Origin of the sequence: Frankia sp. R43, from assembly GCF_001306465.1 — a bacterium.
GTDB classification, from domain to species: Bacteria; Actinomycetota; Actinomycetes; order Frankiales; family Frankiaceae; genus Parafrankia; species Parafrankia irregularis.
In genome coordinates, this window is sequence record NZ_LFCW01000010.1 from 170,532 (window position 1) to 228,202 (window position 57,671).

Below are 57,671 nucleotides of genomic sequence, written 5' to 3' on the forward strand. Positions count from 1 at the left end.
CATCCGTCGCTGCTTCCCGCGTTCCCGGGCGCCCACGCGATCCGGGACGCGCTCGCCGCCGGTGTGCGGACCAGCGGCGTGACGGTGCACTGGGTGGACGAGGGAGTCGACACCGGGCCGGTGATCGCCCAGGCGTCGGTCCCGGTGCTTCCCGGCGACGACGAGGACGCGCTGAGGTCACGCATCCAGGCCGTGGAGCGTGGCCTCTTCGTCGACACCATCGGCCGTTTCGTCCGCGGTGAGCTCTCATGGGAGGGCAGGGCGGCGGGTACGTCCGCACTGGGAGGCGCGGGCGCGGTCGCGGCGCGTCCGGAGGTGGCGCGTTCGGGGGCGGGGGACGAGGTCGCAGCGGTGGAAGTTCATGCCAACGGAGGCGTTGTGGAAGGTTCAGGAGGGCTCATGTCGGGGGCGTCGACAACGGAGATCGGTGAGGGCGGCACCAGCGCGGCGCCCGCGTCGGGCAACGGGCAGGCCGAGACCTCGAGCGAGGTGGTGGCGACCGGGCACCGTCGCCTGCGGCGTGCGCTCGTCAGCGTCTACGACAAGAGCGGGCTGGAGGAGCTGGCCGCCGCCTTCGTCGACGCCGGTGTGGAGGTGGTGTCGACCGGGTCGACGGCCGACACGCTGGCCAGGTTCGGTGTCGCGGTGACACCGGTGAGCACGGTGACCGGCTTCCCGGAGGTTCTCGGCGGCCGGGTCAAGACGCTGCATCCCCGCGTGCACGCCGGCCTGCTCGCGGACCTGCGCAACGCCGAGCACGCGGCGGTCCTCGCGGAGCTCGACATCGAGCCGTTCGACCTGCTGGTGGTCAACCTCTACCCGTTCCGGGAGACGGTGGCCTCCGGGGCGACCGAGGACGAGGCGATCGAGCAGATCGACATCGGCGGGCCGGCGATGCTGCGCGCGGCGGCGAAGAACCACGCGTCCGTCGCAGTGGTTGTTTCGCCGGGCGACTACGGCGACCTGGCCGCCGCGGTCCGGGGCTCCGGCTACGACCTGCCGGCCCGGCGGCGGCTGGCGGCCCGCGCGTTCGCGCACACCGCGTCCTACGACGCCGCGGTGGCGTCCTGGTTCGCCAGTGTGCTGGCCCCCGACGAGACGGCGAAGGAGAGCGGCTGGCCCGATGTGCTGGCCGCGCAGTGGCATCGCACCAGCGTCCTGCGGTACGGCGAGAACCCGCACCAGCGGGCCGCGCTGTACGTGGGCGAGGACGGCAGCACCGGCCTCGCGTCCGCGCAGCAGCTGCACGGCAAGCCGATGTCCTACAACAACTACACGGACACCGACGCCGCCTGGCGATCGGTGTTCGACTTCGCGGACCCGGCTGTCGCGATCATCAAGCACGCGAACCCGTGTGGCATCGCCGTCGCGGCGACGGTCGCGCAGGCGCACCGCAAGGCGCACGCCTGCGACCCGGTGTCGGCGTTCGGCGGGGTGATCGCGGTGAACCGCCCGGTCAGCGTGGAGCTGGCCGAGCAGATCGCGGAGATCTTCACCGAGGTCGTGGTCGCGCCCGACTACGAGCCCGGCGCGGTGGAGATCCTCTCCCGCAAGCCGTCGATCCGCCTGCTGCTGTGCGCGCCGCCAGCCCACCCGCGCGGTGTGGAGATGCGCCAGGTCAGCGGCGGCATGCTGCTGCAGTCCCGGGACGCGCTCGACGCCGCCGGCGACGTCACGTCGGGGTGGACGCTGGAGGCCGGCGCACCGGTCGACGAGACCACCCTCGCCGACCTCGGCTTCGCCTGGCGCGCCGTGCGCTCGGTGAAGTCGAACGCGATCCTGCTCGCCGCGGACGGAGCGACCGTCGGGGTCGGGATGGGGCAGGTCAACAGGGTCGACGCCGCGCGCCTCGCGGTGACCCGCGCCGGCGACCGGGCGAAGGGCTCGGTGGCCGCCAGCGACGCGTTCTTCCCCTTCCCGGACGGCTTCCAGGTCCTCGCCGACGCGGGTGTCCGCGCGGTGGTGGAGCCGGGTGGCTCGGTCCGGGACGAGGACGTGATCGCCGCTGCGCGGGAGTCCGGTGTGAGCCTGTACTTCACCGGGGTGCGCCACTTCGCGCACTGACGGCTCCGCTCCACGGGGGCGGCTGGCAGGTGCGGCGGGTGAATCGGTCCTGGGCCTGCACACCTGCCACGCCGGCCACCGCTGTCCCGGCCGAGGCTGGCACGGAGTCGTCGGGCGTCGGGCGCACACTCCTCGAAGCGGCCGGCCTCGATGCCGTGCCGCACGCGCCTGCCCCGGGCCGGTCGAACGCGGCCCGGGCGGTGCTCAGGAGGTGGAGCCGACCTCCGCGGCGGCGCTCCCGCGGCGGGTCACCGTCGGGCTGCCGTTCGAGGACCCGTTCGACTGGGCGGTCGTCGCCGCCCCGCCGGGAACATCCGCGGTCGGCACGTACCGCTGCGCCACCCAGTCGAGCGCCTCTCGCCAGCTCGCCCCGTAGAGGACGGAGATGCGGTCCGCGGTCTGGCGCGCGAGCGCCTGCACGAAGACCCGGTCATCGCTGTCGAGATGGCGCGCGTCGCCGAAGGTCTCCCACGCCCGAAACATCAGTTCCTGAAGCTTCTTGCTGTGCGGCGAATCGTCTGCCACGTCGAACTCCCTACCAATTGGGGACCGCGGCGGCAGTCTCCCCTAGTCGCGCACGACGTGTGCACTCGGGGGGTCTAGATCGTTGGTGTCCGCGTGAGATGCGGGGATCGTCCGTAGTCATCGCTGTTTGCCGCTGTGGGGCGCATGATCTGCCTGTGCTCTGGGCAGAGTGCCCCGGTCGTCGCCATTCGTGGGATGGGGGAGGGGCCGGGTGTGCGTCGCGGGAGTGTGATTCTGTTGTGTTCTGGTTGATGTCGATGCGAGCGGAGTTACACGAACTGGGCACCACGCTGGAGCCATCGCACGACGGGAGGGGGGCCGGATGGCCCTGGCGTACGGGCCTCGGTCACTCCGAGGTGGCCGCGGCTGCGAAGGGTCGGTTCGGTGGAGGTCTCGGGCCTGGTGAAGGTCCCGTGCTGACGGAGCCGGTGAAGGTCCGGCGTGCGGCGGCGTCATCCCCGGCCCGGTGGGTGGCTGCCTGCACGGCCGGATCGGCGGGCGCCTACTGTGTGGGCTCAGATGGCGCGGAGGGTCAGGTCGCGCGCAGGCCCGGACCGGTGTACTCGGACCGAGCGCGTAGCGGGCCCCCGGGCAGGGCGTCGACGTCTGGCGTGGGTCGGGGAGGCGGGAGCAGATGACCGACAGCGCCCTGGGCGCGTGGGATCGGCCCCAGCGGGAGGACATCGGGCAGCGGCCGGAGCGGCCGCGTTCCGCGTGGATGACGCCGGCGGCTGCCTACCCCGACACGCGGCCCGCGGCCGGTCCGGCCGCTGTGCCGCCCGACGGCTGGCCGGCCCGCCGGGATCTCGACCAGCCGCACCCGGGCGGCCGGTGGGCCGCCCCGCTCCCGACGGGGCCGTCCTTCGGTGATCCCCACCTCTCCGGGGGTGACGGCCACGGCGAACGGCACGGCCGGCCGGACCGGCCGGAACGGAGACCGTCGGGTACCGCTCCAGTCAGCCCCGCTCCAGTCAGCCCCGGTCCGGCCGGCGCCGGCCCCGGTCTGTCGGGTGCCGGTCCGTCGCCTGCTCGTCCGGACCGGAGCGGGCCGCCCCGCGCCGAGCGTCACGAGGGGTCCGAGGGGCCGTCGGGCGGCCCCCGTTCGTCGGGACCGCCATCCAACGGCCGTTTCGGCAAGGTGCTCTTCGTGGCCGTTCTCGGCGGCGTCACACTGGGCCTGCTGCTCGTCACCCAGGACTACTGGCGTCGCGGGCTGCTCACCGTCGGCGGTGTCCTCCTGGTGGCCAGTGCGCTTCGGCTGTGCCTGCCAACCCGCAAAGTCGGCATGCTGGCTGTCCGCGGGCGGCTTTTCGACACTGTCACCCTCGTTGTACTGGGCCTTGCTGTGATCGTCCTCACTCTGGAGGTCCCCCACGTCGGTGGGTGAGGCGGATCTGCCACCGAAAGTGGCAGCTGAGGTCACGGTTCGGGCTGTAACCAGGTCTGGGCCCCATCGGCGGCCACCAGTCGTCACCCCGCGGCGACGTGGCGCGCGTCGCCGTCCACTGCCGTACCTGCGACTCGCGCGATAGCCTCGGCAGGTCATCGGAGACAACCGTGCACAGATAAGCGGGGCGAACCGCGCCTATGGCGAACCGTCAGGTAGCCCTGATACTCGGCGGCGGCATCGGGCCCGAGCCGACCGACGCTCCCGGGTGGCATGGCGAGCCTGCCACCGAGGCGATCGGAGCCAGGGCAGATCGGTCACCTGAGACCTTCGCGCCGACGCGTACCGACCCCGCCGTGGGCACCGCCGCGATCGCTACCGCGATCATCGCGATATTGGGGAGCTGATCAGTCCAATGCCGGGAAAAGTCACTGTCGTAGGAGCCGGTTTCTACGGTTCGACGACCGCGCAGCGACTGGCTGAGTACGACATCTTCGACAGCGTCGTCATCATCGACATCGTCGAGGGCAAGCCGCAGGGCCAGGCGCTCGACCTCAACCAGTCCCGGTCGATCGAGGGCTTCGAGACCAAGGTCGTCGGCACCAACGACTATGCCGACACGGCCGGTTCGGACGTTGTCGTGATCACGGCCGGCCTGCCCCGTAAGCCGGGCATGAGCCGGATGGACCTCATCGAGGTCAACGCCAAGATCGTCCGTCAGGTGTCGGAGAGCATCGCGAAGACGTCGCCGGACGCGGTCGTCGTCGTGGTGTCCAACCCGCTCGACGAGATGACCGCGCTGGCCGCCAACGTCCTGGGCTTCCCGCGCTCGCGGGTGATCGGCCAGGCGGGCATGCTCGACACCGCCCGGTTCACCGATTTCGTCGCGGAGGCGCTGAACGTGCCGGTCGCGTCGGTGAAGACGCTGACGCTGGGCTCGCACGGCGACACGATGGTCCCGGTGCCCTCGCAGTGCACCGTCGACGGCAAGCCGCTGAGCGACCTTCTCCCGGCGGCGAAGATCGACGAGCTGGTCGACCGGACCCGTAACGGTGGCGCGGAGGTTGTCGCGCTGCTCAAGACCGGGTCGGCCTACTACGCCCCGTCCGCCGCCGCGGCCCGCATGGTGAAGGCCATCGCCGAGGACTCCGGCGTCGTGATGCCCGTCTGTGCCTGGGTGCAGGGCGAGTTCGGCATCTCCGACGTGTACCTCGGTGTCCCGGCCGAGATCGGCGCCGGCGGCGTGAAGAAGATCGTCGAGCTCGACCTCACCGACACCGAGCTGGCCGCGCTGAAGACGGCTGCCGAGGCCGTGCGCGCCAAGCAGGCGGACGTCGCCAGCCTGTAGTTCTGGTAGTTCGCCAGCCTGTCGCACTGACTGCCCTGCCGGCCCACAGCCCGTGGTCTGTGGGCCGGCGTTCTTCGGCCGGCCGGCGTTTCCCGGCCGGCGCGTGCCAGCGCGCCGCGAGCCACGCGGCAGCACGTGGGCGGCCTGGGCGGGATGGCGATGCGTGGATGGCGGTGCGGCGTGATGCGGCGCGGTGTGCTGCGCTGCGATGTCAGCGCAGCCCGCGCACGGCCCGGCGGAGGGCGAGCCGGGCCAGCGAGGCGGCCGGGATCGTGCCCTTGCCGAGCCCGATCTCGACGAGGCTGTCGTAGAGATCGGTCCGTCGGCTTGCCGAGCGCACCGCCGCGTCCATCAGCGGGCGGTGCCGGCCGGCGAGATCGGCGAGCAGCGTGGTGTGCCGAAGATGCCGGCCGAGCTCGCGGTGCAGTGCGCGCCGATAGACCCGCCCCGCCGCCGGCCCCGGATCGGTGATCGCGGCCCCGCCGGCGAGTGATCCCGACAGCAACGCGTAGTAGATGCCCTCACCCGTGAGCGGGTTGATGAGGGACGCGGCGTCGCCGGCGAGCAGCACCGGCCCGTCCGGCAGCCGGGGGCGATGCGTGGACAGCGGCAGGTGGTGCGCGCGCAGCGTGCCGGCGTAGGCCGGCGTGTCCGGCAGCAGGCGGGCCAGGGTGCCGTGCAGGACGTCCTTCGGGGTCCCGGCGCTGTCCCGCAGCTGGGAGCGGAGCATGCCGTACCCGATGTTGGCCCGGCCGTCCCCGATGGGGAACGACCAGGCGTAGGCCGGCCAGCCCTCGTCCGTCATGTGGATGAGCTGCTCGGGTGGGCGGTCCTCCTTGGGCGCGTCCGCGTAGGCGCGGACGGCGATGGCGAGCCCTTCGGGCGGGTTCGGCCCGATGCCGAGCGCCCGGCGCACCGTCGAGTTCGCGCCGTCCGCACCGATCACGACCCGGGCGCGCAACGCACCGCCGTCGAGGGCGACCACGGCCGGTTTCCCGGGGCCGCCCGCCGGGACGACCTCGAGCGCCCGCACCCGCCGGCGGGTGAACAGCGCGCCACGAGCCCGCGCGGCGGCGACGAGCCGGGCGTCGAACACCTCCCGGGGGATCACGTGGGTGGCCCGCTCGGACGGTGTCGCGACCTCGGCGCCACCCGGGGTACGCAGCCGCATGCGGTCCACCGGGTGGTACCCGCGGGTCACATCGGTGACGCCGAGCCCACGCAGGACGTCCAGGCCGTGCGGCGCGATTCCGTCGCCGCAGGTCTTGTCGCGGGGGAAGTCGGCGGCATCGAGGATCATCACCCGGGCGTCGGGGCGTAGCTGCAGCGCCCGCAGCGCCGCCGCGCTGCCGGCCGGCCCACCGCCCACGACGAGCAGGTCCAGCGGCGGTTCGTCGGCCCCGCCTGCGGAGCTGGTGTGCGAGGCGGGGCGGGAGGGAGCTGGGACAGGCACGCCTGCCAGTGTGGCAGCCCGCACGAGGGCGCTGGCCGGGCGAGGCTCGTGGAACATGGGGCCAGTTCGTAGAGTGCGAAATATGGACGCGCTCCGACAGTTGAACCAGTGGCCGGTGGGATCAGTATCGGCTGTCGTGCTTCGGCGTGCCGGTGACGCGGTCACGCAGGTCGGCGTCAGCGGCGATCCGGAGCTGCCGTTCCGCCTGGCTTCGGTGTCCAAGACGATGAGCGCGTACGCGATGCTCGTCGCGGTCGAGGAGGGCGCCGTCGCGCTCGACGACCCGGCCGGGCCCGAGGGGTCGACGGTCGCCCACCTGCTGGCACACGCGTCCGGCCTGGCGTTCGCCAGCAGCCGGGTACTGGCCAGGCCGGGTACCCGCCGCATCTACTCGAACGCGGGTTTCGACGAGCTGGGCCGCCATCTCGAACGGGTCACCGAGATCCCGTTCGCGACCTATCTCGCCGAGGCCGTGTTCGAGCCGTTGGGCATGAAGACCGCGGCCCTGACGGATTCACCGGCCTTCGGGGTCACCGCGAGCCTGGCCGATGTGGCCGCGTTCGCCGCCGAGCTGCTGGCACCGACGCTGCTGTCCGCCCAGACCTTCGCCCTGGCGACGTCGGTCGTCTTTCCCGGCCTGACCGGAATCCTGCCCGGCTTCGGCGGGCAGGACCCGAACGACTGGGGCCTCGGGTTCGAGATCCGCGGGCACAAGAGCCCGCACTGGACCGCCGCGGCCAACAGCCCGGCGACCTTCGGCCATTTCGGCCGTTCCGGCACGTTCCTGTGGGTCGATCCCGAGGTGCGCGTGGCCTGCGTGGCGCTGACCGACCGGGATTTCGGGGAATGGGCGGCCGCGGCGTGGCCGGTGCTGTCCCGGGATGTCCTCGCCGAGCTCGCGGCCTCGACGGATTCGGTGGCCTGACCTATCCGGCCGGGCGGCAGCCTGAACCTCGTCTGATTGTCGCCTGAGCCCTGTCTGAGCCCTGTCTGAACCGTGTCCGAGCTCTGTCCGAGGCCTGCCTGAGCCCGGTTCGAGGCCCGCTGCGTCAGGCCGTGGACACGGTCGGCGAGCATGACACTGGTGCGTCTGCGTCGGCGTGCGGTAGCGGAGCGAGGTCATCCCTGGTCCCCGGGAGACAGTGTGGTCTCGTGGGCCATGATGGCGCCATGGTTCGTCGGCAGAGCTTGCTTCGTGTCTCGTGGTCAGCCACCGCGTGGTCGGGCCGGACCGGCGCCAGGTGAAGGACCGCCAGATGAACGCGGTGCGCTCCATCGGTGTGGCCATCGGGATTCCGGAGCCGTTTCGCACGGAACTTCGGGACTGGCGCAAGCGGCTCGGTGATCCCAACGCGGGGCTCATCGTGCCCCATGTCACCCTGCTCGGGCCGACCGAGGTGCTCCCCTCGGAGCTGGCGACGATCGAACGTCATCTTGCCGGGGTGGCCGTCGGCCACGAGCCTTTCGTGATCCGGCTACAGGGGTCCGGGACCTTCCGGCCGTTGTCCCCGGTGGTGTTCGTGACCCTCGCGCAGGGGACCTCCTGCTGCGAGCTGTTGGAGAAGGCTGTTCGCTCCGGCCCCCTGGACCGGCCGACCCGCTTCTCATACCACCCGCACGTGACGGTCGCGCACGAACTCGACGAGGTGTCGCTGGATCGTGCGTTCGACCTGCTGGCCGAATACCGGGCCTCGTTCGAGGTCACAGGTTTCGAGCTCTATGAACGCGGCGATGACTGCGCCTGGCGCCAGTTGCGTCATTTTCCGTTTGCAGGCGGGGGTGGCAGGCCGACGTGGCAGGACAGCGAGATGCGGTGAAAGCGGGCGTGGTGTCGGTGGGCGCCGCCGTCGGCGGTGTGCGTAGCCGGCGCCCGGCCATAGACCACGCGGTCCGCGCCTACCAGCGTTATACGGGCGACGGTGGCGACCGGTGCGCAGCCTCCACCACGTATTTCGCCTTTCTCTCCTTTTTCCCGATCATGGCGCTGGCCTTCTCGGTCCTCGGGTTCGTGGTCGACGCCTATCCCGACGCCCAGGCGAAGTTCACCGAGCAGATCAACGACTATCTGCCCGGCCTCGCCGACCGGCTCGACGTCGCCACCATCGGCCGGGCCAAGGTCGGCGCCGGGCTGATCGGTCTCGCCGGCCTGCTGCTCGCCGGCCTCGCGTGGGTCTCGGCGCTGCGCGACAGCATCCGCATCATCTGGCACCAGAGCCTCGAAGCCGGCAACTTCGTCATGCGCCGGATCCGGGACGTCGCGATCCTGGCCGGCCTCGGTCTGACACTCGCGGTGTCGCTGGTCGTCACCAGCCTCGCGACGTCGGCCACCGACGCGTTCCTGCGCTGGATCGGCCTTGCCGGCAACACCGCGGCCGCGTGGGTCACCGGTCTGCTGGCCCTCGGGGTCGCGCTGGTCATCGACATGGCGGTGTTCGTCTTCATCTTCCGGTACCTGCCCGAGCGGACGAACCGGGACCGGGTGCTGCGGGCGGCCCTGCTGGGCGCGGTCGGCGTCGAGCTTCTCAAAATCCTCGGAACCTGGCTGGTCGGCCAGACCACCTCGAACCCGGTGTACGGGACCTTCGCCGTCATCGTGGGGCTGCTGATCTGGATCAACATCATGATGCGGTGGATGCTGTTCGTCGCCGCATGGGCGGTGACCGGCCCCTACGCGTCGGACGTCGATCCGTCGGGTACAGCGACGGCGGCGACGGCTACCGATCGCCAGAGCGCTGCCTCCGGCTAGCACGACCCGGGCGGCGGCCATCCGAAGCGTTGAGGCTTCCGGTCGTTCTCGAGCCCGTAGCCGCCGCCCGGCAGTGGCAAATCGCCCAAAAGGGGCCCAAATTTACCTGGCGACCCGCAAGAGCGAAGGATTGTGGTCGTCGGAACGACCGAAATCCTTCACTCTTGCGACTCGCCAAGCCGGGCTGCCGGGCCTCCGGGTGCTCGGAGGTCCGGCAAAGTTCGTGGAATGCGACCCCCCGCCCACCGGTCAGAGATCTTGATCGGTGTCAGTATGTGACAGGCTCTCTCGCTCTCGCGGCCGTGATCCTCGGGTCCTGCTCGGCGGCAGCGGCAGCGGCAGCGGCGGCAGCTCCGGCCATCAGGGCGCAGGTGAGCGTGCGGTGCCGAACGGGGGAGTATCCGTTCGGCCGCGCTCCCCGTTGCCCTCCAGCGGCGCGTCAGGGAGCAGCGACGGCAGCCCCACGAGGTGTCGGCGGCCCTCGGACCTCGGCCGGGCGTGCCCGGTGCCGGGCCCGGGGTGCGGGCGCACGCCGTCCGTCCCGTTCGCACGTCGCTCCGCTGGAGCGGGGGGACGTCCGTGCCGAAACCGTGCGGTGTTCGCTTCGTGGCTCGTGGGCCCGTCTGGTCGAGCTGCCCGGGCCCGACCGGACGCCGGGACGACAGTGATCTCCTGGTGGTCCGAATGGTGCGCTCGGGTGCTGTGTCGATGCCCGCCTCGGTGGCGGTGGTGGTGGCCGTGGCGGGCCGGTGGACGGGGGGCCCTTTGGACGGCGTCGGCTCGGCGTCGGGTGCGGCCGAGGAGCGTCAGGGCTGACACGGCGACGGTGATGGCGAGCGCCACCCAGGTCGCCGTGCCGACGCCGCCCCCGGAGTCGGCCGGTGCCGCCGCCTGGCGGAACCGGTCATTCTCCTTGGAGCCGCCGTCGCCGTCGCCGTCGCTTCCGCGGCCGTCGCTGTCGCTTCCGCGGCCGTCGCTGTCGCTTCCGCGGCCTTCGCCGCCGGCCGCGGCGCCGGCGGCCTGTGCCGGGCCCGGCCCACCGGTCCCTGTGTCGGTGCCCGCGCCGGCCTGCGCCGCTGTCGCCGGATCCGTGCGGGCCGGCTCGGCCAGCCGGCCGAGCGGGCGGACGTCGGCCGCGTGCGCGAAGCCCCAGTCCAGCAGCGCCTTGGCGTCTGTCGCATAGGTCGGCGCGGTCCGCAGCAGGGAGACGATGAGGGTCCGCCCGTCTCGTGCCGCGGCGCCTACGAACGTCGCACCGGCCGCGATCGTGTAGCCGTTCTTGATCCCGATGGTTCCCTCGTAGGTCCCCAGCAGGGTGTTGTGGTTCGCGATCTCGAAGCGTTCATCGCCCCGACCGGGTAGCACGGCCCGTGGGATGGTGAGATACCCGCGCACGGTCGGGGTGTTCAGCAACGCCCGCCCGATCACCGCGAGGTCGTGGGCGGTCGTGTGCTGCCCGGGGGCGTCGAGGCCGGTGGGATCGCCGGCTACCGTGTCGTGCGCGCCCAGGCTGGCGGCCAGCCGGTTCATCCGCTCGAGCACGGCGTCGCGCCCGCCGGCCGCCTCCACCAGCGCGACCGTCGCATCGTTGCCGCTGGCGATGAGCATCGCGGTGGCGAGGTCGCGCACGGTGTAGCGGACTCCGGGGACGAGCCCGACCCGGGTGCCGTCGACCCGCGCCGCCTCGTCGCTGATCGTCACCACTCGGTCGGGAGGCAGGCTCGGCAGCACGGTGAGCGCGGTGAGCATCTTCATCGTGCTGGCGGGCAGGTCGGGCAGGTTCGGATTGTGGGCCGCGAGGATCGCGCCGCTGGTGGCGTCCGCCACCATCCACGCCTCGGCGGTGATGCCGGCGGGCTCCGGCACGGATGTCACGGATGTCTCGGAGGCGCCTGGACGGCCGTTCCCAGGCGTCGTCGGCTCGCCGGCTGTCAGCGCGGCCGCGGGGGTCGGCGGGGACACCACCCCGACCTGCGGCTCCCCGGGAATCGCCGGGGCGGTGAGCGACCAGGGCGGCGGGACCGGCGCGACTGCGGCGGTTGTGTTCACCGCTGTCTCGGTGGCCGTCGTGGCCGTCGTGGTCGTCGCCGCCGTCGCCGTCGCCGCCGTCGCCGCCGTCGTCGCGGGCGCCGCGGCGATCGCGAGCAGGAAGGACGAGGCCACACCGGTCGCAGTCAGGACCGCACGGCGGATCGCCGGTGACGATCGGGCACACAGCCGGCGAGACGCGTGCGCAGGCGCACGGCCAGGCCGGGCGGCCTGCTGTTGGCTGGTGCGGTGCGGGACAAGCGAGTCGGGGCAAGATCGACGCGTCCGGCCGGCATGCACCTACCGAACGTTACCGTCCGATCTTCATTTGGTGAGTTTGCCGAGTCACGTGTCTCGGATCCGTGCTCGGGTTGTCCGGATGGGTACCTTTCGTCCACCCCGCGAGCTGGTTCGGCTTGGGAGGAAAAGATGGCCCGTAGTGGTACCCCCGTCCGGCGGCGTGGCCTCGGGGAGCCGAGCGGCCGGCAGGCCGGTTCCCCCATCGGGGCCGGTGCCGCCAGCAGCGTCATCGTGAGCGACGAGAGCTGTTGCCGCAGCGACATCCGGCGACGCCGTGCCCGCTGTCGGCGAGGCGGCGGTTGACGTGCCGAACACGGATGATGTTGCCGGGTTCGTCCGCGCCGCCCGAGACCCCGATCCGTTCGGGTTGGCCAGGAGGGTTGGGGTGGCCAGGGCGGGTTGTGGTGCCGGTGGTGCCGGCACGAGTGAGGCGCGAAGCAGTGTCTCGATGTCACCGCGCAGTGACTCGAGCTGGTTCGACAGTTCGCCGCGAAGGTACTGCCTGGTCGCCGTGTCGCTCTGCGCGAGTCGCAGGGCCGCGACCTCGCGGGCCAGGAACTCGGTGTCCTCTCGCATCCGGATGGCCGCGGCCCGGTCCTCGGTGAGCGCCGCGCGGTCGCGGTCGTCCTGCCTGTTCTGCGCCAGCAGGATCAGCGGCGCGGCGTACGCGGCCTGGGTCGAGAAGGCCAGGTTCAGCAGGATGAACGGGTAAGGGTCCCACCGCAGGAGCGGCAGGGCCACGTTCAGCGAGATCCAGACGATCACCACACAGGTCTGGATCGCCAGGTAGCGCCCGGTGCCCAGGAAACGGGCGATGGTCTCGGCGCCGCGGCTGAGAGATTCACGGTCCACCCGGCCCGAGATCAGCGGGGATCGGCCGTCGGCCGGCAGGTCAAGCCGGTCGGCGCCGGATCCGCGGCGGATCGCGAGGCGGGCAGTGGTGTTGACGCTCATGGGAGAGTCCCCTCCGCGCTCGGACCGCCACAGGGGAATCAGGCCCGAGACGCACTCCAGAGCAGGCCGCGAAGGGAAGAACCCACGGCGGCCCGAACCGACACGTCGCTGAGGGACCGCACCTGCCGGAGAAGAACCCGGGAGATCACCAGCACCCGGGTGTCATGGACGCGGGTCGGAGCCACTGGTCGCGTGAACCACCCCACGAGCGGGGGAGGTGAGGACCAGGCCGACCGCCAGGCTGATCGTCAGCCGGCGCCCACCAGCAGGAAGCGGCCGTTACTGGAGCACCCGCCAGGACTCACAGCGGCCACCTCCTCTGGTCAGCCTCAGTAGAGGATGGGAAATCTGTTGTCAAGGATAGCCGGCCCTCGCGATTGTTCTGCTATGGGGTCGCCCGTGACCTCTGTCGCCCTTCCGTCGCCTGTCGCGCGCTGGTCAGCGGCCTGGTGCGGGCGGACGTCCGAGGAAGGCTCAGGAAGGCCCGGGAAGCTCAGTGGATGGCACGGCTGGTACGGCTGCTGAGGCTGGCACGTCCGGCGGCGTCCGCGGCCAGGATGGCGTCGACGAGCGTCGGCGGGTCGAGATCGAACGGCTCGTTGTGCGCGGTCTCGCCCTCGGCGAGCGCCCGCACGGCGATGCTTCGCAGCAGCTCGATCGGCGGATCAGCCAGCCCGACCTGCGCCAGTGTGCGGGGCAGCCCCACCTGCGCGCAGAACGCGAGGACCTCGGCCAGCTCGTCCTCCGCCCGCCCCTCCACCACCAGCTGGACCAGCAGCCCGAAAGCGACCTTCTCGCCGTGCAGGAAGCGATGAGTCTCGGCCGCCACCGTCAGCCCGTTGTGCACCGAGTGGGCCACCGCGAGACCACCGGACTCGAAGCCGAGACCGGAAAGCAGCGTGTTCGCCTCGACGAGCCGCTCGACGGCCGGAGTCACCGCCCCGGCCCGGACCGCCCGGATCGCGGCCGCGGCGTCGTCGAACAGGATGCGTCGGCACAGCTCGGCCAGTGCACCGGCGCTGGCCGTCTGGGCGCCGTGCAGTTGGTTGGCCCGTCGGGCCTCCCGGACGGTGCGAGCCTCATACCAGGTGGCGATCGCGTCGCCGATCCCGGCGACCAGCAGCCGGGCCGGCGCCGCGGCGATCGCGGTCGTGTCGACCAGCACCAGATCAGGATTGCGCGGATAGAACAGGTAACGCTCGAACGCTCCGTCGGGGGAGTACACGACGGACAACGCGCTGCACGGCGCGTCGCTGGATGCGGTCGTCGGGCAGTTCACCACCGGGACGTCGAGCGCCGCCGCCGCGGCCCGGGCGGTGTCGAGCACCTTGCCGCCGCCGGCACCCACGATCACCGTCGCCTCGGGATCACGCGCGGTGGAGAGCACCCGGTCGATCTCCTGGTCGCTGCACTCGCCGCCGAACAGGTGCACCGTGTACGGGATGCCCGCGCCGTCCAGGCTGGTCCGCCAGGTGTCCTCCAGCAGCCGCAGTGGCGCCGCGCTGGTCACGATCACCGCCGGCCCGGTGAGCCCGAGCCGGGCCATCTCGGGACCGAGCGCGGCGGTGGCGTCCCGCCCCTGGACGTAACGACCCGGCGACCCGAACACGGCGAGCATGGACGGACACGGTAGCCGCAGGCCGGCTACCTGTGCAGGGAAATGCCCAGGGGCCCTGTGGTCTGCCAACGCCTCCGCCGTCGTCTCTTCGTCTCCTACTCTCGTTGCTTCGTCTTGTTGCCTCCTCGTCTTTCTTTCCCGGGTCAGCGCAGGGAGGCTCGCTGCGGCCGGGTGGGCACCACGATCACGGTGGTCGTGTCCGCCTCCAGTGCGGCGGTGAGCTCCTTCTCCAGCTCGGCCCGGGTGGAGACGTCGACCGCCCGGCAGCCGAAGCCGTGCGCCAGCGACGCGATGGCCAGGCCGGGCAGGTCGAGGCCGGGCACGCCGGCCGTGCGCTCCAGCTCCGCGAAGGACTTGAGGATCGAGTACTCGTTGTTCTGCAGGACGACGAAGACGATCGGCAGCGAGTGCTGCGCCGCTGTCCACAACGCCTGCACGGAGTACTGGAAGGCCCCGTCGCCGATGATGCCGATGACCGGGCGGTGGACCCCTCGATCCCGATCACCGAGGGCCACCCCGACGGCGGCCGGAACCGCCCAGCCGAGGCCGCCGCTGGCGTTCGCGAAGAACGAGGCGGGCTCGATCACCGGCAGCCATTCGACCTGTTCGCCGATGGTGGACGTCGATTCGTAGACGAGCGCCGCGTTTCGCGGGCGGGTGGCGTTGATGAGCGCGTGCACCTCGTCCGCGCGGAGCGGGCCGCCCGTGGTCTCCGGCCGGTCCGGCGCGTGCCGCGGTGGCCGCCGCTGGGCCTGTTCCTGGAACCGGGTCTGCGACGGCTGCTGGTGCTGGGGGTGCTGGGTGTGCTGGGTGTGGGCGTGGGTGTGCTGGGGGTGCTGGTGCTGGGGGTGCCGCGGAGCGCGGGCCGCTTCGGCGTCCAGCAGCTCGGTGAGAAGCTCGATGGCAAGCCGAGCGTCACCGAGAACACTGTCGCCGACCCGCGCCGCCCCGGCGACGGCCGGATCGCCGGTGATGTGCAGCAGCTCGGTCCCCGCCGGCAGGATGTCGCCGGGCACATGGGGGTAATAGCGGAAGACCGCCGCACCGATGACGACAACAAGGTCGTACCCGGTGAGCCGGTCACTGACGGACTTCTGTGACATGCCCAGCCGGCCCTGGAAAAGGGGGTGATCCTCCGGGAAGGAGACGCGGTCGGGCAGGGCCGCGCCGAAGACCGGCACACCCAGGTTCTCGGCCAGCGCGATGGCGGCATGCCAGCCGCCGGAACGGTCCACCTCGGGCCCGAACACCAGAACCGGGCGCCGGCTGGCCCGGATACGTCGGGCGAAACCACGCAGGCGCTCGGTTTCCGGCGCGCACACCGTGCTCACGCTGCGGACCACGGCCGGTCCCGTCATCGGGGCGTTCCAGTCGTCGAGCGGAATGGACAGGAAGACCGGCCCCGCCGGGGGCTGGGTCGCGATCGCACAGGCGCGCATGAACGCCTCGGGGACATCCTGCGCACGGGACGGCTCGTAGGACCACTTCACCCAGGGCCTGGGCAGGTTCGTCGCCTCACGATTGCTCAGGAAGGGCTCGCCGATCACCATTTCGCGATGCTGCTGGCCGGCCGTCACGATGAGTGGGGTATGCGCGTCGAAGGCCGACACGAGGTTTCCGACGGAGTGCCCGACACCCGCCGATGAGTGCAGGTTCACCAGCGCCGGCCGCCGCGTCACCTGTGCAAAGGCGTCCGCCATGGCCATGACGGACGCCTCCTGCAGGCCGAGGACGTAGGTGAAGTCGCTCGGGAAGTCCTGGAGGAAGGTCTGCTCGGTCGAGCCCGGATTACCGAAGACGGTTGTTATCCCCAGTGATCGCAGCAACTGGTAGGTCACGTCATGAACGGTCGACTCGCCACTCATCGGATAATGCGCCCCCACGAATCGGGGACGTCCCGGACAAAGCGGCAGTGGCGATGGTCGCGGTGACGTCCGGAGCTCGGAGGTGAGAATGCTCGCACGCCACAAGGGCCGACGCCAACGCCGGACCGTGCTGACGCCTGTGGCGGCCCGAAGCCCAGGATTTCGCCGCACGCTCAAGCTATTCGAACATCGGATTATCCGGGTCTGGGCGGATGTCGGCCAGCCTGAGCGGTCGGCCTCCGGTCGAATGGTCGCCATCCGGGAGTCGAGTGGCACCGGCGTGTGAATATTCCGGGGTCGGGTATACCGAGCCGCACGCGACATCATTCTGGTGTGAGCGTTGGGGGTGCGTCATGCGAGGACTTTCGAGAATCAGGGCACTGGGCCTGGTGGTCGGGGCGGGCGCGACGCTGGCCGTTGTTCCCGTGGCACCGGCGACCGCGGGAACGACAAACAATCCGCTGACGGTCACCGGCACGGTGCGGTGTCAGGTCGGTTCGGCCGAATCACTTCTGATCACCGGTGGTGGCGAGTCGCACGGTGCCTCCGTCGGCGTCGGCGGCCGGTTCTCGGTGGTGTTCGGGAACCCGCAGCTCCCCAGCGTCGCGACCGCTCAGGTGCGTTGCGACATCGCAGGTAACAGAACCTACCGTTCGACGAACTTCACCTTGTACCGCCCGGTTGTCGGGCAGGTTCTGAACGTGACCCTCACAGTCCTCTGATCTCCTCTGATCACTTCCGGTACCTCAGGCAGGTGGTGTGCCCGGCTGTGGGCACACCACCTGCCGTGTTCGGGAAACGTCGTGCCCAGCCCAACGATCCACCGCACCGCACCGCACCGGCCGGACCGACCGGACCGGCCGCCGCAGGAGAAATCGTGTTGGCGGGCACCGCGATCTCTGATCGGGTTGTCGCATGCGACAGCGCTACGACGACTTCGCCGACTGGTACGACGTCTACGCGACCCGGGGAATGGGCCAGCCGGTCGCCCGCGCGGCAGACCGCCTGCTGACCCGGCTCCTCGGCTCCGGCCAGGGCCGTCTCTGCCTCGACCTCGGCTGCGGCGGCGGCGTGCATGTTCCCGCACTGGCCGGCCTGGGCTGGCGCGTGATCGGCGTCGACATCTCCGCACGCCAGATCGCCCTCGCCCGCAGGCGGCGCACCGCGGCAGTGGTCGCCAGCGCCGACCGGCTGCCGATCGCCGACCAGTCCGTGGATGCTGTCGCCACCATCATGACGACCACGGACTTCGATGACCTGCTTCCCGTCTTCACCGAAGCCCACCGGGTGCTACGCCCCGGCGGACGTCTGGTTGTGGTCGCCGCGCACCCGTGCTTCGGCGGCGTCTTCGTCGAACGCGACAGCCAGGGCTCCTGCGTCGTCCATGCGGGTTACCGCGTCCATCAGCGGGTCGAGGAGCACCCCCTGCTCGGGGACGGGATCCGCGCCCGGGTCGGGGTGGTCAACGTTCCTCTGCCCGTGCTGCTGAACGCGCTGACCGGCGCGGGGCTCGTCCTGCGGGAGACCGCCGAGGACGACGGTGACCAACCGGTCCCGGACCTGCTCGCGCTCGCCGCCACCCGGGCGGGTTGCGATCGCCCGGGAATCCGCTGACGATGAACTGCCCAGTTGTCCAGGTGCGGTCGGGGGGATTCGTGAGTGCACAGGAAATGACAATGGTCGCAGCCGGCGTGACAACCACCAACTATGAGGCCTGCCGGATGACTGTTACCATCGACGAGCCATTCGACCGTTTCCGGGAGCGTTTCGAGCGCGCTGTTCCTCGATTCGACGCCGCCCGGTTCGAAGAACTGGACCGACAAGATGCTGCCTGGGCGGACGTCTCGCGACTGACGGCGGAGAACGCCCCGCACAGCTTCATGATCTACTGGAGTCTGGAGGCCTCCGCGCTGATGCGGCTCGCGGGCGGCACCCGGCGCTGCGTCGAGTACCTGATGGGCAACCATGTGATTGCCGAGCGGATGTACCGCCATGACCCGGCGGCGCTTCTGTACGCACCGCTGCGGCTGGCGATCTACGATGGCGAGCGCGGCGAGCGCGGCGAAAGCGACCGGCACGGCCTGTTGACCTGCCTGACCATCGACCAGCCAAGCTCGCATTTCGCGAGCCTCGGTGATCTCGACATCACCCAGGTCGGCCTGGAACTGGACCAGAAACTGGCCGATCTCCTGGCCCACCTGCGCCTGACCGTCCCGCCGCCCATCGCCGGCGTCCGATGACCGATGACCAATCGCCGGGCTAGAGAAAGCTCAGACCGACCAGCCGCTCACTCAATGTCCAGAGCTGGTCCGCGTTCGCGGGATCCACGGCATAGGGCATGACTCCGGTGAGCCGCAGGGCGTCGCTCAGCCCCGTTTCGTCGATCGTCTCCGCCATGAAGGGGGCGACGTCGCAGTTCTCGCAGTAGAGACCACCGAGACCGTCGAGCGTCGGGCTCGTGGCGCACCAGACGATGGTGGCCGCCCCCTGCTGTGGTGTTTTCAGCTGACGTGCCGGGTCGAGAATCGGCGAACCGTCCGCGCTGATCACACCCGCGTCGACGAGGTTCTGCCGGGGAATGAACTTTCCCAGGCCCGTCTCGGCGATGCTTCCCGGATGCAGGGAGAATGCGCGCACTCCCGCTTCTCGGGCCCGTTCGTCCAGGCCCAGCGCGAACAGGATGTTCGCCGTCTTGGACTGCCCGTAGCCGACGTACGGCGCGTAGGGACGGCGCTCGAAGTTGGGGTCGTCGAAGTCCACCGGCGCGTACCGGTGGCCCAGGGAGGAGACCTGCACCACCCGAGCCCCGCCCGCCGCGGCGAGCGCGGGCCACAGCCGTGCGGTGAGCTGGAAGTGGCCCAGATGGTTCGTCGCGAACTGGGATTCGAAGCCCCGCGCATCCCGGGCCAGCGGGTTCGCCATGATGCCGGCGCTGTTCACGAGCAGGTGCAGGGCCCGCCCGGTCGCGAGGAATCGCCGTGCGAAGGCGTCGATGGACGCCGGGTCGAGCAGATCCATCGGCCATACCTGGACGCCTTCGATCGTGTCGAGGGCGCGCTGGGCTCTCGGCACGTCCCGGGCGGGGACGACGACCTCCGCTCCGGCGGCCCGCAGCGTGCGCACCGTCTCCCGGCCGAGGCCCGAACAGCCTCCGGTCACGATCGCCGACCGGCCGGTCAGATCGATTCCGGCGATGACCTGAGCCGCGGTCGAGGCGGCGCCGAAGCCTGAGTTGACGCGTTCCTGCCGAGTGAGCACGACACACCTCGCAGTGCCTGGACGGAGCGATCCGCGGCGCGGTGTACGGGCGGCGCCTCGGTCGTGGTTCGCTACCATCGACGTCCACCGGAGAGTTCTCCGGTTACCGGGATCGACAGTACCGGAGAATTCTCCGGTTAGCTGGATGGGGTGACCTCGTGGCCGCCGGGCGCGCCGACGCGCAGCGCAACCGCGCGCACCTGCTCGACGTCGCCGCCGCCGCGTTCGCCGAGGACGGCACGACCTCACTCAACGAGATCGCCAAGCGGGCAGGTGTGGGCGCGGGCACGCTGTATCGGCACTTCCCGACCCGCGAGGCGCTGATCCTCGCCGTGTACCAGCACGACATCTCCCGGCTCGTCGACTCCGTCGAGGCCATGCTCGCCGCGTACCCTGGCGACCCGCTGGCGGCGTTGCGCGCGTGGTACATCCAGCTCGCGAACTACGTGCGGCTCAAGCACGGGCTCGGTGAGGCGCTGCACACCGCGGCCGCGCGGGCCGTCATCGACGAGTCCCACGCCCCGGTAGCCGCCGCGACGGCGACCCTGCTCGACGCCTGTGCCGCGGTCGGCGCGGTACGGCCGGGCCTGGATCCGGCGGACGTCATGCAGCTCATGGGCTTTCTCTGGCGCGTCAGCGACGACCCGCGCGGCCGGGCCCAGGCGGACCGGTTGCTCGACCTGGCGATCGACGCGCTGCGACCCCGATAGCCATGCGCGAGTCCCGCGGATGGCGACGACCAGAGTGGCCAGCGGACCTTCAACAGCTCGGCCGGCCACGCAGGACGATCCGACCTACACGGCGGGAGTGGTTCCGAACTCCAGCGCCGTCCGTCCGCCTGCCACCGGTTCGGCGTGGCGGAGCACGAGGTCGCAGTCCGCGGCCAGCCTGGCTATCTCGCCGACCGTTCTTTCCCGGCCGCTGAAACACATCAGCATGAACAGGTCGAACGCGGTGCCGGCTCCCCGCCCCAGCACCGGCTCGATGACCACGACGGTGCCGTCCGGCGCGGCGGCCCGACGGCACCCGGCCAGAATTCCGCGGGCGTGCTCGTCATCCCAGTCATGCAGGATGTCGGACAGGAGGTAGACGTCCGCGCCGCCGGGCAGCGGGTCGAAGAAACTCCCGGAAATGGCGCTGGCTCGATTGCCGAGCCCGGCAGCCACGAATCTTGCGTTGGCGGCGGCGGTCGGAGCCAGGTCCAGCACCCGTCCGCGCAGATCGGAATGGGTAGCGAGGATAGCGGTGAGAACGGTCCCGTCACCCCCGCCCACATCCAGGATCTCGGAGAAGCGGGTCCAGTCGAAGCGCCTGGCGATCTGCGGCGCCTGTGCTCGGAACCGCCAGCTCATCTGGGCGTCGAACGAGCGCCGCAGGTCCGGGTGGGCGTCGAGGTCCGCCCAGAAACCGCGCCCATTGCGGTGTTGGTAGGCGGGTGCGCCGGTGGTGATCGTTTCGAGCAGTTCGACGAAGGCGAGATCCGCCCGTCCGCCCGCGCAGTTGATGTCGAGCAGGGTCTTGTATCCCTCGGGGGCTTCCCCGGCCATCTGGTTACCGAGGCTCGTGGGCCAATATCGGCCGGACTCGGCGTCGAGGACGAAGACCCCGATCGTGACCAGATGGTCGAGGAGCCGCCGAAGTGCCGGTGCGGAGGTCTCCGTGTCGCAGGCCAGTTGTTCCGCGGTCGCCCCCGCACTGCCCGCGTGTTCGACCAGACCGAGTGTCGCGGCGACCCGTATGGACATGGGGGTCGCCAGATCGGCCATGGCGAGAATCGAAGGACTATCCGTCGAAGCGTCCATGATCCGATCCTATCCGGAATGCTGCCGCGATCGACATCGGGCTACCGGTCCTCCGGTTGGCCACCCACAACATCTGAGATGTGGGTTCTTCGAAATCAGTAGTTCATACTGGATTCGTCGATGTGATGGGTTTGATCGGGCTCTTGGGAAAGGTTGGCCCAGGAATGCAGCCGCCGCTCTTCGTGGCGGTGGCGGTGGCCGCGGCCGAGGTTCCCGTCATTGCCGCCATGGCCAGCACCGCGCCGAGTAGAACGACCGGGTAACGGCGCCCCGGTGCCCGGCCGCGACTTGCTGCCGGGCCTGGCCCACCGCCCAGTATTCTGGCAGGTTGGAAATTGTATCCGTTCACTAGAACTGCCACGTGACCTTGGCGGTGACCTTGGCTGGTTTACCCTCTTCCTTCGATACCTCGACGCTGACCTGGGGCCCATTACTCTAGGATCCACTGGTCTGGGATCCATTGGGCTGGGATGCGGCGCCATTCATGACGTGCTCGTTCTGCGACTCCAGAACGACTGTGGTGAGGCCGCCGACCAGCGCCACCGCGGCCAGCGCGCCGGTCAGTCTTCTCGACCGCAGCGCAACGTTTCCTGCCATTCGCACACTCGTTTCACTCGACGTTCTCGCTCGCCGGCCGTCGATCTGGGCCGGTGTCCCGTGAGCGGAACCAAAGACATGCGGATCCCGAACCCGAACCGGAACTCCGCCCTGCTGAATTCTTTCGAGCCTCACTGTGGACGACGGAAACGCCGTCGGGGCGCCGGGCCCGAGGCGGGCGATTTCGAGACTGAACAGTCTCAACCGGGTGCATGCTCATCCAGGAAGAGTCGATTGTCCGGTCGCGTATCCGGCACCCGACACGGCCACCGCGGTACCGGTTCCTGGTGGCCGGGAGAGGTGGGGTCGCTGTTGGTTTCCTGATCATGCGGGGTGTCGTGGACGTGGGCGATCTGGCCGAATTTGTAGAAAATTCACTTATGGCCTAGGTGCTCCAGCCTGGCGTGTCACGGTGGGTGAATGATAGGTAGCGATCTGGCCGCGGTCTGTGTTCGGGCTGCGGTGAGCTCAGGACCTGTCGTCATGGGTCGGCGGGATGCCCACTAAAGACTCAGGACACCAGCTGCGGGTTCCTTTGATGGATACGACGATCCGTGGCCTGGGGCGCAAGTGGCGTCCATCACCGCAGGCCCGGCCGACGCGGCAGGCCTTCCAGGCCCGGGTGCTGGCTTACCCGGACATTCCGGCCGAAACCGGGAGGCTGCCTGAATCCTTTGGCTTGCTCGCGGTGGCCGGTTTGCTTGGTTTGGCTGGCTTGCCCGATGTGGTGGCTGGTTTGCTTGGTTTGGCTGGCTTGCCCGATGTGGTGGCCGGTTTGCCAGACGCCCCGACCGACGCCGCAGACCCACCTGAGACCTCAGCCTTGGCGGGCTTGGTAGCTGGTTTACCGGACACGCCCGCCGACACCGCAGGCCCCGCTGCCGGCTTATCTGGCTTGGGATGGATGTATCCCGGCAGTGAGGTATCGGTCGGTGCCGTGCAGTAGGCAGTCATGTTCCCCGGGCCGTCGGCGCCGATTATCGGCGGGGCCAGGCCGAGGCTCGTCGGGGAGGGGGCGGGGTCACCACGGGCGGCAGTGTTGCTGCGGCAGATCAGTTGCTGCAGGGGTGAGGTAGGTGCGCCGATTCCCAGCCCAATCACGGGAGACGACCTCGGTCTGCCCGCGTGAGCCGTGGCGGATGACTCTGGCGAGGTCGACATCCGGCCGACCGCCGAGTGGGTGCCGCCGCCCGGCGACGAGTGCACCGTACCGGGGTCGACGGCGAGGGCGACACCGCTCGTGACCGCGAACGCGGCTGCGGCCGCGACCTTCACGGTCAGAAGCTTCGAAAGCAAGATCCTGATAGGCGCGCCGCTGCGGGGGGAGGGCCCGGCTACGGGACACGTTCGCCGGAAGGCGGCCACCGCTGCCTCCTCGCCGACGAGCTTCCTACGTCGGGCCGGAGCGACGGTGAGCGAGTCAGCGCGGAACGATTCCAGGTTCCTGATTATCCGCAGCCACGCTCCAGCCGCCATATCAGCTAACTCTTCATCTTCTATGTCGTCATCGGAAAGCTCGCGAAGCCTATGCAGCAGTCCGGGTTGGACTCTACGGTAAAGGATCCGGAATGCGCTCTCGTCGCCATCTCGCGCAGCGATCATGGTGAGCCGGAGGCCTTCCGCGTCCCTTCCACGAAGATTTGTCTGCGAACCCATCGGAACTCCTCCGCTGTCCGGTGGCGCAACTATACCGCTGTACACAGTCGTGGTCGACAGCTCCGCACTCTCTAGCTCTGAAGGTCCTGATGGCGGGGTGGGTCAGGCTCGCCCGGTCCCGCCCACGGCCCGAAAACAGCGAGCAGGAAACAACTGCGACGTACGCGGACGTCCAGAGTCGCCGGGCCTGCGACCGGCACCGGTGGACGCCCCACCGACATAAACAGTGTAAATCGAGAAGACATTCAAAAACTGCGGGTCGGTCAGAGCCCCGCGGCCGATTACATGGCGCGGGCTCTGGGCTTTGTCTCAACCCGGCGTGCGCTCGGAGGGATTCGAACCCTGCGGGTTCCTCGCGAGGATTACGGATTGTTGCCGAGCAGGAAGCGCACGTTGGTCAGGCTGGGATGATCAGCGGAAGCTGCTGCTCGCGGACGGCTTCGGCTGCGAAGCGGAGCGCCTCGCGGATGTCGTCCCCATCGAGGCCCGGCAAGTCAGCAATGACTTCGGCGGCGGACATGCCGTCTGCGATCATTCCGACGACCGTTGCTACCGGGATGCGCAACCCACGGATGCAGGGAACCCCGCCCATCTGCGCCGGGTTCACCGTGATGCGGGTGAAGTGCACTGGCCACCCCCTCTCGTACTTCAGCATACGGTGATCATGGTGGTCCTGATGTGGTCGCTGTGAGAGGCGCGGCACAGGAGAACGCCTGGGTCGTGATCGTCCCGCTTCGCCGGGAGCTGGCGGCAGGCACTCTCGCCTCTGTCCTGCGCCAGGCGGGCATCGAGGCGGAGGAACTTAGGACGTCGCTGACCTGAGCCCTACACGATCCCGGGTGCAAGCTGGAGGGGTGACTCTGTCGAGGCGTGCGTCGTGGTTCCTGATCGTGGTCAGTGTGTGGACGTGGGCGATCTGGCCGAATTTGTAGAACATTCACTTATGACCTAGGTACGGAGCTGTGTCTCCTCGTGTCCTGGAGGCATTCGTCGACATGTGGACACCTACGCTGGGGCCGCATCCCTGATCAAGGTGCGGAGGTGCCGGTGAAAGCGTTCCCTCGAACTGTTGGTGACGGAAGCTGCGGTCGGCGAGACTCGACCTTCGTGTCGTCGTGACTGGAGAGTTTCCGTCACTGGAGGCTCGGCAGCTCCTGCGCGTGCTCGGGCGGCTGGGGTATCGCGTGACCAGGCAGGACGGCTCGTCGCACCGGTGGCTGGAGGCGGACGGGCGCCCGCGGCTACGGCTGGCGTTCCACGATCGTGTGACTGTTGGTCCGGGCCTGGTTCGTCAGATACTGGTGAAGCAGGTGGGTCTGACCGTGGAGGAGGCGCTGGAGGTGATCCACGGTGACTAGGGCGATCACGGTGATCGTGCGGCGGGATGGCGAATCCTGGTCGGCGTGGTCGCCGCAGTGCCCTGGTCTCGCGGTTGCGGAGCCGACCGCGGCGGAGCTGCGTGGGGCCCTGCCCGAGGCGCTTACCTGGTACTTCGACGGAGACTCCGACTTCGAGATCCTCGTGCATCTTGAGCAGGAACTACGCGGCGTCGTTGTTCGGATTGCTCAGGATGCCTTCGTGTGGGAGCGGCAACTGGTCGCAGAGCGGCTGGGGGCTGCGCTCGGCGTCCAGGAGCAGGCGGAGCGGCTGCGTGCGGCGCCGTCGAACTCTGCGGGGGAGGTCGTCTATGTCTGCACGCTGCCGAGTGACTCGATCTCCTGGCTGACGGCTCAGTTGGACGACGTTGCCGATCCGGTCGTGGTTGCCCTGCCTGCGGCGGAGTCGACGCTGTGGACTCTGCAGTTTGGTGGCGGACGGCGGACTGGTGTCGGGACGGCCGATGTCGACTATTCGCCGGATACAACACTCGGCGAGGTCATGACGACGTTCACGGGGCCTGGGCTGAGGCTCAGCGCGTAGGAGTCTCTGAGATCCGGTGTCGGGGTCTGGCCGCGCCTGCCGTACTCGACCTCACGTGAGGTGACCTTCCTTGATCGGCTAGGTTCTCTTGTTCGGGTGCGAAGCTGGACCAGTGATCCTGTCGAAGCGTGCGTCCTGGTTCCTGATCGCGGTGGGTGTGTGGACGTGGGCGATCTGGCCGAATTTGTAGAACATTCACTTATGCGCGGGTGATCAAAGAACTTCTGTGCCGCAGCGGTTTCTAAAGATCGACAATCTTTATGGTCCACATCCCGTCCTCATGATCTTCGTGCGGCGCGAAGAGTCCGGCTACGGGACGCCCAGCGGCGACGGGCCGGTGTGATCACCGGAGCCACCTTCGCATCCCGCTGAGCGGGGTACCGACCCTCCGGTTCTGGGGCCGGTGGGCAGCCTCCATCCCGACGGCGTCGCCACGAGTTCCAGCACGCCGCTCACGGTCGTGCCCGCCTGTGGCGCCCCGGCGGGCGCGGTCGGGTCGCGCAGCTCGTACCCGGCCATGGCCTCGGTCTCGCTCAGGAAGACGACCGGCGCGATCCGGGCCACCGCGAGACCCGCTGCCCCACCCGTTGCCCCACCGGGTTCCCCGGCGCCACCCGCGGCGGGCGGGTAGGCGCCGGCTGGCCTCCCGGTGCCGAAGCAGGCCCGCACCGCGGCCTCGACCGACCTGCGTGCCCCCGCCGCGTCGGGTGGGCCTGGCGGCACCGGTCCTACCGTGAGACCGTCCGCGATCCGGACGACCTCGTCCGCCCGGCCGCCGCCGATGCTGAGCACGAGACCCGGGGCGGGACTCCACAACAGCGAGAACGACCGTCGGTCATCGATCTCGGCGCTGAGGAGGTACCCGCCGTGACCGTCGACGACGGCGGGCAGCACCGTCTCCCAGCCGGCGGCCGGAGCGTGCGCGACCTCGGCGGCCAGGTCAACCACCGGGCCGCGCCGGACACCGATCCCATACGTCGCCGGCTCCGCCGGGCGGTAGCCGCCAGGCATCGGGGACGGCTGTGGTGTCCTTGGGCCCGCCGGAGGGACGGCCCCGATGTCTCCTGGTCACGAGATGGTGATCGGTGAGCAGATCAGCGCCCACGTCATGTGAGTGCAGTAGTCCTGTTTCCGGACCTTCCACCCGTCGGCGGTTCGGATCATGCGGACGGAGGCGGCCCATGAGACTTCGCTCATCGCGGCGTAGAGCGGACCGGCGTCGACCACGAGGGCTATGACGCCACCTCGTTGGCGAGGATCTCCTCCATGCGTTCGGAGATGTCTTGCCGGCCGCTGCGTCCTGCGCCCCGAGCGCCCAGCACCCGCCGTCCGTTGGTCGTCTCGCCCCGTTCGAGGAGTTCGGCGAGACCTGCTGGCACGATGGCGGCAAGCCGCTGGCCCTTGTCCGTCAGGTAGACGACCTGACCGGATGCGGCAGCCTCTCGGACGACCTCGGCGAGTTGGTCGTCAGGGGGGAGCGGCATCTCCGTCATGGCGACATCGTAACTTTGGTTCACCCACCGCACCCTTCGTCGATCTTCCCGCTCTGGGTGGGGCGCCGAGGCCCCATCGCTTCAAGATCGCCTAAGTGGCCGGCTCGTCGGAACTCGGGCCGCTGTCCAGCTTATGGCGATCAGCGTGGCTGAAATCGCGCGCCCACAGAGAGGCCACGGCGTTCACAGGTGCGACGCTGGTGGAGTGACTCTGTCGAAGCGTGCGTCGTGGTTCCTGATCGCCGTGGGTGTGTCGACGTAGGCGATCTGGCCGAATTTGTAGAACATTCACTTATGACCTAGGTACGCCTGCCGGGCCGAGGTGGTCTTGTTGTCTCTCGTGCATACCTGGGCTGTTGGAGATCGTTTCTGCTCGTATGGTCGACGGAGTCTGATCGATCATGTGGAGGGGGTGGCGATGAGCGCTTCGCCAGATGCGGCCGGTACGGCTAGGCTGATCTCTATGGAGCGAGCGGCGCGGCTGACGGCTGTCGTCACGCACGAGGGCGACTGGTATGTGGCGCGGGCTCTGGAAGTCGAGGTGACCAGCCAGGGATCCAGCGTCGAGGAGTCGCTGGCGAATCTCCGCGAGGCGCTGGAGCTGTACTTCGAGGACCAGCCGTTCCCCGCGACCGCTGCGGACGGTCCCATCGTCGCCCCGCTGGACATCCGCCTGTCGGCGTGACACCTGTGCTGCCTCGGGTCTCCGGGGCGAAGGTGGTGAAAGCCTTGGGGCGTGCTGGCTTCGAGGAGGTCGCCACGCGTGGTTCGCACTGCAAGCTACGGCACAAGGAGAACGCCCGGGTCGTGATCGTCCCGCTTCACCGGGAGCTGGCGACAGGCACTCTCGCTTCTGTTCTGCGCCAGGCGGGCATCGATGCGGGGGAGCTTAGGACGTTGCTCACCTGAGCCTGATGCGATCCCGGGTGCAAGCTGGGTGGGTGACTCTGTCGAAGCGTGCGTCCTGGTTCCTGATCGTGGTGGGTGTGTGGACGTGGGCGATCTGGCCGAACTTCCTCAAGAACATCTGGAAGGATGATCGTTCCTGGAACGATGGTCCGACGAGCTTCTTCACGGTCCATCTGGTCCTGACCGCCACCTCCCTGGCCATCGGCTCCGTTGTCGGTTGGCTCGGGATCCGCGGCGCGCGTGCGGGGCGCCCCGCGGTTCCCGGCGCAGCCTCGTCTGACCAGATGATCAGTTCTGGTCGCTGACGACCTCAGGTGGACGGCGGCGCGGGACGGTTTCGTGTCGCCTCCTTTCCTCATCCTTCCCCGGCAGGCTCGCCACTGCGCTGCTGAAAGCGTCAGCGAAGGACGTCGGTCGGCCAGGTTGGCTCCGGTAGTCGTTGCAGGAGGACTGGTCCGTGAGGCTGGTCCACCGGGGGCGCCGATGCCACGGCTCGGCCTCGACCTCGTCCGTCCAGTGACGGCGGGCGATGCGGGTCGTCATCGTTCCCTCGTCGAGATAGCACTGGAAACGGCGATGACGACGGACATTTTCTCGGCAGCCACGACATCGACGGCTTCGCGGTTGCCGTTGCGGATCACGCCTGGATCCGGGAGCTCGTCCACGCCTTTGCCGCGTTCTGACAAGGCCGTGTGCCGGTGCCCCCGGCATTGACGGCCTCCCTGGAGGACGCGTTGTCCGCTGGAGGCACGCCGGACGATGACGGCCAGGGAACGGAGCAGGATCTCGCCCCGTACCTGTCCCGGTGGCGCCGGTCAGGTCAGGTGTTGCGGCCGCCGTTCACGCCGATGATCTGGCCGGTGATGTAGCCGGCCTCCTCGGAGACAAGGAACGCGCACGCCGCGGAGATGTCCTCCGGCCGGCCGACGCGGCGGACCGGGGTCCGGGCGGCGTGCTCGTCCACGGTTGCGCCGAAACGGCCTTTCTGCTCGCTGAGACGCAGCATCGGGGTGTCGACGAAACCCGGAGGAATGGTGTTGACGGTGATGCCGCTCGGGCCGAGTTCGAGCGCGAGGGCCTTGGTGAAGCCGATGACGCCCGCCTTGGAAGCGACGTAGTGGGCCATGTAGGGCTGGCCACCCTGCGCGCTGGAGGAGGAGATGTTGACGATCCTGCCCCAGCCGGCCTCGATCATGTCCGGGAGGGCGGACTGGCAGCAGTGGAACGTCCCGGTCAGGTTCACGGTGAGGATCGACGTCCAGGATTCCAGGGACATGTCGATGAACCGGTGGTAGCCGGTCTTCCCGGCCGAGTTCACCAGGATGGTGACGGGCCCGAGGTGTTCGCGGGTCTGCGCCAGGGCCTGGTCGACGCTCGCGCGGTCGGCGACATCGACGGCGAGAGCGTGCGCTGTGCCGCCCTCGGCCTCGATCTCGGCCACGACCTGCTTGGCGTCGCCCTCGTTGAGGTCCAGCACGGCCACCCTGGCGCCGTCCCGGGCCAGCCGCAGCGCGCACGAACGCCCGATTCCCGAGGCGCCGCCCGTCACGACGGCGACCTTGCTGTTCAGTGTCCCGGCCATGTGTGTCTTTCCTTTCCGCGTCGACTGCCCGCGAGATGAGAGAGAAGAACGCGATGAGAGAGGGATGAGTGGCGGCTGCCGGCGGTCGCCGGTTTCGGCTGGGGTCACAGGCGGGCGGATGGCGCGGTGGAGCCGTCGATCGCGGTGATGACCTCGCCGGGAAGGTCGACGTCCGCTGCCGCGAGAAGCTCGTCCAGTTGGGCGACACCGGAGATGTCGACGCTTACCGCGGCGACGGGTCTCGTCCATTGCCAGGCCAGGTCAAGCTGCCTGGTCGTGCAGCCGAGCTGGGCCGCCGCTGCCTGCAGTCGTGCGGTCAGCGCGGGATTCGTGGGGTCGGTCTCGTTTTCGGGGCGTGGGGTGCTGATGAACCCGAGGCCCTCCTCGGCGAGAAGGGGGAAATGCTCGCGTTCCGCCGCTCGTGCCGTCGGCCCGTACTCGGAGCGCAGAGAGATGAACCGGGCCCGGCCGAGCCGGTCGCTGGCGGCCACTGCCTTCATGATCCGGTAGGCGGGGAAGCCGGCGGCGCCGACATAGAGGATCTTGCCTGCGCGAACTAGATCATCCAGTGCTTCGACGGTCTCCTCCAGCGGGGTCGACGGGTCGTCGGCGCTCAGCTGGTAGAGATCGATGTAGTCGGTCCCGAGCCGGCGAAGGGCCGCGTCGCAGGCCGCGCGGAGGTGGCGCCGGCTGTTCCGGCCGCCATGGCGGGCTCGATCCAGCGCGATACCGGTGTCGCCACCGCCACCGCCACCGTCACCGCTCGTTCCGACGCCTGTTCCGGTGCTCGTTCCGGCTGCCAGCACGACCTGGGAACGCCTGCCGCGCAGCGACACCGCGCAGATCTCCGCGGCGTCGGCGGAAACGTCGGTGGCGTCGATGAGGTTTCCGCCGGCGTCGAGGTAGCGGGCGACCAGACCCGCCGCGGTCGCCGGGTCGCAGCCGCCGCCGGCCGCCCCGAAGGCCCGGATGCCGAGGGCGAGCCGGGAGACGTCCAGGCCGCTTCGACCGAGCCGTGAATACCGCATCGCCGCGGCCTCGCGCCTGGGCCCGGCGTGCCTGGAGATGGCGGTCTGGCTGGAACTGGCGTCGTCGACCGCGTCCTCGCCAGCGCCAGCGTCCTCGCCAGCGCCAGCGCCAGCGCCAGCGCCTGGGCTCGGGTGATCGGCGCCGGCGATTGGTGTGGCAGGGGAGGAGGCGGGGCGGTCCTGGTGGCCGGGGCCGCGGGTGAGGACGCCGCTGAGGAAGAGCTGCACAGCGTGCTGAAGGCGCTGGTCCTCAAGCTCGGGACTGCGGTAGATGCCGTAGGCCGCGAGCCAGGCCGGCATCGCGCCGACCATGGCGAAGAACTGCTCGGCGGCCAGTTCGACGTTGCTGACCGAGACCGCGCCGGCGCGCTCGTGCTCCCGCAGCAGATCGATGATGACCTGGATGCGCGGTGACCAGGTCGTGGCCTGGGAGCTCGCCGCGAACTCGGGGAACCGGGCCGACTCGGCGATCGCCATCCGGCTGAGGCGGACGATGTCCGGGTCGACGGACCGGGCGAGAATCGCCCGGGCGATCAGGGTCAGGCTGGCCGCGAGGTCGTCGGGCAGCGGCTCCAGGACCCGGGCGTCGCGTTCCTGGCGGGTGAGCGCCCAGGAGCTGACGGCGATGAACAGGGTCCGCTTGTCCGGGTACCGGCCGTACAGGGTGCTCTTGGTGACGCCCGCGGCTCGTGCCACCGCCTCCATGGTGGTCCGGTCGTAGCCGTGTTCGAGGAACGTGTCGACGGCGGCCCGGCGAAGCTTCTCCGTCAGCCGCGCCGCCTCCTCGGAGGTCGGTCTCCCGGCCCGGGACCGCGCACCGTCGTTCGCTCTGGGCTCCATCGAAAAAACGTACGGTTCGGTCGCCTTCTGGGTCAAGATGCGGTCGGCCGGCGGATGGCCCGCAGGCAGCACATGCGCCCGGCCTGCGGTCTGGGCTCAGGACCGTTGACCGGAAACCGGACTCAGTCGTACGTTTTCTCGACGTTCCATCTCGTGTGTGGTCTCGGAGGTAGACGCATGGCCCACTTCCCCAAGCCTGTCGAGGGCAGCTGGACGGAGCACTACCCGGACCTCGGCACCGGGCTGGTCACGTTCGAGGACTCGATCTCTCCCGAGCACTACGAACGGGAGCGTGCCGCGATCTTCCGGCGGACCTGGCTGAACGTCGGCCGCGTGGAGCAGGTCGCGCGAACGGGCGCCTACTTCACGAAGGAGATCCACGCCGCGAACGCGTCGGTGATCATCGTGCGGGACAGGGAGAACCAGGTCCGGGCGTTTCACAACATCTGCCGGCACCGTGGCAACAAGCTGGTCTGGAACGATTTCCCGCGCGAGGAGACGAGCGGCACGGCGCGGCAGTTCACCTGCAAGTACCACGCCTGGCGCTACGGGCTGGACGGTGCGTGCACCTTCGTTCAGCAGGAGTCCGAGTTCTTCGACTTCGACCGGGCTGACTACGGCCTCGTCCCGGTGCGCTGCGAGGTGTGGGAGGGCTTCATCTTCGTCAACTTCGACAACGATGCCGGCCCGCTACGGGAATATCTCGGGCGCTTCGCCGCCGGCCTTGAGGGCTATCCGTTCGGTGAGATGACCGAGGTCTACCGGTACCGGGCCGACGTCGGCAGCAACTGGAAGCTGTACCTCGACGCGTTCGCCGAGTTCTACCACGCACCCGTGCTGCACGCGAAGCAGTACGTGAGCGACGAGTCGCGCAAACTGCTCGGCTACGGCTACGAGTCGCTGCACTACGAGCTGGACGGTCCGCACTCGATGCAGTCGGCCTGGGGCGGAATGGCGCCACCCCGTGATCTCTCCATGGTGAAGCCGATCGAACAGGTGCTGCGCAGCGGGAACTTCGGGCCGTGGGACAGGCCTGACATCCCCGGCCTCGACCCGTTGCCGCCGGGTGTGAACCCGTCCCGGCAGAAGGCCTGGGGCCTCGACTCCTATGTCTTCTTCCCGAATTTCATGATTGTGGTGTGGGCGCCGGGCTGGTACCTCACCTACCACTACTGGCCGACCGCCTACAACCGGCACATCTTCGAGGGGACGCTGTACTTCGTCCCGCCGAGAACGCCGAGCGAGCGGCTGCGGCAGGAGCTGGCCGCGGTCACCTTCAAGGAGTTCGCGCTGCAGGACTGCAACACCCTGGAAGCGACCCAGAAGATGTTGGAGACAAGGGCTGTCTCGGAATTCCCGCTCAACGACCAGGAACTGGCCGTCCGGCATCTGCACCGGACCGCCGGCGACTACGTGGCGTCCTACCAGGAACGGTCCGACCGACGATCCACGTGATCAGCCGGCGCTTGGGCGGCACCAGCCGGACCGGCCGGACCGGCCGTGGTCCCGCCGGCCGGCGCGCCGACGGGACCGCCACCGCCGTCGCGGGGAGAAGACGTGGGTGACGGCCGGATTCCACGAGGACGTCGCCGCAGCCAACGCTGACATCACTCCACCCTGAATCGTCGAAGAATCTGACTTCGCCGACGGATGGTCGTGCGGCGTGTCGCTCGAGCGCGCGTGGGCGCGTGGGCGCGGACCGCGCGCGGTTCCGCGGAACCGCGGGTCGACGGCGGGTACGGTCAGGCCGTCCTGACACGGCCAGCCGCGCGGGTGTGAGCCGGTCGCCCGTTCGAGTCAGCGGAGGACGTCTCGCCTGGCCGGCCAGGTCGGTCTCGCGGACCGGTCGCCCGTGGCCCCTGTGATTGTGGTGACCGCGAGACAGGCGTCGCCGGGGCGAACGCGGATCTGTCGGCGGTGTCGGGTAGACAGGGGGCATGGCTGATCAGGCGGCGCATCGCGGTGGTTCCGGAGGCGACGTGTCGCGGGCTCGGGCCGAGGAGCTGCTGCGGGCGCTGGCGGGTCCGGGTGCGGTGCTGCGCGACGACCAGTGGCGGGCGATCGATGCGCTGGTGAGCGAGCGGCGCCGGGTACTGCTCGTCCAGCGCACGGGCTGGGGCAAGTCCGCCGTGTACTTCCTGGCCACGGCTCTGCTGCGCGGCAGCGAGGGCTCGGGTGGCGGCGCCGCCCCGGCCCGGGTCGGGCCGACGGTGATCGTGTCGCCGCTGCTGGCGCTCATCCGCAACCAGGCGGCTGCCGCCGCGCGGCTGGGCATCCGGGCCGGGGAGATCCACTCGGGCAATCTCACCGAGTGGGACGAGGTCTACGGCGCACTGCGGGCCGGCGAGCTCGACCTGCTGCTGGTCGGCCCGGAGCGGCTGAACAACCCGACGTTCCGGGACGAGTACCTGCCGGAGCTGGCGCGCACGACGGGCCTGCTGGTCATCGACGAGGCGCACTGCATCTCCGACTGGGGCCACGACTTCCGGCCGGACTACCGCCGGCTGCGGTCGCTGATCGGTGAGCTGCGGCCGGGCGTTCCCGTCCTCGCCACGACGGCCACCGCGAACGCGCGGGTCGTCGCGGACGTCAGCGAGCAGCTCGGCGCGGGCGTCGTTGCCGCACCTGACGGCACGGTGGGCGCCGAGACGCTGGTGCTGCGCGGGCCGCTGGAGCGGGAGAGCCTGCGGCTGGGCGTGGTCAGCCTGCCCACCGCCGAGGAGCGCTTCGGCTGGCTGGCTGATCGTCTTCCCGAGCTGCCCGGTTCCGGGATCGTCTACACGCTCACGAAGCCCGCCGCCGAGGAGCTCACCGGCTTCCTGCGCGCCCAGGGCCACACCGTGGCGACTTACCACGGCGGGACGGAACCGGCGGAGCGCATCGCGGCGGAGGAGGACCTGCTCGCGAACCGGGTCAAGGCCCTGATCGCCACCAGCGCGCTGGGGATGGGCTTCGACAAGCCGGATCTCGGCTTCGTCGTGCACGTCGGGGCACCGAACTCCCCGATCGCCTACTACCAGCAGGTCGGCCGGGCGGGCCGCGCGCTGGAGTCCGCGGAGGCGATCCTGCTGCCGGCCGCGGAGGACCGCGCCATCTGGCGGTACTTCGCCGACACGTCCTTCCCACCGGAACGGCTGGTGCGGGACGTGCTCGGCGCGTTGGAGCAGGCGTCGAAGCCGATGTCGACCCAGGCGTTGCTCGCCGTGGTCGACCTGGGGCCGGGCCGCCTGGAGCAGATGCTGAAGGTGCTGGACACCGACGGCGCGGTCCGGCGGGTCAAGGGGGGCTGGGAGCACACCGGGCAGCCCTGGGCGTACGACGCGCGCCGCTACGAGCGGGTCGCCGCGGCGCGCGCGGTCGAGGAGCAGTCGATGCTGGACTACATCGCGACGACGTCCTGTCGGATGGAGTTCCTGCGCCGGGCCCTCGATGATCCGTACGCGGCTGCCTGCGGGCGGTGCGACCGGTGCACCGGGCGGAGCTGGGCGGCGGACGTCTCGGCGCAGGCGCGGGCCAGCGCCCGCACGGAGCTGCGTCGGCCCGGGGTCGTCGTCGAACCGCGCAAGATGTGGCCCACCGGCATGCGCACGCTGGGGATCAACGCCTCCGGCCGGATTCCCGCCGCGGCCGGTGCCCTGTCCGGTCGGGCCCTCGCCCGGCTCAACGACCTCGGGTGGGGTAACCGGCTGCGGCCCATGTTCGACAGTGCGCCCGGCTCGGGTGAGGCGCGTGGCGTGGACCAGCCGGTTCCCGACGACGTCTTCGACGGTGTCGTGCGGATGCTCGCGGCCTGGGAATGGGAGCAGCGCCCGGCGGCGGTGGTGACGGTCGGCTCCCGGAGCCGCCCGCGGCTGGTCGGCGACCTCGGTCAGCGCATCGCCCAGGTCGGGCGGCTGCCCCTGCTCGGGGAGCTGCCGCGGGTTTCGGGCGGGCCGTTCGCCGGCCAGGTGCACAACAGCGCGCACCGCCTCGCCGGGCTGTGGTCGGCGTTCGACGTGCCGCCTCCGCTCGCCGAAACGCTCGGTGGCCTGACCGGCCCGGTGCTGCTCGTCGACGATCTGGTCGTCAGCGGCTGGACGATGACGGCGGCGGCCCGCGCATTGCGCGCCGCCGGCGCACCCGCCGTGATGCCACTGGCCCTGGCGATGGAGACCGGCTGAGCGCAGAATTCCAGGACGCGTGCGCGGTAGGCGCGTAAGGTTTTGTCTCCTGGCCCGGGGCTACCCGATCCAGGCGACAGCGGCGGGGGAGTGGGATGGCGCTGCGTGATCGGATCGCCTTTCAGGTGCGCCCGTACCTGGCTCCGGGGGAGCAGGTCCAGCACGTTGTTCTGGCGCAGGCGGGTCTATCCCCGTACTTCAACCTCGTGCCACCACTCGGATTCCCCGCCTGGAACCTGACAATCAATCTTCTCCCCTGGTCGGAGTTCTATTTCTTCGCTTCCGGCGCCGTGATGGCGGCGCTGGTCCTGGCTGGGTACACGATCTGCCTCACCCGGGTGCGGAACAGGATTCTGGTCGTGACCGACCAGGCCATTCTCCTGATGGGAGCCGGCCTGATCGCCTGGTCCACGCCGAACGGGCCCCCGCTTCTCCGCCTGCCGAGGCGGACCGTTCTGGGCCCGCCCAGGGGTCTGGCCGGCGCGATGCTTCTCTCGGGAGAGAAGCTGTGGGTGTCGCCCCTTTTTCGTAAGCGCGTCACCGCGGCGAACGCCGAACTGGCCGTGGTGACGTCACCGCCCTGGCCGGGGTCCGCGATCAGCTGACACCGGTGGGCTCACTGGTTGGTCAGTTTGCCGGCGATCTGGTCGATGAAACCCTGCTCGGTGTCCTGCGGGGGGTCATCCTGGATGTTGGTGACGGTGAGCTCGACGGCGACCTGACCCACGTAGAAGTAGACCGTGTCGAAGATGTAGCTGTAGGTGCCGGTCTGGTCGGTGATGCTCATCGAGGTACGGACCAGCGCGGTGCAGCCACGTGGCAGAAAGGACGTGTCAACCGCGACGACCTCGGCAGTGAGCTCCTCCGACTGCTCTCCTGCCAGCTGTTCCTCGAGCGCCCCGCGGAAACAGTCACCGAAAAGCGGGCTGGTGACGATGTCGGCGTTCTGCTGGATCTGGCTCGCGGAGAGAACCTTCGCGTGGCTGCTCGCCTGGATCTCGTTCGCGTCGGTGTTGAAGAACGTGTCGCCGGCCGTCTCGTCCGCCGGCGGGGTCGGGTCGTACCCGGTGATGCCGACGCATTCCGCGACCTCGCCGCGGATCAGGCTGCTGTCGGGGTCATCCGCGCCGCCCGAGCTCTCGAAGCCCGCCGTCTCCGGTGCGGCCGTGAGGACGTAGTCACCCGCGCGAAGGTCCCGAGCCGGTGCGCCGGTGGCCGGGGCGGCGGGACCGGTCGCCGGCGCCGCGGTGGCCACCGATGGCGTAGCCGCCGGGGTGGTCGGCGGCGCGATCACGAGGCCGCCTTCCTGGCATCCCGAGAACAGCAGAGCCAACGCCCACGCGGCGATCGCGCCGACCACCGATCGGCGCACATTCCGGACCCGTCGCAGGCCGCTCATCCCTACCTCCGTGCACATCGCCAGCCGTTACGGGAACGGCATTTGTCGTTGGTTTCAACGAGCAACACGATGCCGAAGAAAGGCCGCCCCGAGGCCAGAGTGACGATGTCTTCCGTGGGACAGGCGGCGGCCTCGAGGATTCTTTGGTGAATTTCGGCCGGGTGGCGCCCCGTTTCTGTTCGTGATGCCACCCTTGACAGGGCGCAGAATCGGTGCCTGGTGCTGTGCGCCGGCCCCTGACTGTCCTGGTCCGGAAGGCGACAGCGCCAGCCTGCCCGGGGTGAACTCGACGATCCGCGGATCTTGCTGCTAGCGGGCGAGTGGCTGCTGGTATCGGTCCGCTTCCGCAGGGAGGTCGCCGCGGCCAACGCGGGCCTGGTGCCGGCCTGACCGGACGTGCCCGCGCGGACCGGACCGCTGAACTCCGGACCGCTGAACTCCGGGACGCCGAACTCCGGGACGCTGGACTCCACACCGCTGAACTCGCCGCCGCCGACGCCGAGGCCGCCGAATTCCGTGTCACGGCGGGTGCCCTGGCGCGTTATGATTCGCCGCTGGAACGGGGATTGCCTCGATCCGGGTGACGTCCGGGGAGCGCGGGATGGCAGTGCGCGCGAAGACCGCCAGGCGGCTGGTTCCGTACCTGGCTCCGGGGGAGCGGGCCGTGAACGCCTTCCAGGCGCGGACCGGGGCCTCGCCGTACTGGGGCCTCCTGTTCGGAACCGGCTTTTTTCTGACCGGCCTGATCGATCGTCTTCTCCCCGATTCCCAGTACTACGTCGGCGACGCCATTCTCGTGGTACTTCTGATGGGTTTTGCTCTGGTCGTTCTCGCCCGGACGCGGAACCGGATCGTGGTCGTCACCGACCAGGCCGTCGTGGTTCTCGAGGCCGGCCTGTTCGCCTCGAGAACACCGAGCGGGCCGGTGCCGCTGGTGCGGCTGCCGCGCCGGACCGTGCTGGGGCCACCGCGGGGTTTCGTCGGCTCGATGTCGCTCGCGGGCGAGAAGGTCTGGATCCCGTTTCGCCACCACAAGGATGTCGCTGCCGCCAACGCGGGCCTCGCTCAGCTCTGAGGTGGCCGCGGTGCGTCAGGAACGGTGACGGTCTGACGAGTTGACGGGCGACGGTCTGACGAGTTGACGGGCGCGGAGAAGGTCGACCAGCCGGGGATGGCCGGCGTCTGGGAGTGCTCGGCGAATGCGCTCTCCACGCCCGTCTTCCGTCATCGTGCGTTTTCCGCCGTCGAGCTCGGGCCTGCCCCAGGCTCTGACCACACACCGTGAGATGGCGAAGGCTCACGGCGGCACCAGCGCGTATTCCTGCGTCTTCGGGCGTGTACCGGGCCAGCGCACTCCGGAACGGTGCCAACGGCGACGGCGACGGCGACGGTGACGCGGGTCAGTTCTGCGACTGGGTCTTGTGTTGGGCGGGGAGATACGAGGGGGCTGTGATGCCCTGGCCGATGGCCGCCAGTGGTTCGTCCAGCTCCTGTCGGCGCAGCACCGAGTCGAGGATCTCGCCGGCCCGGATCGAGATGTTGGACAGCAGGGACGACGAGATGCCGTGCTGGAACTCGCTCGCACCGGGAACGTAGATGCCGGCCGTGGTGTCGGGCTTCGTCTCGATGCTGTAGTCGCGTGCGACCTGGAGCCGGCCGGAGTCGCTGACCAGGCAGGCGTCCTCCATGCTGCCGAGCACGCGCCGCGGGTCCCGGGCGTTGTAGCCGGTGGCGAGCACGACGATGTCGGTGTCCAGGACCCGCTTGTCGCCGGTGGGCAGGTGCCGGATGTGGACCCGGGTGCCGTCCGGCAGCGCCTCGTAGGCTTCCACCTGCGAGGCTCGCAGGAAGTACAGCCGCTGGGGCCCGCGGACCTTCTCCTGGTAGCTGCGTCGGTAGAGCTCGTCGATCAGGTCCATGTCGACCGCGGCGTAGTTGGTGCTGCGGTGATAGGTGAGCAGCATCTCCCGGACGCCTTCCGGCGCGTGGTAGAACTCGTCGACGGCGTCCGGGTCGAAGATCTGGTTGACGAAGCCGCTGTTGTCGGCCGGTGTGAGCCCGTACCGGGCGAACACCGCGAACACCTCGGCCTGCGGGAACCGGGTGTGCAGGTGTTCGGTCACCTCGGCGGCGCTCTGGCCGGCCCCGACCACGACGAAGCGCTGGCGTGGTGTCGACGGCATCTGCGCGAGCCGGTGCAGCAGGTCGTGGTTGTGCCACAGGCGGTCGCCGAGCTCGGCGTTTTCCGGCAGCCGCGGTTCGAGCCCGGCGGCGATGACGACGTTGCGGGCCCGGCGGACGACGGTGCGGCCCGGCTGGCCGGGCCGGCCGCTGATCACGTCGATGTAGGCGACCGCGCCCTCGTGGACGACCGGCCGCAGATCCAGGACCTCGGTGTCGTATTCGACGAGATTGTCGAGCCGGCCCGCGGCCCATTCCAGATAGTCGTGGTATTCGCAGCGCAGCGGGAACATCGTCTTGTGGTTGATGAAGTCCACGAGCCGGTTCTGCGAATGCAGGTAGTTCAGAAAGCTGAAGCTGCTGGACGGATTTCGCAGCGTCGCCAGATCCTTGAGGAAGGACACCTGCATGGTGGCGCCGTCGAGCAGCATCCCGCGATGCCAGCCGAAGCGGGGCTGGCGTTCCAGAAATATCGCGCGCAGGGCGGCCCCGGCGGAGACGCTGCTGTTGTGTTCCTCGATCGCGATGCCTAGGGCGATGTTCGAGGGTCCGAACCCGACTCCGATGACGTCGTGCACACCGAGTTCCGCGGTCGGTGGACGGTCTCCCACGGCTGCCCCTCTTGTCGGTTGATCTGACCGGATCTGACCGGATGTGAATTTAGGTTAACTTTACCTATGTTCGGGTCGACCTGTTGCTCTGTCAAGGCGTTCGCCGAGGTCGCGCCGGTCGAGGTGGCGATGAGGGCGCCTGGTCGGGTCCGCCTGGGGTGCGCGCGGGGACCGCGCGGTTGGCGTCCATTGTTGATTTGTCGCGCCGGTCGAGGTGAAGGGTCGCGGTTGTGGTGGGTCGTCGTGGATGGATATGGACGACGGCACGTGATCGAAGGTGACTGTGCGTTGCGACGACCGCGGCCAGCATGGAGCTGAATATGTTAAGTGAACCTAACTTAGGTGTGATGCGGTTGGTGGTCAAGCAGGTCGGATGTGGCGACTGGCATGGCTCGCGACGGCTTGACCGGTTGCGTCCCGCAAGGTATAGGTTAGGTTTACTTAAGTCTTTCGATGATGGGGCGATCGAGGCCCTGTCGGGCGCCGTCGACCACACCGCCGGAGTTGCCCGGGCGGTGGCCCGGCTGTGTGCCGGTGAACTCGACAAGGCCGTGCTGGCCCGGACGCTGCGCGCCCCCGGGCTGGTGGGCGCCGCCGCGCTCGTCCGCCGCCTGGCCCGCGGTGATCCGCAGGCGTTCGTCTTCGGTGCCGAGGCGCCGCGTCCCGGACCTGGTCTTCCCGGGGTTCCCACGGAGGCCGGCGGCACCATGGCCGGGGCGAGTCCCGAACTGCTGCTCTCCCGGCCTGGGCCGTCGGCGACGCGGTCGCCGACGCCCTGCGCCCCTACTATGTGGGGCTGGACCTCCCGGCGGCGCCGACGCGCGTCCGCACCACGACCAGGTGGCACCCGTCGACGCGGATCGGCGGTTGGCGCGCGGATCCGTCGGTGTCGTCACTTCGTCTCGCCGCCGCGCCGCACCCCACCCCGGCGGAGTGCGGGTGGCCGACGTCCGCGGTCATCGCCGCCATCAGCCGGCGCCGACCGCCACGGCCTTGCCCGACGCCGCGGCGCCGGAGGGATCGGTGCCGGCCTCGGACTCGGTGTCGGCGTCCCTGTCGCCGGCCTCGGAGTCGGTGCCGGCGTCCCTGTCGTCGGTGTCGGTGTCTGCGGCGTGGGACTGAGGCCGGGCCTGCTCGGCTGTCGCCAGGTTCTCGCGAAGCTCGCGGCGCCGGGCCCGGGCCGCGGGCACCACCAGCGGTGTGGCGGTCTCGGGGTCGGGCACGACGCTGCACGAGATGCCGAAGACCTCCTCCACCAGCTCCGCGGTGACGATCTCGTTCGGGTCCCCCTGTGCCACGATGCGCCCGTCCTTCATCGCGACCAGATGGGTGGCGTACCGGCAGGCCTGGTTCAGGTCGTGCAGGACGGCGACGAGGGTTCGGTTGCTCTCCTCGTGCAGGTCCGCGCACAGGTCGAGGATCTCGATCTGGTGCGCGAGGTCCAGGAACGTCGTCGGCTCGTCCAGCAGCATGATCGGCGTCTGCTGGGCCAGCGCCATCGCGAGCCAGACCCGCTGGCGCTGGCCGCCGGAGAGCTCGTCGACGAACCGGTCGGCGAGGTCCTCGGTATGGGTGGCCGCGAGCGCGTCGCGGACGGCGTCCTCGTCCTGGCGGGACCACTGGCGCAGCAGGCGCTGGTGGGGGTAGCGGCCCCGGGCGACCAGATCGGAGACGAGGATGCCGCTCGGGGCGATCGAGGTCTGCGGCAGCAGCCCCAGCCGGCGCGCCACCTCCTTCGACGGCAGCGACCGGATGAGCGCCCCGTCGAGGTAGACCGCGCCGTGGCGTGGGCGCAGCATCCGGGCCAGCGCCCGCAGCAGGGTCGACTTGCCGCACGCGTTGGGGCCGACGATGACGGTGAAGGAGTTGTCGGGGATGCGCACACCGAGGTCGGTGGCGACGACGCGCTGGTCGTAGGCGAGGGTCAGGCCCCTCGCGTGCAGCCGGGGCTCCCCGTCGGGCTGGGACACCACGGCCGGCTGAGACCCCATGGCCGGCTGGGACACCATGGCCGGCTGGGACGCCACAGTCGCTGCGGCGGTCGACACCGCGGCTGCCGTCGTGGAACCGCCGTCGTCGCTGCGCTGTGGCAGGCCTGCTTCCTCCTCGCCGCCGTCGGCGGATGCGGCAGTCCTGCGCAACGATGCCGGGCGCTGTCCACGTCGTGTGTTCAAGGCCTCTACCAACCCCGATCTCTTTAGGTAAGCCTCACTTATCGTGTGGGCTGCTTCCGTGGCTGGTCAAGGCCTCATCGTGATTCCTGGCGCCGCGCGCACCCGAGTGATTCGTACTGGTGTTGACTACTGGAGGTAAGCCTGACCTAAATAACGTCGTGGAGCGGGGAACGGTGATCGGGATTTCCGCGGGGCCCAGGGCGCCGGCCACAGCGGCTGTGGCGAGCCCGGGCATGTCCACCGGCCCGTCGGCCGGTCTGTCCGCGGGCCCGTCGGCCGGCCGGTCCACGGACCCGTCCGCGAGTGGGACGGCGCGGGGAGCGCTGCGGCCGTTGGGACTCGTCGCCGCGGTCGTGCTGCTCGCCGGCGCCGTGCTGATGAGCATCGCCGTCGGCGCGAACCACCTGGCGCTGTCGGACGTCTGGCGCGTGCTGTGGCACGACGACCGGTCCGACGCCGCCGTGATCGTCCACGACATGCGGGTTCCCCGCACCCTCGTCGGGCTCGTCGTCGGCGCGGGCCTGGGCGTGGCCGGCGCGCTGGCGCAGGCGCTGACCCGCAACTCCCTCGCCGACCCGGGCCTGCTCGGGGTCAACCTCGGGGCCGCTGCCGCGGTTGTCGCCGCGGTGTCGTTCCTGGGTGTGACCTCGCCCAGCGGCTACGTGTGGTTCGCGCTGCTCGGCGCCGCCGCCGCGTCCGCCGCCGTCTACGTGCTGGGTGCCACCGGCCGGGCGGCCGTCGCGCCGGAACGGCTCATCGTGGCCGGCGCCGCTCTCAGCGCGGTGCTCGCCGCCTTCACCTACGCCGTCGCCTTCCTCGACCACGAGACGTTCGACCGGCTGCGCTTCTGGGATGTCGGTTCGCTGGCCCGGGCCGACATGCCACAGCTCGCCGTCGTCGTGCCCTTCATCGGCGTGGGCCTGCTGGTTGCCTTCGCCATCGGCGGCGCGCTCAACGCGATGGCCATGGGCGAGGATGCCGGCCGCGGTCTCGGGGTCCATGTGGCCCGCACCCGGACGCTGGGGGTGCTCGCCGTCGCGCTGCTGTGCGGTGCCGGCACCGCGGCGGCCGGCTCCATCACGTTCGTGGGGCTGGGCGTCCCGCACATCGCGCGGGCGATCTGCGGCCCGGACCAGCGCTGGGTGGTGGCCTACTCCGCCGTGCTCGGCCCGGTGCTGCTGCTCACCGCCGACGTCGTCGGCCGGGTGATCATCGCGCCCGCCGAGCTGGAGGTCGGTGTGGTCAGCGCGTTCGTAGGCGCCCCGGTCTTCATCGTGCTGTGTCGGCGCGCACGGTTGGGTCGATTGTGAGCGGAACACGCCCCGCGGTGGCGACGATGACCACGCGCGGGGCCGCTGGAGCCAACGGGGCGGCAGTGGGGGGAGGTGAGTCCATGGCGACAGGAGCGACCGGAACGGCAGGCCTGCCCGGAGCGGCGCGCGGAGTCCTGCCGGGCGGAGTCCTGCCCGGGGGTGCGGTGCCACGCGGCTGGGTGCTTCGCGACCGAGGTGACCGGGTGTCGCTGCGCGTCGACGGCCGGGGGGTGCTGGTCTGCCTCGGGCTGGTCGTGGCCATTCTGGTGGTCAGCGTCCTGACCCTGACGACGGGTGACTACCACCTGTCGGTCCGCGAGGTGGTCGACAGCCTGCTCGGGCACGGCAGCTCCGGCACGGACTTCATCGTCCGCACGCTGCGGCTGCCGAGGCTGGTCGCGGGCCTGCTGGTCGGCGCGGCCCTGGCCGTCAGCGGGGCGATCTTCCAGACGATGACGGCCAACCCGCTCGGCAGCCCGGACGTCATCGGTTTCACCGCCGGGTCGGCCACCGGGGCGGTGATCGTGATCCTGGTCCTGCACGGCAGCGTCTACGAGACGTCCTTCGGTGCGATCGCCGGCGGTGTGCTGACCGCGGTCGCGATCTACCTGCTGTCGTTCCGGCGGGGCGTCGCCGGCCCCCGGCTGATCCTGATCGGGATCGGGGTGGCGTCGATGCTGACCGCCCTGAACTCCTACCTGATCGCGCGGGCGACCCTCGGTGACGCGATCACGGCCCAGACCTGGTTGCTGGGCAGTCTGAGCCGGCGCAGCTGGGAGCAGGTCCGCCCGCTGGTGTTCGCCGTGATCGTGCTGCTGCCGGCCGCGCTCTACCTGAGCCGGCGGCTGTCGATGCTGGCCATGGGTGCCGACACGGCGCGGGCGCTCGGCGTGTCGGTGGAGAGCAGCCGGCTCGCGCTGCTCGGTGTGGGTGCGGCGCTCGCGTCCTGCGCGACCGCGGCGGCGGGCCCGATCGGTTTCGTCGCGCTGGCGGCGCCGCAGCTCGCGCGGCACCTGGCGCGGTCGGCGGGTGCGGCGCTGCTGCCGGCGGCGCTGCTCGGCGCGCTGCTCGTGGTGGCCAGCGACCTGGTGGCCCAGCGGGCGTTCGCTCCCTCGCAGCTGCCCGTCGGGGTGGCGACGAACGCCGTCGGTGGTCTCTACCTGGTGTGGCTGCTGGCCCGGCAGCGGCGGCGGATCTGAGCGCGGATCTGAGCACGGTGCTCGCGCGGATGCTGTTACGTCGGCGTATCGATTGACCCGTTCCGGGTACTTAGCTAAGCTTTACCTAATTTATCGGTGTTGTCTCCCTTAGGTTTCGGTCGCCCGGCGGCGGGCCGCTGTCCCGTCGCCGGTGTCCCGACCCCGTCTCTGCTCGCACCCGAGCGCCGGGCGCTCCGCCGCGGCGGCTCCCGGCCGGGCCGGGCACCCACCCTGGAGTGGTCCTGGCGATGGCCATGTCGGCTGGCAACACCGTCCTGTGGGCGCAGCTGCGCTCCATGCCCGGTCCGCTGTCTCTCGGCGTGCTGGCGACCCTCGTCCAACAGCTGGCGATGCTCGTGCTGCCCTGGGGCATCCAACACGCCCTGGACGACGGCATCACCCCGCTGGACGTCGACCAGACGGTGCGCTGGTCGCTCATCACCGCGGGTATCTCGCTCGCGTTCCTGGTGGGCGGGGTGGGTGGCCAGTGGTGGTCGGGTATCGCGGCCAACCGGGTCGCGCACGGCCTGCGGAGCGAGCTCATCGACAAGGTGACCACCCTCGACCGGCCCGCGCTGGTCGGCTTCGGGCGCGGCGACCTCGTCATGCGGGTCACCCGGGACGTCGACCTGGTGCGGCTGTGGCTGCAGAACCTCGGGGTCTGGGTCCGGGTCGTCGTCACCGTCGTCGTCGTCCTGCCGGCCATCGGGCTGCTCGACCCGCTCCTGCTGCTCGTCACCGTCGTGACGGTGCCGCTGGTGGGGCTGGCCAACGCGTTCTTCCCCGGCCGCTACGACACCGCCAACGAGGCGCTTTCCGAGGCACACGGCTCCCGCGCGGACGCGGTGGAGGACCTGCTGTCGGCCAGCGCCGCGGTGCGGGGGCTCGGTGGCGAGCGGGTGCTCGTCCGCCGCCATCACGACCTGTCCCGGTCGGTGACGAGCACGTCCCTGCGGGTCGCCGAGGTGTCGGCCTGGTGGTCCGCGGTGCCGCCGGCGCTGCCCCGGCTGGCGATCGCGGTCGGACTGGGCATCGGCGGGGCCGCCGCCATCAGCGGTGATCTGACCATCGGCGGCCTGGTCGCCTTCACCTCCTGGATGACGACTCTCGCGCTGGCCATCGCCATCCTGGTCGACCTGCTCGCCGGCCGCGGCCAGGCCCGGGTCGCCGCCGAGCGCATCGCCGAGGTGCTCGGCACCCCGGGGCTCGCCGAGGACCCCGCCGCCGTGGTGCCGCTGCCGGCCACCGGCGCCCTGCGGGTGGAGGGCGCCGTGGTCCGCCACGGCGACCGCCACGTGCTCGGGCCGGCGGACCTGTGCGCCGCGCCCGGCGAGTTCATCGCGGTCACCGGCCCGACCGGATCGGGCAAGTCCACCCTGGCCCGGCTGCTGTGCCGGATCGAGGACCCGACCGAGGGGACGATCCGCTACGGCGGGGTGGACCTGCGGGCGGCGTCGCGCACCGAGGTGCTGACCCGGATCGGCCTCGTGCCGCAGCGGCCGCTCGTGCTCACCGGCACGATCGCCGACAACCTGAGGCTGGGCCGCGAGATCGAGCTGGCCGAGCTGCGGGCCGCCTGCCACGCCGCCGCGCTGGACGAGTTCATCATGAGCCTTCCCGACCAGTACGACACGGTGGTCGGCGAGCGGGGCGGCACGCTGTCCGGCGGGCAGGGCCAACGGCTCGCGCTCGCCCGCGGCCTGCTGGGGCGTCCCGCTGTCCTCGTGCTGGACGACGTCACCTCGGCGCTGGACGTCGAGACCGAGGCCGCGGTGCTGCGCCGGCTGCGGGAATGGAATCCCACCGGCGCGATCGTCGTGGTGTCGCACCGGCCCGCGGTGCTGGCCGCCGCCGACCGGGTGCTGACGCTGCCACCGCCACCCCGCAACACCGCGCCGCCCGGTGCCGAGCGCGAGCCGGCCGCCGGCGCCGAGTCGCCTGCTGCAGCTGCTGCCGCCGATTCGCCTGGCGGTGCCGAGCTGTCCGCTGATGCTGCTGATCTGACCGCCGGAGGTCACCGTGGCTGAGGTCCGCATGCTGCACGAGGACCCGGCCACCGCGGGCGCGTTGCGCCAGGCGTGGCGCCACCTGCGACCACACCGCCGGCTGCTGACCGCCGCGTTGGCCGCGACGGTCGCGAGCACCGCCGCCGTGGTCGGGATCGCCCCCGTGATCGGCCGTGGCGTCGACGCGGTGATCGCCCGCGACCGGACGGCACTGTGGTGGACGGTCGGCGGCCTCATCGTGCTCGTCCTCGCCCGTCTGCTGCTCCTGCGCTGGTCGGAGGTGCTGCTGGCCCGGGCCGGCGAACGGGTGGTGCAGGACCTGCGCGACCTCGTCGTGGAGCGGCTCGCGGGCGCGCCGCTGCGGTTCGTGGAGGCGCACCGAACCGGGGACCTGCTGCGGCGGGCCACCGGCGAGATCGCCGACCTGGCACTGTTCATCCGCGAGCAGCTGCCGAACCTGCTCGGCATCGGGCTCACCGTGGTGCTCACGACGGTGCTGCTGATCGTCTACTCGCCGCTGCTGTCGCTGGTGCTCGTCGTGCTGTTCATCCCCGCCGCGGTTGCGGTGGTCCGGTGGTTCGACCAGGTCGCCCGCACGGCGTTCGGCCGGCAGGCCTCGGCCGACGCGACGATGACCGCGACGTTCACCGAGACGCTGGCCGCCGGTGAGGCGCTGGTGGTCGTCGGACGTCCCGGCGAGTGGGTCGAGCGGTTCCGCCGCGACAACGACGAACTGCTGCGGGCGTCCAACCGGACCATCGGCGCGCAGAACCGGCTGGAGCTCTTCAGCCTGCTCGAGGGACTGGCCACCGCGGTTCTGCTGCTGCTGAGCGTGTGGCTGGCCCGGTCGGGCCACCTCGGCGTGGGCACTGTCGTGGTGTTCGTGCTCGCGACCCGCAACCTGTTCGAGGGGCTGGCCGGCCTGTCCCGCCTGATCGGGCAGCTGCAGACCGCGCGGGTCGGCGTGGCCCGCCTGGCCGACCTGCTGGAAGCCACCGACGCGCCTGGCGCCGACGCGCCTGGCGCCGACGCGCCTGGCACCGACTCTCCCGCCATCGATCTGCCCGCCACTGCCGCGTCGGCCACGGATGCGCCCGCCTCCGACGCACCCACCACCACCGCCGGTGGTGGTGCGGTGTCGCTCCCGCCGCGCGGTGAGCTCGCCGCGACGGACCTGTGGTTCGGCTACGGGACGGACGAGGACGCGCAGGTGCTCCGGGGGGTGTCGGTGCGCTTCCCGTCCGGAGACCGGGCCGGGCTGGTCGGTACCACCGGCTCGGGCAAGACGACGCTCGCGAAGCTCCTGTGCGGTCTCTACGAGCCCGACGCGGGCGTGGTGACGTTCGGCGGCGTCGACCTGAGCACCGTGTCGCCCGAGGAGATCCGGCGCCATGTCGTCCTCGTGCCGCAGCAGGTGCACATCATCACCGGCTCGCTCGCGGAGAATCTCGCGCTGGCGCCGGGCGAGCCCGACCGCGCGGCGATGGAGCGGGCGGTGGACGTGCTGGGTCTGACCGAGTGGGTGGCGGGACTGCCCGGTGGCCTCGACGCGTCCCTGGGCGCCCGCGGTGAGCTGCTGTCCGCGGGCGAGCGCCAGATCGTCGGACTGGTGCGGGCGGCCCTGGTCGACCCACCGGTACTGGTGCTGGACGAGGCCACGGCCGACCTGGACCCCGACGTGGCGCGCCGGCTGGAGACAGCGGTGGAGCACCTGCGCCCGGGGCGGACGCTGATCGTCATCGCGCACCGGCAGGCGACCATCGACCGCCTGCCGCGGCGGGTTCGCCTCGTCTCCGGCCGTCTCGTCGCGGGTGACACCTCGGGTGACACCGCTGGAAACGTCGCCGGAGACGTCCGGGGAGATGCCGCGGGAGACGTCCTGGTCGATGCGGGACATTCCGTGCCCAGCCAGCTGCAGAGCGATCCGATCGTGAGCGATCCGGCGTAATCGCTGGTCATACCGCATTAGTTAGGCTAACCTCACCTTATACCGACTTAGGTCGGCCTAACTGTTCTGGTGCGATCAAGGAGACGGCGGGTATGTCGACGAATCCCTTCGATGACGAAAGCGGGAGCTTCTTCGTACTGGTCAACTCCGAGGGTCAGCACTCCCTCTGGCCGAGCTTCGCCGCCGTTCCGGCGGGTTGGACCGTTGTGCACGGCGAGGAGACACGCCAGTCCTGCCTGGACTACGTCGAGGCCCACTGGACCGATCTGCGTCCGCTGAGCCTGGTCGCTCAGATGGATTCCGACGCCCGTGCCGGGGAAGTCGCCCGCTCCGACGCTTCAGCCTCCCGGTGACCACCCGCCCCGACCGCCACCGCAGGATCGTCCCGTTCGGCCAGCCGCCCGCAGCCGTAGCCGCCCGGCTGGCCCGCTCCGCCACCGGCCCGTTCGTCGTGTACGAGCGCGCGGGTGAATGGTCCTTCGGGACGGGCGTCCTGGCCGAGATCGAGCTGCGTGCGCACGAGCTGCGCCACCGCACCGGCACCGGGCAGTGGCAGGTCGAGCCGACCGGTCCCGCGCCGCTGCGCCAGATCGCGGGCATCCTCGCCGGCCTCGACATCGCCGGCTGGCGGGCCTACGGCTGGGCGGCCTTCGAGCTCAGCCACCTGCTCGCCGGCCTCGCCGTGCCGGCCGGGGACGCACCGCTGCTGCACCTGATCGTGCCCCGGCAGGAGGCTCGGCTCGTCGACGGTGCCGCGACCCTGCGCACCCTGGCGGCGGCCGTCATCCCACCGGCGACGGGCGGGCTGGCCGACTCGGCCGAGCAGGCGGCGCTGGCAGAGCTGGCGGCGCTGGCGGAACTGGTCACGGGCGATGCCGTCGACGCCCCGAGCGCCGCCGGACCACTCGCCGTCGCCGACCTCGAGCACGGCGTCGACGGGTACCGGCAGGCCGTCGCCGCGGCCGTCGCCGACATCCACGCCGAACGGCTGCGCAAGGTGATCCTCTCCCGGGTCGTCCCCGTCGAGGGCGACATCGACCTGGTCGCCACCTACGAGGCGGGCCGGGCCGGGAACACCCCGGCACGCTCCTTCCTGCTGGACGTCGGCTACCTGCGTGCGACCGGCTTCAGCCCGGAGACCGTGGTCGAGGTGAGCGCCGACGGCCTCGTCTCCACCCAGCCGCTGGCCGGCACCCGGGCGCTCACCGGCGACGCCGCCACCGACCGCGGGCTGCGTGACGTGCTGCTCTCCGACCCGAAGGAGATCTACGAGCACGCCGTCTCGGTGCAGGCCTGCCAGGAGGAGCTTCGTCGCTTCTGCCGGCCCGGCTCGGTCGCCGTCGACGAGTTCATGACCGTGCTCGAACGTGGCAGCGTCCAGCACCTGGCCTCCCGCGTCGCCGGGCGCCTCGCCGTCGGCCGCGACGCCTGGGACGCCTTCGGGACCGTCTTCCCGTCGATCACCGCCTCCGGGGTGCCGAAGGCAGCCGCCTGCGAGGCGATCACCGGGTACGAGAGCGAACCGCGTGGCCTCTACAGCGGGGCGGTGCTCACCGTCGACGCGGACGGGTCCCTGGACGCGGCACTCGTCCTGCGCACCGTCTTCCAGCACGAGGGCCGGACGTGGCTGCGGGCCGGCGCCGGCATCGTCGCCCAGTCCGAGCCCGACCGTGAGGCGGAGGAGACCCGGGAGAAGCTGCGTAGCGTCAGCCGTTTCCTCGTCGCGGCCGCGCCAGCTGCGCAGGCCGCGCCGGCCGTGCAGTCCGTGCCGGCCGTGCAGCCGGTGTCGGTCGTGCCGGCCGCACCGGCTCCGCGGACCGTGGCCGCCGCGGCGGCCGCCGGGCCTGCGCTGGCCCAGGACATCGACGCGGTCCGCGCGATCGTGGCGCGGATGCTCGACGAGGAGCCCGAGGACGTCGGCTACGAGGCGAACCTGTTCGAGCTGGGACTGGAGTCCATCGCCCTGATGAAGGCGGTCGGACGCTGGCGGCAGGCCGGGGTCGCGGTCTCGTTCGGCGAGCTCGCCGAGAACCCGACCGTGGACGGCTGGTTCAAGATCCTCTCCGCCCGGATGCCCAGCGCCCCGGCACCGGACGCACCTCCCGCCGGCGCACCCTCCGCCGTGACGACACCGCCTGCCGGGATCGCGCCTGCCGGGCTGCCGCCCGCGGGGGCGCCGCCTGCCGGTGATCCTGTCGCGGCGGTTTCGCCGAGCCCCGTCGGGGACCCTGCCGAAGCCGCCGCCGCTGTGGACGGTGACACCGCCGCCGACGCCGGCCTCGCGCCCGGCGTCGACCTCAGCCTCAGTACCGGTACCGGTACCGGCACTGACGACGCCGACACGGATGCCGACGACGCCGAGTTCCCGCTCGCGCTCATGCAGCACGCCTACTGGGTCGGCCGGGACGGCGGCCAGCCGCTCGGCGAGGTCGCCGCGCACCTCTTCACCGAGTTCGACGGCCAGGACGTCGACCCCGACCGGCTGCGCGGCGCCATCGAGCGGCTGGTGGCCCGGCACGACATGCTCCGTGTGCGGGTCACCGACAACGGTGCCCAGATCGTCGAGGAGCACTCGGGCTGGCGTGGGCTCACCGTCCATGACCTGCGTGCCCTCGACGAGCCGACGGTGCGGGCCCGCCTCGACCAGATCCGGGACCGGATGTCGCACGAGATGCTCGACATCGAGTCCGGTGAGGTCTTTGCGACCGAGCTGAGCCTGCTGCCCGCGGGGCGCACCCGGCTGCACCTGGACGTCGACATGGTCGCCGCCGACGCGGTGAGCTTCCGCGTCCTGCTGGCCGACCTCGCCCGTTTCTACGATCAGCCGCAGGAGGTTCTCCCGCCGCTGGGCTACAGCTACCGCGAGTACCGCGCCGCGCGGGCGGCCGAGCGCACCGCCGCGGCCCGAGCGGCGGCCGAGTGGTGGCAGGGCCGACTGCCGAGCCTGCCCGGTGCCCCCGGCCTGCCCCGGGTCGCCGACGGCGCCGGCAGGCGGGGACGGCCGTCGGTGGCACGACGCCACTTCGTCCTCCCGCCGGCGTCCCGGGACGCCCTGCGGGCGGCCGCGCACAGCCGGGGCGTCACCCCGGCGATGGCCGTGGCCACCGCGTTCGCCGAGGTCCTCGCCGGGTGGAGCACCGAGTCGAGGTTCGTCCTCAACGTCCCGATGTTCGACCGGGAGCCGGTCCACCCCGACATCAACCAGGTCGTCGGCGACTTCACCAGCTCGGTGCTGCTGGAGGTCGACGTCACCGAGGACCTGCCGTTCGCGGCCCGGGTGCGCCAGATCCAGGCGCGGCTGCACGCCGACGCCGCGCACGCCGAGTACTCGGGCGTCGAGGTGCTGCGCGACCTGACCCGCCGCACCGGTGAGCAGGTGCTCGCGCCGGTCGTGTTCACCAGCGCCCTCGGGCTCGGCGAGCTGTTCGACGCCGGTGTGCGCCGCCTCTTCGGCGACCCGGTCTGGATCATCTCGCAGGGCCCGCAGGTGCTCCTGGACGCGCAGGTCACCGAGATCGACGGCGGCCTGCTGATCAACTGGGACGTCCGTGAGGACGAGTTTCCGCCCGGCGCCGTCGACGGGATGTTCGGTGCCTTCGAACATCTCGTCCGGGATCTCGCCACTGCCGGGGAGGCCTGGGACGTCCCTGTGGACGGCCTGCTGCCCGCGGCGACCAGTGAGATCCGCCGGGCGGTGAACGAGACCGCGGGGCGGGTGCCGACCCGGCTGCTGCACGAGGGGTTCTTCGAGCGGGCCGTCTGCGCCCCCGACGCGCCCGCGCTGGTGTGGGACGACACCGCCGGCGCGCCCGGCCGGGGCGAGCTCAGCTACGGCGAGCTCCGGCGCCAGGCGCTGAGCCTGGCCGGCGCGCTGGTCGGTCACGGCGTGCGCCGCGGTGACCTGGTCGGTGTCAGCCTGCCCAAGGGGCCGTCCCAGGTGGTCGCCGTGCTCGGCGTGCTGGCCGCGGGCGCGACATACGTGCCGGTCGGCGTCGAGCAGCCGCCCACCCGGGTGGAGCGCATCGCCACCGCCGCCGGCTTCGGCGTCCTGATCACCGACGCGCCGCGGGACGGGGTCCCCGCCGGCGTCGTCCAGATCGCCCCCGACCAGGCCGCCCGGCCCGACCCGGCTGTGCAGCCGCTGCCGGTGCCGGATCTGCTGGCGCCCGCGGAGCTCGGCGGGCTGGACCGGCCTGCCTACGTGCTGTTCACGTCCGGGTCGACCGGCCAGCCCAAGGGGGTCGAGGTCGGGCACCGGGCCGCGGCGAACACCATCGAGGACCTGATCGACCGGCTCGGCCTCGGTGTCGACGACCGCACGCTGGCGGTGTCGGCCCTCGACTTCGACCTGTCCGTGTTCGACCTGTTCGCGCCGCTGTCGGTCGGCGGTGCGGTGGTGCTGCTCGACGAGGAGTCGCGCCGGGAGGCGCACCGGTGGGCCGAGCTCGTCCGGGATCACCGGGTGACCATCCTCAACTGCGTTCCCACCGTGCTCGACCTCGTCCTGTCCACCGGGGTGGACCTCGGCCCGACGCTGCGGGCGGTCCTGCTCGGCGGCGACCGGGTCGGTGTCGACCTGCCCGGCCGGCTGGACGCCGCGGTGCCCGGCTGCCGCTTCCTCGGTCTCGGCGGCACCACCGAGACGGCCATCCACTCGACGATCTGCGAGGTCGTCGGCACCGAGCCGGTGCCCGACTGGTGGCGTTCGGTGCCGTATGGCACGCCGCTGCGCAACGTGCGGCTGCGGGTGGTCGACCCGCTCGGCCGGGACTGCCCCGACCACGTCACCGGCGAGCTGTGGATCGGCGGCGACGGGGTCGCCCGCGGGTACCTGGGGGACCCGCAGCGGACCGCGGACCGGTTCGTCGAACACGGCGGCCTGCGCTGGTACCGCACCGGTGACCTGGCCCGCTACCAGCCGGACGGGACGGTCGAGTTCCTGGGCCGACGCGACCACCAGGTCAAGATCCGAGGCTTCCGGGTCGAGCTCGGTGAGGTCGAGGCCGCGCTGGACACGCTGGCACAGGTGCGGGCCGGCGTGGCGGTGCTCGTCGAGGGCGCCGCCGGCCACCCCGCCGCGCTCGGAGCCGGCGTGGTCCCCGCCGACGCCGCGGGCGGCGACGCGGTGGGCGCCGACGCCGCGGGTACGAAGCTGGCGGGTACGGGGCTGGCGGGTACGGAGCTGGCCACCGCGGTGCGGGAGGGCCTGCGCGGGATGCTGCCGCCGCACATGGTGCCCGACCTGGTGGTCACGCTCGACACCCTCCCGCTCACCGCGAACGGGAAGATCGACCGCAAGGCGGTGACGGCCGCCGTGCGCCATGCTCTGGGCGCTGGCACGGGGGAGCACACCCCGCCGCGCGGCGATCTCGAACAGGTCGTGTTCAACGTCTGGCGCGAGGTGCTCGGCGTGCCGGAGTTCGGCGTCACCGACGAGTTCTTCGCGCTGGGCGGTGACTCCGTCCTGGCCACCGCCGTGGTGCGGCGGCTGCGTGACGAGCTGGACACCGCCGCGGTCACCGTCCGCTCCCTGTTCGCGGCGCCGACCGTCGCGACGCTCGCCGAGCGGATCCGGGCCGCCGACCCCGTCCCGGGCCGGGCGGACCGGGTCGCCGCGATCGCCCTGGAGATCGCGGCGATGACCGACGCGGAGGTGGCCGCCGCGCTCGGCGGCGAGGCGACGGACCTCGCCGAACCGGGACTCGACGAACCGGGACTCGACGAACCGGGACTCGACGAACCGGGACTCGACGAACAACCGGGACTCGACGAACCGGGAGGCGCACGGTGACCGTCCCGTCGACGACGACGAACCGGCCCGACGGCCAGCTCGACGCCCACCTTGACCGCCAGCCTGGTGGCCAGCCCGGCGACGGCGCGGCGGACCCGGGGTGGAACCGGTGGCCGGCGGAGTTCGTCGAGCGGTACCAGGAGGCCGGCTACTGGGGCGACCGGACGCTGGACGAGCTGCTGCGGGAGTGGGCCCGCCGGTCCGGGCCGGCCACCGCACTGGTCTGCGGGGACCGGCGAATCAGCTACGCCGAGCTCGACGAGGCGGTGGACGACCTCGCCGCGGGGCTCGCCTCGCTCGGCATCGGCCCCGGTGACCACCTGGTGGTGCACCTGCCGAACCGCGCCGAGTTCGTGACGACGCTGTTCGCGCTGATGCGCCGCGGCGCGATCGGCGTCCTCGCGCTGCCGGCCCACCGGCGGGTGGAGATCGAGCACTTCGCGAGCCTGGCCGGCGCCGTCGGGTATGTCATCGCCGACCGGTTCGAAGGTTTCGACTACCGGGAGCTGGCCCGTCAGGTGACCGAGGCGGTGCCGTCGGTGCGGCACGTCCTGGTCGCGGGCGAGCCCGGTCCGTACACGGGCCTCGACGCGCTGTCCGCTGCGGGCCGCTCTGCCCGGCTGGCCGCCGCGCCTTCCGCCGACGCCACCGCAGGCGGGGCTACCGCAGACGGGGCTACCGCAGACGGGGCCACCGCTGGCGGGGCTACCGCTGGCGGGGCCACCGTCCCCGGGCGGGATCCGGGCGACATCGCCGTGCTGCTCATCTCCGGCGGAACGACCGGCAAGCCGAAGCTGATCCCGCGCACCCACCGCGACTACGCCTACAACGCCCGGGCCAGCGCCGAGGTGTGCCGGCTCACCGCCGCCGACGTCTACCTGGTCGCGCTGCCGGCGGCGCACAACTTCCCGCTGGCCTGCCCGGGGATCCTCGGCGCGTTCACCGTGGGTGCGGCGGCGGTGATGGCGCTGTCGTCGAGCCCGGACGCCGTCTTCGACCTGATCAGCCGGGAGCGGGTGACGGTCACCGCGGCCGTCCCGCCGCTGGCGCGGCTGTGGGTCGAGGCGGCCGGGTGGGAGGGGCCGGACACCACCAGCCTGCGCCTGCTCCAGGTGGGCGGCGCCAAGCTCGACGAGGGCCTCGCCCGGCGGATCACGCCGACGCTCGGGGCCGGCGTCCAGCAGGTCTTCGGGATGGCCGAGGGGCTGCTGAACTACACCCGCCTCGACGACCCCGACGAGACCGTCTTCACCACCCAGGGCCGGCCGCTGGCCGAGGCGGACGAGGTCCGGGTGCTCGACGGGTCGGGGTACGAGGTGCCGGCCGGCCAGGTCGGTGAGCTGTGGACCCGCGGGCCCTACACCATCCGCGGGTACTACCGGGCCGCGGCGCACAACGCGACCGTCTTCGGTGCCGACGGCTTCTTCCGCACCGGCGACCTCGTGCGTCAGCTGCCCACCGGGCATCTGGTGGTCGAGGGCCGGGTCAAGGACGTGATCAACCGCGGCGGGGAGAACGTCTCGGCCGGCGAGCTGGAGGAGCACCTGCAGACCCATCCCGCGGTCGCCCAGGTGGCGGTCGTCGGGCTGCCCGACCCCGATGTCGGGGAGAGCGTCTGCGCGGTCGTCGTCGCGGCCCCCGGTGGGGCGCCCCGGCTCAAGGAGATCAAGAACTATCTGCGGGACCGCGGCCTGGCCCGGTTCATGCTTCCCGACCGGCTCGAGGTCATGGACGGGTTCCCCTACACCGCCGTCGGAAAGATCGACAAACGGGAGCTGCGGAACCGGCTCGACCGGCTCGACCGGTGAGCCCTTCACGTCGCCGACCCGCCCGGTGCGGGCTGCGCCCGACGTACGCACGTCGAGGCCTGCCCGCGACCTACTGACCTGCTCCCGAAGACAGCGAACATGTGGCCGGCCCTGACCCGCGCCAGGTGCATTTCGGCTTGATCGCACCTGTTGTGCCGGCAACGATTTAGGTTAAGCTAACCAAAATTTTATTCGATCAAGCGAATCGTCGCGCTGGCGTGGCGAAGGCGGAAGGCTGAGGACTGTAGTGCGGGGAATAGCGCGCACACTGGCAGCACTGTGTGTTGCCGGTGCGGTCATGACCGGGCTGGTGGCCTGTGGGGATGACGACGACAGCGGTTCGACCCAGACGGATACCGCGGCGGCCGCCGGTTTCCCGGTAACCATCGAGCACAAGTTCGGTTCGACGACGATTGACAAGGCGCCGACGAGAATCATCGCCTTGAGCTACGAAGAGGACACGCTGGCGACGCTCGGCATCACGCCGATCGCCTACGCCACGAACCCCTACAAGGAAGACGGGAAGTTCCCCTGGCTCGACGGCAGGATTGACCTTGCCAAGAGCACGGGTCTGGACACCAGCAGCGACCTCAACCTCGAGCAGATCGCCTCGCTGAAGCCCGACCTCATCCTCGCCACCAACTTCTACGGGCTCGAGGACTACTACGACCGGCTCTCCGAGATCGCGCCGACGGTCGCCTACAAGACCGAGGCCGGCATCGCGACCTGGCAGGAGGTCAGCACGACGATCGGCAAGGCGGTCGGGCGTGAGGCCGACGTCGCCAAAGCGGTCGCCGCCACCGAGAAGAGCATCACCGACACCGCGGCGAAGCTTCCCGGGCTGAAGGACAAGACATTCAGCTACAGCTTCTACTACGACGCCAACGGCCTCGCGGTGATCGACGACCCGGAGACCGTCTCCATCCAGCTGTACTCCCAGCTCGGCATGAAGCTCTCGCCGAAGGTGACGGCCAGTGTCGTCGACCGCGAACTGAGCCTGGAGAAGGTCGGCGAGCTCGACGCCGACTTCCTGCTGATCGGGTACGCCACGGACGAGCTGCGCACCCAGATGGACGCGAACGACCTGTTCAAGAAGATTCCGGCGGTCGTGGACGGTCGTGCGCTGGAGGTGGACGCCTTCACCGCGGGTGCGGTCAACAACCCGACCATCCTGAACATCCCGTGGCAGCTCGAGCAGCTTGAGTCGACCCTCGAGAAGGTCGCCGGCACCTCCGGCTGACGTGCCGGTCGGCACGGCACGGACAAGGACACGGCACGGATAAGGACACGGCACGGATAAGTAGGCACAGCACCGAATGAACGCGGAACCGGGCGGTACGCAGACAAGTGCGTGCCGCCCGGTTTCGCTGCCGGAGACCTAGGAGACCTGGGCGCGGTCGGTGAGGTACCCGCCCATCGTCGTGAAGTAGTCCGCCGCCGCCAGCTCGCGGCCGTCGTCCAGGCGCACGGTGCGGATCAGCAGGCCGTGGCTGCGTCCATGCCGTGCCTGCGCGCCCGCGACGATGACCACACCGTCGCCCTCGCGGATGAAGATCCGTCCAGGGGTGCCGCCATAGCAGCCCTTGGAGACCTCGGCGGAGACGATGCGGACCCGCTCGCCGTTGCGGTAGGTGAACGCGTTGGGGTAGGGGTCGCACTGGGCGCGCACCAGCCGGTCGAGCTCCTCGGCGGTCCAGGTCCAGTCGAT

47 protein-coding genes (2 of these 47 cut by a window edge) are annotated in these 57,671 nt (G+C 70.8%); 29 read left to right on the top strand and 18 right to left on the bottom strand.

Annotated features, from left to right (window positions below):
- On the top strand, positions 1-2,064 hold the 3' portion of the coding sequence (gene purH, locus ACG83_RS34745; protein WP_083473836.1) for a bifunctional phosphoribosylaminoimidazolecarboxamide formyltransferase/IMP cyclohydrolase. It extends 321 nt beyond the left edge of the window; the window shows 2,064 of its 2,385 coding nt (coding positions 322-2,385); its start codon lies beyond the left edge, outside the window; the stop codon is at positions 2,062-2,064.
- Between the two features lie 204 nt (positions 2,065-2,268).
- On the opposite strand, the gene ACG83_RS34750 is transcribed toward purH, so the two are convergent.
- Positions 2,269-2,589 carry a hypothetical protein gene (locus tag ACG83_RS34750; RefSeq protein ID WP_006543500.1) on the bottom strand — a complete coding sequence of 107 codons (321 nt, stop codon included), beginning with the start codon at positions 2,587-2,589 and terminating at the stop codon, positions 2,269-2,271.
- Between the two features lie 634 nt (positions 2,590-3,223).
- Between ACG83_RS34750 and ACG83_RS46260 the strand changes: the two genes are divergently transcribed.
- Complete coding sequence (locus ACG83_RS46260; RefSeq protein WP_235498369.1) at positions 3,224-3,976, top strand: DUF3017 domain-containing protein; 753 nt, start codon at positions 3,224-3,226, stop codon at positions 3,974-3,976.
- A gap of 415 nt (positions 3,977-4,391) precedes the next feature.
- A complete protein-coding gene (mdh, locus tag ACG83_RS34765) occupies positions 4,392-5,324 on the top strand; it encodes a malate dehydrogenase (RefSeq protein WP_054570486.1) in 933 nt (310 codons plus the stop codon).
- 211 nt (positions 5,325-5,535) lie between these two features.
- On the opposite strand, the gene ACG83_RS34770 is transcribed toward mdh, so the two are convergent.
- The gene (locus ACG83_RS34770) at positions 5,536-6,834 is read right to left on the bottom strand and encodes an NAD(P)/FAD-dependent oxidoreductase (protein WP_054570487.1); all 1,299 of its coding nucleotides are present in this window, start codon (positions 6,832-6,834) and stop codon (positions 5,536-5,538) included.
- A 25-nt stretch (positions 6,835-6,859) separates the two neighbouring features.
- Here ACG83_RS34770 and ACG83_RS34775 point away from each other — a divergent pair, with 25 nt between their 5' ends.
- The 3 genes from ACG83_RS34775 to ACG83_RS34785 all read left to right on the top strand — a co-directional run bounded on the left by ACG83_RS34775 (position 6,860) and on the right by ACG83_RS34785 (position 9,523).
- Positions 6,860-7,702 carry a serine hydrolase gene (locus tag ACG83_RS34775; protein WP_054570488.1) on the top strand — a complete coding sequence of 281 codons (843 nt, stop codon included), beginning with the start codon at positions 6,860-6,862 and terminating at the stop codon, positions 7,700-7,702.
- 331 nt (positions 7,703-8,033) lie between these two features.
- On the top strand, positions 8,034-8,594 hold the full coding sequence (locus ACG83_RS34780) for a 2'-5' RNA ligase family protein (RefSeq protein WP_054570668.1): 561 nt from the start codon (positions 8,034-8,036) through the stop codon (positions 8,592-8,594).
- The gene (locus ACG83_RS34785) at positions 8,591-9,523 is read left to right on the top strand and encodes a YihY/virulence factor BrkB family protein (protein WP_054570489.1); all 933 of its coding nucleotides are present in this window, start codon (positions 8,591-8,593) and stop codon (positions 9,521-9,523) included. The genes ACG83_RS34780 and ACG83_RS34785 overlap by 4 nt, the downstream gene beginning before the upstream one ends.
- Positions 9,524-9,883: 360 nt before the next feature.
- On the opposite strand, the gene ACG83_RS34790 is transcribed toward ACG83_RS34785, so the two are convergent.
- The 4 genes from ACG83_RS34790 to mdlC all read right to left on the bottom strand — a co-directional run bounded on the left by ACG83_RS34790 (position 9,884) and on the right by mdlC (position 16,288).
- A complete protein-coding gene (locus tag ACG83_RS34790; RefSeq protein ID WP_054570490.1) occupies positions 9,884-11,686 on the bottom strand; it encodes a D-alanyl-D-alanine carboxypeptidase family protein in 1,803 nt (600 codons plus the stop codon).
- A 210-nt stretch (positions 11,687-11,896) separates the two neighbouring features.
- Positions 11,897-12,805: a DUF1003 domain-containing protein gene (locus ACG83_RS34795; protein WP_054570491.1), complete on the bottom strand. Its 909-nt coding sequence runs from the start codon at positions 12,803-12,805 to the stop codon at positions 11,897-11,899.
- A 493-nt stretch (positions 12,806-13,298) separates the two neighbouring features.
- Positions 13,299-14,423 (bottom strand): glycerol dehydrogenase, encoded by a 1,125-nt coding sequence (locus ACG83_RS34800; RefSeq protein ID WP_054570492.1) that lies wholly within the window; start codon positions 14,421-14,423, stop codon positions 13,299-13,301.
- Positions 14,424-14,566: 143 nt separating this feature from the next.
- Positions 14,567-16,288, bottom strand: a complete 1,722-nt coding sequence (gene mdlC, locus ACG83_RS34805; RefSeq protein WP_054570493.1) for a benzoylformate decarboxylase — start codon at positions 16,286-16,288, stop codon at positions 14,567-14,569.
- A gap of 353 nt (positions 16,289-16,641) precedes the next feature.
- Between mdlC and ACG83_RS34810 the strand changes: the two genes are divergently transcribed.
- The 3 genes from ACG83_RS34810 to ACG83_RS34820 all read left to right on the top strand — a co-directional run bounded on the left by ACG83_RS34810 (position 16,642) and on the right by ACG83_RS34820 (position 18,528).
- The gene (locus tag ACG83_RS34810) at positions 16,642-17,010 is read left to right on the top strand and encodes a hypothetical protein (protein ID WP_054570494.1); all 369 of its coding nucleotides are present in this window, start codon (positions 16,642-16,644) and stop codon (positions 17,008-17,010) included.
- 193 nt (positions 17,011-17,203) lie between these two features.
- Positions 17,204-17,902 carry a class I SAM-dependent methyltransferase gene (locus ACG83_RS34815; RefSeq protein ID WP_054570495.1) on the top strand — a complete coding sequence of 233 codons (699 nt, stop codon included), beginning with the start codon at positions 17,204-17,206 and terminating at the stop codon, positions 17,900-17,902.
- 62 nt (positions 17,903-17,964) lie between these two features.
- Positions 17,965-18,528: a hypothetical protein gene (locus ACG83_RS34820; protein WP_054570496.1), complete on the top strand. Its 564-nt coding sequence runs from the start codon at positions 17,965-17,967 to the stop codon at positions 18,526-18,528.
- Between the two features lie 19 nt (positions 18,529-18,547).
- On the opposite strand, the gene ACG83_RS34825 is transcribed toward ACG83_RS34820, so the two are convergent.
- The gene (locus ACG83_RS34825) at positions 18,548-19,546 is read right to left on the bottom strand and encodes an oxidoreductase (RefSeq protein ID WP_054570497.1); all 999 of its coding nucleotides are present in this window, start codon (positions 19,544-19,546) and stop codon (positions 18,548-18,550) included.
- Between the two features lie 158 nt (positions 19,547-19,704).
- On the opposite strand from ACG83_RS34825, the gene ACG83_RS34830 reads away from it, so the two are divergent.
- On the top strand, positions 19,705-20,256 hold the full coding sequence (locus ACG83_RS34830; protein WP_054570498.1) for a TetR/AcrR family transcriptional regulator: 552 nt from the start codon (positions 19,705-19,707) through the stop codon (positions 20,254-20,256).
- Positions 20,257-20,340: 84 nt separating this feature from the next.
- On the opposite strand, the gene ACG83_RS34835 is transcribed toward ACG83_RS34830, so the two are convergent.
- Together ACG83_RS34835 and ACG83_RS45600 are read right to left on the bottom strand one after the other, a co-directional pair.
- Positions 20,341-21,348, bottom strand: coding sequence for a methyltransferase (locus tag ACG83_RS34835; RefSeq protein ID WP_054570499.1), 1,008 nt, complete (start codon positions 21,346-21,348; stop codon positions 20,341-20,343).
- Positions 21,349-21,783: 435 nt separating this feature from the next.
- On the bottom strand, positions 21,784-21,945 hold the full coding sequence (locus ACG83_RS45600; protein ID WP_161934827.1) for a hypothetical protein: 162 nt from the start codon (positions 21,943-21,945) through the stop codon (positions 21,784-21,786).
- A gap of 538 nt (positions 21,946-22,483) precedes the next feature.
- On the opposite strand from ACG83_RS45600, the gene ACG83_RS44770 reads away from it, so the two are divergent.
- Complete coding sequence (locus ACG83_RS44770) at positions 22,484-22,891, top strand: hypothetical protein (RefSeq protein WP_152991607.1); 408 nt, start codon at positions 22,484-22,486, stop codon at positions 22,889-22,891.
- 1,107 nt (positions 22,892-23,998) lie between these two features.
- On the opposite strand, the gene ACG83_RS34840 is transcribed toward ACG83_RS44770, so the two are convergent.
- The gene (locus tag ACG83_RS34840) at positions 23,999-24,256 is read right to left on the bottom strand and encodes a DUF433 domain-containing protein (RefSeq protein ID WP_054570500.1); all 258 of its coding nucleotides are present in this window, start codon (positions 24,254-24,256) and stop codon (positions 23,999-24,001) included.
- A gap of 23 nt (positions 24,257-24,279) precedes the next feature.
- On the opposite strand from ACG83_RS34840, the gene ACG83_RS45885 reads away from it, so the two are divergent.
- The 3 genes from ACG83_RS45885 (at position 24,280) to ACG83_RS34855 (ending at position 25,521) form a co-directional block, all read left to right on the top strand.
- Positions 24,280-24,423 (top strand): type II toxin-antitoxin system HicA family toxin, encoded by a 144-nt coding sequence (locus tag ACG83_RS45885; protein WP_162604162.1) that lies wholly within the window; start codon positions 24,280-24,282, stop codon positions 24,421-24,423.
- A 293-nt stretch (positions 24,424-24,716) separates the two neighbouring features.
- Complete coding sequence (locus ACG83_RS34850; protein ID WP_054570502.1) at positions 24,717-24,959, top strand: type II toxin-antitoxin system HicA family toxin; 243 nt, start codon at positions 24,717-24,719, stop codon at positions 24,957-24,959.
- A complete protein-coding gene (locus ACG83_RS34855; RefSeq protein WP_054570503.1) occupies positions 24,952-25,521 on the top strand; it encodes a hypothetical protein in 570 nt (189 codons plus the stop codon). The genes ACG83_RS34850 and ACG83_RS34855 overlap by 8 nt, the downstream gene beginning before the upstream one ends.
- A 309-nt stretch (positions 25,522-25,830) precedes the next feature.
- On the opposite strand, the gene ACG83_RS34860 is transcribed toward ACG83_RS34855, so the two are convergent.
- Both ACG83_RS34860 and ACG83_RS34865 read right to left on the bottom strand, forming a co-directional pair.
- A complete protein-coding gene (locus ACG83_RS34860; protein ID WP_054570504.1) occupies positions 25,831-26,532 on the bottom strand; it encodes a hypothetical protein in 702 nt (233 codons plus the stop codon).
- A 221-nt stretch (positions 26,533-26,753) separates the two neighbouring features.
- On the bottom strand, positions 26,754-27,038 hold the full coding sequence (locus ACG83_RS34865; RefSeq protein ID WP_235498370.1) for a hypothetical protein: 285 nt from the start codon (positions 27,036-27,038) through the stop codon (positions 26,754-26,756).
- Positions 27,039-27,477: 439 nt separating this feature from the next.
- On the opposite strand from ACG83_RS34865, the gene ACG83_RS34870 reads away from it, so the two are divergent.
- Genes ACG83_RS34870 through ACG83_RS34880 form a run of 3 tightly spaced genes read left to right on the top strand, consistent with a single transcriptional unit; the run spans position 27,478 to position 28,228 of the window.
- A complete protein-coding gene (locus ACG83_RS34870) occupies positions 27,478-27,699 on the top strand; it encodes a type II toxin-antitoxin system HicB family antitoxin (RefSeq protein ID WP_235498371.1) in 222 nt (73 codons plus the stop codon).
- 35 nt (positions 27,700-27,734) lie between these two features.
- Positions 27,735-27,923, top strand: a complete 189-nt coding sequence (locus ACG83_RS34875; RefSeq protein ID WP_235498397.1) for a type II toxin-antitoxin system HicA family toxin — start codon at positions 27,735-27,737, stop codon at positions 27,921-27,923.
- Positions 27,924-27,955: 32 nt separating this feature from the next.
- Positions 27,956-28,228, top strand: coding sequence for an SCO4848 family membrane protein (locus ACG83_RS34880; protein ID WP_054570507.1), 273 nt, complete (start codon positions 27,956-27,958; stop codon positions 28,226-28,228).
- 515 nt (positions 28,229-28,743) lie between these two features.
- On the opposite strand, the gene ACG83_RS34885 is transcribed toward ACG83_RS34880, so the two are convergent.
- Together ACG83_RS34885 and ACG83_RS34890 are read right to left on the bottom strand one after the other, a co-directional pair.
- Entirely contained in the window at positions 28,744-29,505 is a 762-nt protein-coding gene (locus ACG83_RS34885; RefSeq protein WP_054570508.1) for an SDR family NAD(P)-dependent oxidoreductase, read from the bottom strand.
- Between the two features lie 104 nt (positions 29,506-29,609).
- Positions 29,610-31,373 (bottom strand): aldo/keto reductase, encoded by a 1,764-nt coding sequence (locus ACG83_RS34890; RefSeq protein WP_054570670.1) that lies wholly within the window; start codon positions 31,371-31,373, stop codon positions 29,610-29,612.
- A gap of 177 nt (positions 31,374-31,550) precedes the next feature.
- Between ACG83_RS34890 and ACG83_RS34895 the strand changes: the two genes are divergently transcribed.
- The 3 genes from ACG83_RS34895 to ACG83_RS34905 all read left to right on the top strand — a co-directional run bounded on the left by ACG83_RS34895 (position 31,551) and on the right by ACG83_RS34905 (position 36,138).
- A complete protein-coding gene (locus ACG83_RS34895; protein ID WP_054570509.1) occupies positions 31,551-32,828 on the top strand; it encodes an aromatic ring-hydroxylating dioxygenase subunit alpha in 1,278 nt (425 codons plus the stop codon).
- A gap of 482 nt (positions 32,829-33,310) precedes the next feature.
- On the top strand, positions 33,311-35,533 hold the full coding sequence (locus tag ACG83_RS34900) for an ATP-dependent DNA helicase RecQ (protein WP_054570510.1): 2,223 nt from the start codon (positions 33,311-33,313) through the stop codon (positions 35,531-35,533).
- 95 nt (positions 35,534-35,628) lie between these two features.
- Positions 35,629-36,138 carry a hypothetical protein gene (locus tag ACG83_RS34905; RefSeq protein WP_054570511.1) on the top strand — a complete coding sequence of 170 codons (510 nt, stop codon included), beginning with the start codon at positions 35,629-35,631 and terminating at the stop codon, positions 36,136-36,138.
- Between the two features lie 11 nt (positions 36,139-36,149).
- On the opposite strand, the gene ACG83_RS34910 is transcribed toward ACG83_RS34905, so the two are convergent.
- Positions 36,150-36,932, bottom strand: coding sequence for a hypothetical protein (locus ACG83_RS34910; protein WP_054570512.1), 783 nt, complete (start codon positions 36,930-36,932; stop codon positions 36,150-36,152).
- A 601-nt stretch (positions 36,933-37,533) separates the two neighbouring features.
- Here ACG83_RS34910 and ACG83_RS47210 point away from each other — a divergent pair.
- A complete protein-coding gene (locus ACG83_RS47210; protein WP_054570513.1) occupies positions 37,534-38,007 on the top strand; it encodes a hypothetical protein in 474 nt (157 codons plus the stop codon).
- A 325-nt stretch (positions 38,008-38,332) separates the two neighbouring features.
- Here the strand turns inward: ACG83_RS47210 and ACG83_RS34920 are convergent, their stop codons facing one another.
- Complete coding sequence (locus ACG83_RS34920; protein WP_054570514.1) at positions 38,333-39,724, bottom strand: lysine N(6)-hydroxylase/L-ornithine N(5)-oxygenase family protein; 1,392 nt, start codon at positions 39,722-39,724, stop codon at positions 38,333-38,335.
- Positions 39,725-40,692: 968 nt separating this feature from the next.
- On the bottom strand, positions 40,693-41,715 hold the full coding sequence (locus ACG83_RS34930; RefSeq protein ID WP_235498372.1) for an ABC transporter ATP-binding protein: 1,023 nt from the start codon (positions 41,713-41,715) through the stop codon (positions 40,693-40,695).
- 416 nt (positions 41,716-42,131) lie between these two features.
- On the opposite strand from ACG83_RS34930, the gene ACG83_RS34935 reads away from it, so the two are divergent.
- From ACG83_RS34935 to ACG83_RS34970, 8 genes are all read left to right on the top strand, one after another.
- Entirely contained in the window at positions 42,132-43,208 is a 1,077-nt protein-coding gene (locus ACG83_RS34935; RefSeq protein ID WP_054570672.1) for an iron ABC transporter permease, read from the top strand.
- An 83-nt stretch (positions 43,209-43,291) separates the two neighbouring features.
- Positions 43,292-44,410, top strand: a complete 1,119-nt coding sequence (locus ACG83_RS34940) for an iron chelate uptake ABC transporter family permease subunit (RefSeq protein ID WP_083473838.1) — start codon at positions 43,292-43,294, stop codon at positions 44,408-44,410.
- A gap of 248 nt (positions 44,411-44,658) precedes the next feature.
- On the top strand, positions 44,659-46,437 hold the full coding sequence (locus ACG83_RS34945) for an ABC transporter ATP-binding protein (protein ID WP_054570674.1): 1,779 nt from the start codon (positions 44,659-44,661) through the stop codon (positions 46,435-46,437).
- Positions 46,430-48,364 (top strand): ABC transporter ATP-binding protein, encoded by a 1,935-nt coding sequence (locus ACG83_RS34950; RefSeq protein ID WP_235498373.1) that lies wholly within the window; start codon positions 46,430-46,432, stop codon positions 48,362-48,364. Before ACG83_RS34945 ends, ACG83_RS34950 begins: the two co-directional genes overlap by 8 nt.
- Positions 48,365-48,456: 92 nt before the next feature.
- The gene (locus tag ACG83_RS34955) at positions 48,457-48,717 is read left to right on the top strand and encodes an MbtH family protein (RefSeq protein ID WP_054570516.1); all 261 of its coding nucleotides are present in this window, start codon (positions 48,457-48,459) and stop codon (positions 48,715-48,717) included.
- Complete coding sequence (locus ACG83_RS47215; RefSeq protein ID WP_054570517.1) at positions 48,714-54,155, top strand: salicylate synthase; 5,442 nt, start codon at positions 48,714-48,716, stop codon at positions 54,153-54,155. Before ACG83_RS34955 ends, ACG83_RS47215 begins: the two co-directional genes overlap by 4 nt.
- Positions 54,152-55,963 (top strand): (2,3-dihydroxybenzoyl)adenylate synthase, encoded by a 1,812-nt coding sequence (locus ACG83_RS34965; protein WP_054570518.1) that lies wholly within the window; start codon positions 54,152-54,154, stop codon positions 55,961-55,963. Before ACG83_RS47215 ends, ACG83_RS34965 begins: the two co-directional genes overlap by 4 nt.
- A 298-nt stretch (positions 55,964-56,261) precedes the next feature.
- The gene (locus ACG83_RS34970; RefSeq protein ID WP_063793302.1) at positions 56,262-57,203 is read left to right on the top strand and encodes an iron-siderophore ABC transporter substrate-binding protein; all 942 of its coding nucleotides are present in this window, start codon (positions 56,262-56,264) and stop codon (positions 57,201-57,203) included.
- A 138-nt stretch (positions 57,204-57,341) separates the two neighbouring features.
- Here ACG83_RS34970 and ACG83_RS34975 read toward each other — a convergent pair whose 3' ends face one another.
- Positions 57,342-57,671, bottom strand: partial view of a methionyl-tRNA formyltransferase gene (locus ACG83_RS34975; protein WP_054570520.1) — the end only. Its footprint extends 627 nt past the window's final position; only the last 330 of its 957 coding nucleotides appear in the window; its start codon lies off the right edge, out of view; its stop codon occupies positions 57,342-57,344.

Bases quoted from the DNA above. Each gene is read 5' to 3' on its own strand.
- mdh (WP_054570486.1), top strand. From the start codon at position 4,392: ATGCCGGGAAAAGTCACTGTCGTAGGAGCCGGTTTCTACGGTTCGACG.
- ACG83_RS34940 (WP_083473838.1), top strand. From the start codon at position 43,292: ATGGCGACAGGAGCGACCGGAACGGCAGGCCTGCCCGGAGCGGCGCGC.
- ACG83_RS34970 (WP_063793302.1), top strand. From the start codon at position 56,262: ATGACCGGGCTGGTGGCCTGTGGGGATGACGACGACAGCGGTTCGACC.
- ACG83_RS46260 (WP_235498369.1), top strand. From the start codon at position 3,224: ATGACCGACAGCGCCCTGGGCGCGTGGGATCGGCCCCAGCGGGAGGAC.
- mdlC (WP_054570493.1), bottom strand. From the start codon at position 16,288: ATGAGTGGCGAGTCGACCGTTCATGACGTGACCTACCAGTTGCTGCGA.
- ACG83_RS45600 (WP_161934827.1), bottom strand. From the start codon at position 21,945: ATGGCAGGAAACGTTGCGCTGCGGTCGAGAAGACTGACCGGCGCGCTG.
- ACG83_RS34885 (WP_054570508.1), bottom strand. From the start codon at position 29,505: ATGGCCGGGACACTGAACAGCAAGGTCGCCGTCGTGACGGGCGGCGCC.
- ACG83_RS34860 (WP_054570504.1), bottom strand. From the start codon at position 26,532: ATGCCTGGCGGCTACCGCCCGGCGGAGCCGGCGACGTATGGGATCGGT.
- ACG83_RS44770 (WP_152991607.1), top strand. From the start codon at position 22,484: ATGGATACGACGATCCGTGGCCTGGGGCGCAAGTGGCGTCCATCACCG.
- ACG83_RS34820 (WP_054570496.1), top strand. From the start codon at position 17,965: ATGGTCGCAGCCGGCGTGACAACCACCAACTATGAGGCCTGCCGGATG.
- ACG83_RS34770 (WP_054570487.1), bottom strand. From the start codon at position 6,834: ATGTTCCACGAGCCTCGCCCGGCCAGCGCCCTCGTGCGGGCTGCCACA.
- ACG83_RS34930 (WP_235498372.1), bottom strand. From the start codon at position 41,715: ATGGGGTCTCAGCCGGCCGTGGTGTCCCAGCCCGACGGGGAGCCCCGG.
- ACG83_RS34815 (WP_054570495.1), top strand. From the start codon at position 17,204: ATGCGACAGCGCTACGACGACTTCGCCGACTGGTACGACGTCTACGCG.
- ACG83_RS34800 (WP_054570492.1), bottom strand. From the start codon at position 14,423: ATGCTCGCCGTGTTCGGGTCGCCGGGTCGTTACGTCCAGGGGCGGGAC.
- ACG83_RS47210 (WP_054570513.1), top strand. From the start codon at position 37,534: ATGGCAGTGCGCGCGAAGACCGCCAGGCGGCTGGTTCCGTACCTGGCT.
- ACG83_RS34780 (WP_054570668.1), top strand. From the start codon at position 8,034: ATGAACGCGGTGCGCTCCATCGGTGTGGCCATCGGGATTCCGGAGCCG.
- ACG83_RS34895 (WP_054570509.1), top strand. From the start codon at position 31,551: ATGGCCCACTTCCCCAAGCCTGTCGAGGGCAGCTGGACGGAGCACTAC.
- ACG83_RS34910 (WP_054570512.1), bottom strand. From the start codon at position 36,932: ATGAGCGGCCTGCGACGGGTCCGGAATGTGCGCCGATCGGTGGTCGGC.
- ACG83_RS34900 (WP_054570510.1), top strand. From the start codon at position 33,311: ATGGCTGATCAGGCGGCGCATCGCGGTGGTTCCGGAGGCGACGTGTCG.
- ACG83_RS34840 (WP_054570500.1), bottom strand. From the start codon at position 24,256: ATGCTGAAGTACGAGAGGGGGTGGCCAGTGCACTTCACCCGCATCACG.
- ACG83_RS34775 (WP_054570488.1), top strand. From the start codon at position 6,860: ATGGACGCGCTCCGACAGTTGAACCAGTGGCCGGTGGGATCAGTATCG.
- ACG83_RS34945 (WP_054570674.1), top strand. From the start codon at position 44,659: ATGGCCATGTCGGCTGGCAACACCGTCCTGTGGGCGCAGCTGCGCTCC.
- ACG83_RS34955 (WP_054570516.1), top strand. From the start codon at position 48,457: ATGTCGACGAATCCCTTCGATGACGAAAGCGGGAGCTTCTTCGTACTG.
- ACG83_RS34935 (WP_054570672.1), top strand. From the start codon at position 42,132: ATGTCCACCGGCCCGTCGGCCGGTCTGTCCGCGGGCCCGTCGGCCGGC.
- ACG83_RS34795 (WP_054570491.1), bottom strand. From the start codon at position 12,805: ATGAGCGTCAACACCACTGCCCGCCTCGCGATCCGCCGCGGATCCGGC.
- ACG83_RS34890 (WP_054570670.1), bottom strand. From the start codon at position 31,373: ATGGAGCCCAGAGCGAACGACGGTGCGCGGTCCCGGGCCGGGAGACCG.
- ACG83_RS34870 (WP_235498371.1), top strand. From the start codon at position 27,478: ATGGAGCGAGCGGCGCGGCTGACGGCTGTCGTCACGCACGAGGGCGAC.
- ACG83_RS34905 (WP_054570511.1), top strand. From the start codon at position 35,629: ATGGCGCTGCGTGATCGGATCGCCTTTCAGGTGCGCCCGTACCTGGCT.
- ACG83_RS34810 (WP_054570494.1), top strand. From the start codon at position 16,642: ATGCGAGGACTTTCGAGAATCAGGGCACTGGGCCTGGTGGTCGGGGCG.
- ACG83_RS34835 (WP_054570499.1), bottom strand. From the start codon at position 21,348: ATGGACGCTTCGACGGATAGTCCTTCGATTCTCGCCATGGCCGATCTG.